Below are 57671 nucleotides of genomic sequence, written 5' to 3' on the forward strand. Positions count from 1 at the left end.
GGGGGGCCCCCCCCCCCCCCCCCCCCCCCCCCCCCCCCCCCAAACTCCAGACCAACTTACGGGAAGGAGGCTCACGGGAAGGGAGACGGGAGCTCACTCGGCGCGACGTCAGAACAGCCCGATCGCCTGCCCGTCGTCGTCGATGTCGATGCTCTCCGCCGCCGGGGAGGAGCCCAGACCGGGCATGGTCTGCATGGTGCCGCAGATCGGGTAGACGAATCCGGCCCCGGCGGAGAGCCGCACCTCCCGCACCGGCAGCCGCCAGCCGCTGGGCGCCCCCACCAGCTTCGGGTCCGAGGACAGCGACAGGTGGGTCTTGGCCACGCACACCGGCAGCCGCCCGTATCCGGCCTCGGTGTAGGCGGCGAGGTCCTTGGCGGCCGCCGGCGAGAGGTCCACGCCGTCGGCCCCGTAGACCTGCGTGGCGATGGTCTCGATCTTCTCCACCAGCGGCGCCTCGTCGGAGTACAGGAACCGGAACTCGCTCGGCTCCTCCGCAGCCTCGGCCACCGCATCGGCCAGGTCCGCGGCGCCGGCGCCGCCGTCGGCGAAATGCGTGGACACCGCACACCGCGCGCCCTCCTCGGCGGCCACCTGCGCGATGACCTCGTGCTCGCTGGGGAAGTCCGTGGGGAACGCGTTGACCGCCACCACGGGGGTCACCCCGTGGCGGCGGATGATCCGCAGCTGCGCCCGCAGATTCTCCGCGCCGGTGCGCACGTCCTCCGGGCTCTCCCGCAGCATCCCCTCGGGCAGCGGCCGCCCAGCCACCACCCGGTGCCTGCCGGAGTGCACCTTCAGTGCCCGCACGGTGGCCACGACGACGGCTGCGTCCGGCGCCAGTCCGGAGATCCGGCATTTGATGTTGAAGAACCGCTCCGCACCCATATCCGCGGCGAAGCCGGCCTCGGTGATCAGGTAGTCGGTGGCCCGGCCGCCGATCAGGTCCGCCACCACCGAGGAGTTGCCGGTGGCGATGTTGCCGAAGGGCCCACAGTGCACCAGGGCAGGCGTGTGCTCCACGGTCTGCAGCAGGTTGGGGCGGATGGCCTCCTTGAGCAGCACCGTCATGGCGCCGGCGGCTTTGATGTCCTCGGCGGTGACCGGCTCACCGTCACCGGTGGTGCCCACCACGATCCGTCCCAGCCGGGCCCGCAGGTCCTCCAGTGAGCGCGCCAGGGACAGAGTGGCCATCACCTCAGATGCCGCCGTGATGTCGAAGCCGGTCTGGCGGACCGGCCCGTTCGCCGTCGGCCCTCCCCCGGCGGGCCCCAGGCCGGAGACGATCTGCCGCAGGGAGCGATCGTTGACGTCCATGACCCGGCGCCAGGTGACCCGCTCCGGATGCAGCCCGGAGGGGCTGCCGCGGTGCAGGTGGTTGTCCACCATGGCGGCCAGCTGGTTGTGCGCCGCGGTGACCGCGTGGATGTCGCCGGTCAGGTGCAGGTTGAGCCGCTCCATGGGCACCACCTGGCTCCACCCGCCGCCGGTGCCGCCGCCTTTGATCCCCATGGTCGGTCCCAGGGAGGGCTGCCGGACGGCGACGGCGGCCCGTCGGCCCGTGCGCGCCATCCCCTGGCTGAGCCCCACCGCAGTGGTGGTCTTGCCCTCACCCAGCGGGGTCGGAGTGATCGCTGTGACCAGGATGTACTTGGCCTGCGGGCGGTCCGCGAGACGATCGATCGCGGCGAGGTCCACCTTCCCGACGCCCCGCCCGTAGGGCTCGATGAGGTCCTCGTCCAGGCCCAGCTCAGCGCCGATCTGATGGATGGGTCGCAGCTCGGTCCGCGAGGAGATCCCCAGGCTGTCCTGGGCGCTGAGCGGCACGGCCCCCTGACCGTTGCCACGAGCGCTGGCCTCCGTGCGGCCCTCGTCGGATCCGGTGTGACGGGTGGTGGTCATCCAGGTGTCCCTCCTTGAGGCGCGCTGGTCGGCGCCGACGTCGGTGCCCGGCCGGTGCGACCGGAATGGACGTGACGGGGTGGTCGGCTGAGACTACGACGCCGCGGTCCGCCGCGGCCAGACTCGCCGCCAGCGGGTTCAGTTCTCCGTGGCCGGATGCCCGTTGCCCGCGACGAACGCCTGCTTGGGCGTATCCTTGGTGGGATCCACGAACGGCTTGGGCACCACCACGGCGGGCACGATGCCGGCCGGAGTCTCGATGTCCAGCTCCGTGCCGATGTCGCTGAGCTCGGTCGGCACCATCGCGAAGCCGATGTTGCGCTCCAACCGGGGGGAGAAGCAGGCGGAGGTGACCTCGCCGACGCGTTCTCCTCCTCGCCAGACGGGGAAGGCCTCGATCATGGAGCCGTCGTTGAAGGTGCCCAGCGGTGCGCCGCCGATCTCCACCCCAGCCAGACGACGGCTGACACCCTGCTCCTTGATGCGGGTCAGGGCCGCCTTGCCGATGAAGTCGGCCTCCTGTTCGAGATCCACCATCCAGTCGTATCCCATGCCGACTTCGAAGGGGTTGGTGTCGAAGGTGATGTCGCAGCCGTGGGCGAGGATGCCGGCCTCGATGCGCCGCATATGGCACGGCCCGATGACGCGCATCCCGAACGGCTCGCCGGCCGCCCAGACGGTCTCCCAGAGCCTGACGCCGTCGCGGGAGGCGTTCTTGACGTAGATCTCGAAGCCCAGCTCCGCGGTGTACCCGGTGCGGGAGACGATGACCTCCATGCCGTCCAGCTCATACTCCTGGAGCCGGTAGTAGCCGATGTCGAAGACGCCGTCGCCGAAGATCGCGGCCATGACCTGCCCAGAGAGCGGGCCCTGGACCTGGACGGGGCCGACGTCGGCCTCTTCGACGGTGACGTCCAATCCGGAGTTGATGGCCAGCCCGCGGGCCCAGAGCAGGATGTCGCTGTCGGCCAGGGAGAGCCAGAAGTGGTTCTCTCCGAGGCGGAGCAGGACGGGGTCGTTGAGGATGCCGCCGTCCTCGCCGGTGATGAAGACGTACTTGCACTGTCCGACCTCACACTTGGTGAGGTCACGCGGGACGAGCATGTTGGTGAACTCGAAGGCGTCAGGTCCGGTGATCTCGATCTGCCGTTCCACGCCGACGTCCCACAGGGTCACCCCGTTGAGCAGCGCCCAGTACTCGGCGACCGGATCGCCGTAGTGCCGGGGGTGATACGTGTGGTTGTACACGCTGTACATCGCCACTCCATGCCGCCGCGACGCCCAGAAGAACGGTGATTTCCTCAGGCGCGGATACAGCAGGATCCGTGGGTCCGGGACGACGGCGCCGAGGCCGTCGTCGAGGGTCAGCGGGCCTTCATCGAGCGTCATGGGATCCTCCCCGGCTGCCACATCTTCGGGACACTTCCAGCATGACACTGTGTCGCGTACCACACAATAGGTTGCGCCCTGCGCGACGGTGACCCTTGCCCTGCGAGACCGACCGCGTCATGCTCGAAAGGGATGAGGCCTGCCATGAACGCCCGGACGAGTCCGGAGAACGCCACCGCCCCGACGCATCGCCCCCCGGGGGCACCGGTGAGGTCCGTGGACCGCGCCCTGACCGTGCTGAGCATCCTGGCCCGCGACGGCGAGGCCACCCTCAGCCAGATGGCCCGGGAACTGGGAGTGCACAAGTCCACCGTGGGTCGCCTGGCCGAGGTGCTGGTCCACCATGACCTGGTCGAGGCTCCCGACGGCGCCGGCGGGTACCGCCTGGGCGTGGGCTGCCTGCGGCTGGCCGGCGCCACGGCGGCGCGGCTGGACCTCTCCCTGGAGGCCCAGCCCGTGTGTGACGAGCTCTCCGCCCAGATCGGCGAGACCACCAACGTGGCCATCACCCGCGACGGCGTGGCCATCAACGTCTGCCAGGCCGAGGCTGACACCGCCGTCGCCATGCGCAACTGGATCGGCCAGCACACCGCCCTGCACGCCACCTCCAACGGGAAGGTGCTGCTGGCGCACCTCTCGGAGGAGGACCGCCACACGGTGTTCGACGCCGGCCTGGAGCCCTTCACCGCGCACACGCTCACCCGCCCCACCGAGCTGACGGAAGAGCTGCAGCGCATCCGCGGTCGCGGATGGGCCTACGCCGTGGAGGAGTACGAGGAGGGGCTCAACGCGGTGGCGGCCCCCGTCTTCGACCACAGCGGCGCCGTCGTCGCCGGGATCAGCGTGGCCGGCCCGTCCTACCGTCTGCCGCCGGACCGGCTCCCGGACGTCCGGGAGCCGGTGATCCAGGCCGCCGACACCCTGTCGAGGCGCCTGGGCCACGGCGGCCGTCGCTGACCGCCGGCGAAACGCCGGCTCCTCCCCGACCTGGCACCCGGCCTGTCAGCCCTTCAGCCCTTCAGCCCTTCAGCCCTTCAGCCGACGATGCTCCGGATCGAAGGGGGCCGCCCGCCCCACCGCCAGCACCTCGGCCTGCTGTCGCGTCCCCAGATACTCCACCAGCAGCTCCGTGCCGAGCACCGCGCGCTCGGGCGGCAGGTAGGCCAGCATCACGAATCGCCCCAGCGACGGCGCCGGGCCCGCGCTGGTGACATAGCTGCGCCGCCCGCGGCCGTCCACCAGGGGTGAGCCGTCGACGTCGAGCACCGGCTCATTGCCGGTGGGGAACCGCGGCTCCGCGGCCCCGACGCCGGTGAGCGCGAGGGTGCACAGCACGGCGGCGGGCTCCTGGGCGCGGGCCGCAAGGTAGGCACCCTTGCCGAGGAAGTCCGCCTCCTTGACCGTCGGCAGCGCGAGCCCGGCCTCCATCGGGTCCCACTCCGGGGTGAGCTCCGCGCCGAAGAGCCGATGCGCCTTCTCCAGCCGACCGGTGGTCCCATAGACCCCGCCCCCTGCGGCGATCAGCCCGTGTGGCCGCCCGGCCTCCCACAGGGCGTCCCACAGCGGCAGCCCGTGCTCGGTGGGCAGGTGGATCTCCCAGCCGAGGTCGCCCACATAGGAGATGCGCACCATCAGCGTCGGGATCCCGGCGAGCACCACCTCCCGTGCCGTGCCGAAGCGGAAGCCGTCAGCCGAAACGTCGTCGTCGGTCAGCGATGCGACGATGTCTCGGGCACGCGGCCCCCAGAGACCGATCGCGCAGGTCGCCGAGGTCAGGTCGTGGATCTCGACGTGCCCGGCGTCGAGCTCAGCGGCCAGATGACGGCGGAACCAGGCCAGGTCCCGGGCGCCGTCGGCGGCTCCGGTGATGACCCGGAAGTGCTGCTCCCCCAGCCGCACGATGGTCAGATCCGAGCGGAAGCCGCCGCGGACATCCAGCAGCGGGGTGTAGATGACCCGTCCCACGGGCCGGTCCGCATTCGCCACCGCCATCCGCTGCACCCCCTCCAGCGCCGCCTGGCCGGTGACGTCGAAGACGCTGAACGCGGTGAGGTCGAACATGGCTGCGTGCTGGCGCATCCTCAGATGCTCGGCCTCGATGATCGGTGACCACCAGCGGGCGTCCCATTCGTGGACCCGGTGGTCGATCCGGCGCGCATACTCCTCCACCAGAGGCGCGTTGGCCGCGTACCACTGCGGCCGCTCCCAGCCCGAAGCCTCGAAGAACTCCCCGCCCAGCGCCTGGGTGCGCGGATGGAACGGACTGGTGCGCATCGGGCGACTGCTGGCCCACTGCTCACGCGGATGCGCGATCCCGTACACCTTGGGGAAGCCCTCAGCCGCCCGGGCCCGCACGTGGCGCCGGGTGCGGGCATAGGGCGGGAAGCGGGTGACATCGGCCCCATGGACGTCCACCTCGGAGGCCCCGTCGGTCATCCACTCGGCCACCGCCCGCCCGACGCCGGGTCCTTCCTTGATCCACACCGCCGCCGCGGACCACAGGCCGCGGACCTCCGCGGTCTCGCCGAGCAGCGGCGCGCCATCCGGGGTGAGGGAGAGCAGCCCGTTGATCGCCTGGGTGACCTCCACGCCGTCGCGGCCCTGCTCCCCCAGCAGCTCCGGGTAGAGCTGCCGGGCATGGGCCAGCTGCGGGGCGAAGTCCTCTGCGGTGAAGGGCATCTGGGTGGGCGAGGCCTGCCCTGGGGCGCCGAAGGGCGGGATCTCGTCGGGCTCGTGGAGGATCGGCCGGTGCGCATAGGAGCCTACCTCCAGGTCCGGTCCGCGCTGTCGGGCGTACATGCGGGCGTCCATGTCCCGGACCAGCGGCAGGGAGATCCACTCCTCGGTGGCGGCCAGCTCCGGAATCGGCCCGAGGTCCATCATCTGGTGCACTCCGGCCACCAGCGGGATGCGGGCATCCGCCAGGGCGGCGATCCGGGGACTCCAGACCCCGCAGGCGACGACGACATGCTCCGCCTCCACCCGGCCGTGATCCGTGACCACCGCGCGGATGCGGCCCGGCATCCCGCCGTGCGGGCCGGCGTCGACCTCCAGCCCGGTCACCTCCGTGCGGTCGGCGACGGTCAGTGCCCCGCGCTCCTCGGCCCGGGCGCGCAGGAGCTCCGCGGCGCGGACGGCGTCGACGATGGCACCGGTGGGCGTGTGGAAGCCGGCCAGCAGCAGATCCTCGCGGATGTGGGGCATGAGCTCGCGGACGCGGGCGGGGCCGATGAGCTCGGCCTCCACGCCCCAGGCGGCCGCCGAGCTCATCCGGCGACGCAGCTCCTGCAGCCGCTCCGGAGTGCGGGCCACCTCGATCCCGCCGCGCTCGGTGAGCACGCCCAGTGCTCGGTACTGCCGCAGCGAGTCCAGGGTCAGCTCGGTGATCTCGCGCGAATGGTCCACGGGGAACACGAAGTTCGAGGCATGGTCGGTGGAGCCCCCGGGCTCCGGCAGAGGGCCCTTGTCCACCAGGAGGATGTCCCGCCAGCCGAGCTCGGCGAGATGTCGCACGATCGAGCTGCCGACGATGCCGGCCCCGATGACGACCACCTGTGCGCTGTCTGGAATGCTGACCATCGCTCTCACCACCATTGCCGGGCGATGTCTGTGCCCCGATGATAGTGCCGCGCTCCGGGGCCTGGCCATGGTGGATCGGGGCGGGGTTCGGGGCAGGGGTCGGGGTGGAGTGCGGGGCCCCGACCCGACGACGCTCATCGCCCACCCGAGCCGACTCCCGTCATACATGGCCCTCCTGCGGCGACGAGATTACGCTGAGCCAGGACGATGAGGGGCGGGGACGGCCACAGCCTCCCGCACGCCCGGAAGGAAGAGGACCTATGACTGCACCCGCCTCGGGCTGGTATCCGGACCCCGAACAGCAGGACCAGCTGCGCTACTGGGACGGCCAGCAGTGGACCCCGCACCGGACGCCGATGCCGCACCGCACGCCCCCGTCCGGGCACGCCCAGGCCGCGGGGTTAGGCCAGTCTCGCCAGCCCACCGGGTACGGGCAGACCGCCGGGTACGGTCAGGCCGCCGGGTACGGTCAGCCTGCCGTACCCGGCCAGCCCAGCGGATACAGCAGCCATTCCGGGTATGGCCAGCAGCCGGGCCACTCTCAACCTCCCGGCCACCCCGGACAGCCCCCGCATGACCAGCGTCCGCCCTGGGAGCAGCAGCCGGCGCAACGCTCCTCCGGCCGCGGCCTGATCATCGGGCTGGGGCTCGGCATCGGGCTGTTCCTGGTCCTCGTCGTCGTCCTCGTCGTGGTCATCGTCTCGCGCATCGGAGCCGACGAGGACACCACCACGACCACGGGGCCGGAGCGACCCCAGGAGAACCCCGAGACCCTCGCCGTCGACGACTCCGTCACGGTGCACGTCCCCGACGATGCCGAGACCCGCCTGCAGCTCAGCGTCGAAGAGGCCGGCCTCTACCACGTGGCCACGCAGAGCGAGCAGGGCACCGACCCGGTCCTCGCGCTGCAGGACGCCGACGGCACCGAGATCGCCTTCGCCGACGACGGCGGCACCGACTCCCCCAACGTCATGGACGGCGGATTCGAGACCGCCTTGGTCCCGGGCGAGTACGACGTGGTGGTCACCGAGTTCTCCGGCGACCCCGCTGAGGTGACAGTGACCACGGAACAGATCGCCGTCGCCGAGCAGCTCGAGGACGGGGAACACACCGTGGAGGCTGCCGCGGACGCCGCCTGGCTGGCGACCGTCGACGTCCCGGACGGAGCCCGCGTGGTGCTCGACGTCCGGGGCGACGACGGAGCAGACCTGGTCCTCGACGTCGTGCTCCCCGACGGCTCCGAGGAGCGCAACGACGACCGCAGCGTCAGAGATCCGGAGTCGGACAGCGTGCTGGACCCGTATCTGGAAATCGACGTCGACGAGGGCGGGGTCCTGACCATCATGGTCTCCGGCTACGGCTCCGGCGCCGCCTCCGGCACCATCAGCATCGAGGTCGAGGACTGAACGGTCGACGACTGAACGGTCCAGGATTCATCGGCCCTGCCGACCGGCCCCATCAGTCCCCGTGAGCAGACACACGGGAACCGGATCCGAGAACACAGTTGACCGCAGCGACTTCCAGGGGGACACTGGGAATGTGCCGGGCTGCAGGTAACCCCCGGGCTCCAACCTTTAGCCGCTTCGAGCGGCCACGCGCCGTGAGGCGTTCCCAGCCCGGCACCCCAAACCACATAGCGGACGGGCCCTCAGCAGGCACCGTCGTCAGCTCTGAACCCGCCCATGCCCTGACATGCGGCGGGTTCACCTGTCTGCAGAGCCCGCCGAGCCTCCCAGATCTGACCCATGACCCCGGATCCCGTCGCGGAGCCACCGGCACAATCGATTCATCTTCCCGCTATACACTCTCCACGGACATCGCTTCACCGGGAGACCAGATGAGGACCACGGCATGAACGCACGACGACAGCGCCACTCGCAGGCGGTGGAGCTGCTGACCGACATCGGCCGGGAGGTCCGGACCGGGGTCAACCTGCTGTCCCAGCTGCTGGGCATGCCCGCCGCCGACCGCCGACCGCTCCGCGAGGAGCTCATCGGCCTGGAGGGCACCGCCATGGACCTCCATTTCAACCTGATGACGCATATCCGCAGCGTCTTCCTCACCCCGCTCCCCCGGGAGGACATCTACGCCCTCTCCCAGCTGCTGAACCGCACCCTCGAACATGTGGTGGCCGCCGGAGATCTCATCATCGCCCGGGAGAACCTGGTGCTGCCGCGCCAGAGCTCGGACCAGCTGGAGACCATGGGCCGTCAGGTGGACCTCACGATCGACGCGCTGGCCCGGCTCGACGACTTCGACCACCTCGAGGAGTACTGGATCCAGATCCAGCGGCTCACCAAGCAGGCCAATCGCACCCACCGGGAGTGGCTGATCTCCTCCGACAGCGCCTTCCAGCCCAACATCGCACTGCAGCAGGCGCAGATCGCCAGCGCGATGCTGCAGGCGGTGGAGTCGCTGCGGATGGTCAGCACCACGGCGGGGTCGATCATCGTCCGGGAGTCCTGAGGCCCGCCACGTGGAGATCCTGCTGCTCGTCCTCATCGTCGTCGTCCTGCTGCCCAACCTTTTCGTCGCCGGCATGCACGACGTCGCCAACTCCATCGCCATCCCCACCCGCACCCGAGCGCTGACCCCGCGGATCGCGACCCGGCTGGCCGCCGGGGCCAACGCGTTGGGAGTGCTGATGACCATCCCGCTGGGAGTGCACCTGTTCTCCTGGTTCGACTTCCCGCGGATGGACCCGCAGATGGTCCTGGGCGTCCTGCTGACCTCACTGATCTCCCTGCTGGGATGGAACCTGTGGACCTACTTCCGGGGGGTGCCGACGTCGACGACCCACGCCCTGCTGGCCGCACTGATCGGCGGCGCCCTGGCCTCGATGATCCTCGACGGTACGGACTCCAGCGCGGTGCTCGGCCTCCCGTGGGCGGCCCCGCTGGCCACCCTGCTGCTCTCCCCGCTGGTCGCCTTCGGCCTGGCCTATCTCCTGGTGTTCCTGGCGGTGCGGGTCGCCCGCGGGGCGGACCCCGACGCCGTCAACGAGACCAGCCGGACCGTGCAGGCGGTGTGCGCCGGGCTCACCAGCCTGGGCACCGGCCTGCAGCAGGGACAGCGGTTCGCCTTCATCCTGCTGCTGGCCCTTCCGGCGGCGAACATCGACCACTCCGGCGCCTGGATCCCCGTCGCCTACGTCGTCTTCGCGCTGCTCATCGGGCTGGGCTGCCTGACCGGCGGGTGGCGCATCGGCCACATGCTGGGCCACCGACTGGTCACCATCGACCCGCTCCGCGGCATGGTCTCCACCACGACCACCTCGGCGCTGCTGTTCGTCGGCTCCATGGCGATGTCGCTGCCGCTGTCGACCTCCCTGACCGCGGCCTCCTCGGTGATCGGGGCCGGGTCCAACCAGCGGTTCGCCACCGTGAACTGGCCACAGGCGATCCGGCTCTTCGCCTACTGGGCGGTGACCCCTCTGGCGGTCGGTGCGGCCTCCGGGGTCCTGCTGCTGGCGCTCTCTCCGCTGCTGGAGTACTGACACCCGGCACGCCCTGCCCGTTGGCCCCGGAACGATTGTCGGAATACGCGCACTTAAGCGAGGTTTAGCGACAATCCCTCCGGGGGCAACCCCGGGCGGGGCCGCTCAGCCGAACCGGCCGGAGACGTAGTCCTCGGTGGACTTCTCCTTCGGGTTGTTGAAGATCGTGGAGGTGTCGTCATACTCGATGAGCTTCCCCGGCTTGCCGGTGCCCGCGATGTTGAAGAACGCCGTCCGTTCGGAGACCCGGGCCGCCTGCTGCATGTTGTGCGTGACGATGACGACCGTGTACTCCTCCTTCAGCTCGGCGATGAGGTCTTCCACCGCAAGCGTGGAGATCGGGTCCAACGCGGAGCACGGCTCGTCCATGAGGATCACATCCGGCTTCACCGCGATGGTCCGGGCGATGCACAGCCGCTGCTGCTGACCGCCCGAGAGTCCCGACCCGGGCTTGTCCAGGCGGTCCTTGACCTCGTTGAACAGGTTCGCCCCGCGCAGGGACCGCTCGACGACGTCGTCGGCCTCCGCGCGGGAGAGCCGCGTCCCGTTGAGCCGGTACCCGGCCAGCACGTTGTCCCGGATGCTCATGGTGGGGAATGGGTTGGGCCGCTGGAAGACCATGCCGACCATGGTCCGCACCGTCACCGGGTCCACCCCGGGGCCGTAGATGTCATCGCCGTCCAACAGCAGCTTCCCGGAGACGGTGGCCCCCGGCAGCACCTCATGCATGCGGTTCAGACTCCGCAGGAAGGTGGTCTTTCCGCAGCCGGACGGGCCGATGAACGCCGTCACCGACCGGGAGGCGATCTCGATGCTCACCCCCTCCACGGCGAGGAAGTCGCCGTAGTAGACGTTGAGGTCCTTCGCCTCGATGCTCTTGGACATGTCTCACTCTCTCACTGGATCGGCGCCGGGTGTTGCCCGGCAGGATGAGGGCCTGATCGGCGCTCCGGGCAGCCCCGCCCGGTCTGTCAGTGGCCCGTCTGTCAGCGCCCGGTCTGTCAGCGGCCCGTCTGCTTCGGCGCGAAGACCTTGGCCACCAGGCGGGCGATCAGGTTCAGCAGCATGACGATGATGATCAGCACCAGAGCCGCCGCCCAGGCCCGCTGATGCGACGGGTCCGAGAAGTTCGGGGAGGTCGGGTTCTGGAACTGACGATAGATGTACACCGGCAGTGCCGTCATCCATCCGGAGAACAGGTTCCAGTTCACGTTCACCACGAACCCGGCGGTCACCAGGATCGGAGCGGTCTCCCCGATCACCCGTGCGATCGCCAAGGTGACGCCCGAGGCGATGCCGGAGATCGCCGTCGGAATCACCACCTTCAGGATGGTGCGCCACTTGCGCACCCCCAGCGCATAGGAGGCCTCCCGCAGCTCGTTGGGCACCACCCGCAGCATCTCCTCCGTGGTGCGGACCACCACCGGGATCATCAGCACCGAGAGCGCGATGGCCGCAGTGATGCCCATGGTGGAGCGGATCCCGCCGAACGCCCCGGTGAGGGTGTTCACGGTGGAGAGGAACCACGCCATGGCGGCGCCGGCGAACAGACCGGCCACGATGGACGGAATGCCCGTCATCACGTCCACGAAGAAGGTGATCGCCCGCGCCAGGGGGCCGCCGCGCGAGTACTCCACCAGGTAGATGGAGGTCAGCAGGCCGATGGGCACCGAGATGACCGTCGCGGCGATGGTGATCAGCAGCGACCCGATGATCGCATGCCGGATCCCGCCCAGCACCGCGGCCCCCTGCTCCTGGGACGCCTGGTCGATGGTGCCGTCGATGCCTCGCATGTCCGAGGCGAAGAAGCCGGGCTCGATCAGCCCGGGAAGCCCCACGGAGACCACCGACCAGATCACCGAGACCAGCGGCAGCAGCGCCGTCAGGAACGCCAGATGCACCAGATTGGTCCAGAGCCCGTCGGTGGCCTTGCGCCTGCCCACCCGAAGACGGGTGACCACATAGCTGACGATCACATGCAGCACCGCGGTGAGCACCAGCCACAGCGGCACCGAGAAGCCCGGCAGGGCGCTCACGGCCGCGGCGACGACGGCGGATCCGGCCAGCACCGCGAGCCAGGTCCAGCGAGGAAGGGTGTTCCGGGTCAGTCGGCTGCGCCGTCCGGCGAGGTCCCCGGTGGACTGTCCCGGCGCGTCATCGGAGCGGGACCCGAGGGTCGGGGCACCCGGCGTCTGCACGGTGGCGGGTGTCGGGGCAGGTGTGGGGGCGGAGGCGTCGTCGTCGCGACGCTCCCTCTGCTGAACGGAGTTCGGGGTGTCGGCCATCAGTTGGCTCCTGAGAATTCCTTGTGGCGGCTGACGATCCACCGGGCGGTCATGTTGACGATCAGGGTGATGACGAACAGCACCAGTCCGATGGCGATCAGCTGGGCCTGCCGCTCGGAGCCCGGAGGCGCCTCCGGGAAGCCCAGGGCGATCTCCGCGGGGATGGTGCTGTTGCCCGCTGAGATCAGCGACGCCGAGAGCGGACCGGCCGAGAGCACCAGCGCCACCGCCATCGTCTCGCCGAGCGCCCGGCCGAGACCCAGCATGACGCCGGAGATGATGCCGGCCCGGGCGAAGGGGAACACCGACATGCGGATCATCTCCCACCGGGTGGCGCCCAGGGCGAGGGCGGCCTCCTCATGCAGCTTGGGAGTCTGCACGAAGATCTCCCGGGACACCGAGGTGATGATCGGCAGGACCATCACCCCCAGCACCACCCCGGCGGTGAAGATCGTGCGGCCGGTCTGCGAGGGCGCGTCCCCGAACAGCGGGATGAAGCCCAGGTGCTCGTGCAGCCAGCTGTAGGCGGGCACCAGGGCCGGCCCGAGGAAGCTCATCCCCCAGGCGCCGTAGACCACCGACGGGATCGCCGCCAGCAGGTCGATCACGTACCCGATGGGCTTGGACAGCCGCGGCGGCGCGAAATGCGAGATGTACAGCGCGACGCCGACCGCCACCGGGGTGGCCAGCACCAGCGCGATCGCCGAGGCCACCACCGTGCCGATCACCAGCGGGTAGGCGTACTCCACGAACGCCCCGACGACGAGGCCCTCCCCCTCTCGGTACACCGCGCCGGTGGAGTTGGCCGTCAGGAACAGGGCCACGAAGGCCAGCACCACCAGGATGGCGATGCCCGCCCCCAGCGCCAGGCCGGAGAACACCCGGTCACCGAACACTCCCCCGGAGTCAGAGGTGGTCAGCGAGTTGTGTCTGTTCTCCCGACCGGACGCGGCCGCCACGGCCGTCCCGGGGGTGGGTGACTCGTCCGAGCTGGTCACAGGATCTCCCATCAGAGCATCAGGGGTGTCGGTGGTGCGAGGGCGGCCTGGTGGCGCCGTCATCGTCGGCCGCGCAGGTCAACGGACGGACCCCGGAGGAGGACGCCGAGCGGCGCCCGCCACCGGGGTCCCGGATCAGCGGCGAGTCACTCGGCCACGCTGATCTGGTCGAGGGCCTCGAGCGCCTGGTCACGCAGCTCATCGGACATCGGGGCGTTGCCCGCGGCCGACTCGGCGGTGGACTGGCCGTCTTCGGAGACCACGTACTCGCCGAACGCCTTCACCAGGTCCACGGTCTCCTGCTCCGGATATTCGTTGCAGAAGATGTTGTAGGCCACCAGGACGATCGGGTACGCGCCGGACTCCTCGGTGTCACGGTCCAGCTCGACAGCCATGTTGTTCGGCGCCTGGTCCTCCACCGGGGTGGAGGAGGCGACCGCCTGCGAGGCGGCCTCCGGGGAGTGCTCCACGTACTCGTCGCCCACCTGGACGGCCACCGAGTCCAGGCCGCCGATCTGCGAGGCGTCCGCGTAGGTGATGGCGCCGTCGGTGCTGGTGGTCAGATCCACCACGCCGGAGGTCTGCTGGGCCGACTCCGAGGAGACCTCCGAGGGCCAGGTGCCGTCGGCCTCCCACTCCCAGACGTCGGGGGCCGCGGCCTCCAGGTACTCGGTGAAGTTCTCGGTGGTGCCGGAGTCGTCCGCGCGGTGCACCACGGTGATCGGCGTGTCCGGGAGGTCCAGGTCCGGGTTGTGCTCGGCGATCGCCTCATCGTCCCAGGAGGTGATGTCCCCGGTGAAGATCCGCGCCAGGGTGTCGGCATCCAGGTTCAGCGTGCCGTCGATGCCCTCGACGTTGTACGCCGCGGCGATCGGCGAGATGTAGGAGGGGATGTGGAACGCGCCGTCGGGTCCGCAGACCTCCTGGGACTGCTCCCACTCGCCGTCGTCCATCGCCGCATCGGAGCCGGCGAAGTCATACTCCCCGCCGAGGAAGCCCTCCCGGCCGGAGCCGGAGCCCACCGAGGCGTAGTTGACCTGCGCCTCGGGCGCCACGGAGGTGAAGCCGTTGGTCCAGGCGGTCATGGCCGCCTCCTGGGCCGAGGAGCCGCCGCCGGAGAGCGTGCCCTGGACCTCCGAGGTCTCTCCGCCGTTCTCGCCGTCGCCGCCGTTGGCGTTCTCGCCACCGGGGTTGTTCGCCTCGCCGCAGGCGACCAGCGCCAGTGACGCCACGGACAGGATGGCCGCCGCGCGACCGTAACGATGAAGCTTCACGTCGTCCTCTCTCAGGTGTTGACTGCCAGGCGGAGCCGATCGGCTCCTGCTCGGTGTCCCCGCGCAGATGCGGGACCGGCATGATGCCAGGGGTGGCAGGGTGCCGCGGGTCCGGGCACAGTCATGCCGCGGACCGAGAGCCACAGTAGGCACGTCAGGTGACGGCACGGCCGGAAGGACGTGACGAGAGCCCGCGCATCCGGTGAACGCTGGGTGAACCACGGCACAGTCTGGGACCCCGAAGCCGGTCGTAGACTGGGGCGATGACCTCCACCGCGCCGGCCGGTCCCCAGGATCCGGCCCACGACACCTTCAGCATCCGGCCCGCCCGCACTCCCGACGTGCAGCGGATCGTGGACCTCTCGCAGCCGCTGGTGGAGCGACGCGTGCTGGTGCCCAAGGAGAAGGTCGCCTACTTCGAGTCCCTGCAGGAGTTCCAGATCGCCGAGTCCGACGCCGGCGAGCTCATCGGCTTCGGCGCCCTCCACGTGATGTGGGAGGACCTCGCCGAGGTCCGCACCCTGGCCACCCACGACTCCTGGCGCGGCCACGGCGTCGGCTCCGCCCTGCTGCGCCGACTGGTCCAGCAGGCGCGCGAGATCGGCGTCAGCAGGGTGTTCTGCCTGACCTTCGAGGTGGACTTCTTCACCCGACACGGCTTCACGGTCATGGAGCAGCAGGACGCCGTGCCGCCCGAGGTCTACTCGGAGCTGCTGCGTTCCCACGACGAAGGTGTGGCCGAGTTCCTGGACCTGGCACGGGTGAAGCCCAACACGCTCGGCAACACCCGGATGATCCTGCACCTCTGAGCCGACGACGCGCTGCGCTGGTGGGCGGGTGGGCAGGCGTGCAGGCAGGCGGGCCTCCCGCTCAGCGCGGCGGCCGGGGGCCCTCCTCCGGGGCGTCGGAGCCGTCCGGGGCGGCACCGTCGTCGTCCTCCTCGAACGGCTCGTGCTGCCAGGGGTCCTGCGGCTGGGGCTTCCGTTCCGCCCGCTCCGCGCGGCGTTCGGCCTTCACGATCCGGATCCGCCCGGTGAGCGTATCGCGGCGGCCCAGCGCCGGCAGGTGCTCTTCGGCCTCCTCGTGGGTCAGCCCTGCGGCCTCCATCACGTCCACGATCAGGGTGCGCAGCATCAGCACCACCGACTCCCCCTCCAGGGTGTCGATCTCCAGCCGGGTCGGGTGCAGACGCGTGGCCACCGCCGCCAACCCGTGCTGGGCTGCCTCCATGCGTTCCGCCGAGGCCGGCCCCGGCTCGGACACCGCCCGGGCGAGCATGTGGACGGCGTCGGCGAGCTCGTCCAGCAGCGCGGACAGACTGGTGGTGGCCTCATCGTTGAGGGAGGCGTTGTCCACCATGGACACCGCCCGCCGGGTGATGACCCGCATGGACCGCACCGCCAGGTCCATCTTCTCGGTCAGCCGCCCCATCCTGCGCACGTAGTGCCGGTGGCGCCGATACGCCGGTGAGTAGCGGGTCAGCTCCTGGGCGGAGGACACGGCGGCCTCGGCGTCGTCGATCCGCGACTGGATGCCCCGGCAGCGGATCAGCGCATGCCAGGCCTCCCGCGACTCCGAGGTGCGGATGGCCCGCGCGGTCTCCCGCAGCGCCAGCACCAGATCGTCCACCACGGCGCGCAGCTCGCGGATCGGCTCCCGCCGGGGATCCTTGGGCGTCAGCAGGGCGATCAGCATCGCCACCGTGCCGCCCAGCACCGCGTCCGCACTCCGGGAGAACGGTCCCAGCAGGCCGCTCTCCGGGGCCGGGATCAGCACCACCAGCAGCGCCTGCAGACCCATCTGCATGGCCAGCAGCGACGAGTTGTCCAGCAGGCGGGCCAGCATCACCGAGATGAACAGCACGAACGAGGCCGTCACCAGTCCGGCGCCGAAGATGTGCAGCACCATGTCCCCGATGAAGATGCCCAGCGTGCAGCCGGCGGCCACCTCCACCACTTTGCGCAGCCGCGGCTCCTTGGTGAACCCGAGGGCGATCATGGCCGCGACCGCGGCGAACAGCGGGCCGTCGTGACCCAGCAGCGTCTCCGCCAGCGCAAAGGAGCCGACGCCGGCGATCGTCATCTGCAGCGCCGGGATCACCGAGCGGCCGGCACGGATCCCGCCGGAGCGGGCGCGGGCCACCACGAACCGGCGGATCCCGCCGACGAGCTGCCGCAGGTGCGCGACCATCCCCGACCGGCCGGTGCCGGCGGGGTCCGGGACGTCCGCAGCTGTGCTCACCCTTCGAGTCTATGCTCTCCCGAGCCTGTGATCAGGGGGCATGTGGCCGAGGCCATGTGGCGCTCATCCGGCGTTGAGGCCCGCGATGAGCACCAGCACGCTGAACGCCAGGAAGGGCAGGAACAGCAGCACGTGCAGGAACATATGACCCTTCATCACCGCGATGAACTCGCGCAGGAACGCGCTGGGCACGTAGTAGCGGGCCGTCTTCGCGCCGGTGACCTCCGCGCGCATGCCCGCCTTCCGAGACAGCAGCGCCGCCCGCAGCACGTGGTAGTTGTTGGTGACCGCCAGCAGCGGACCGGAGCGACCGGCGTCGTCCTGGATCTGCTGGGAGAACCGCAGGTTCTGTGCGGTGTTCACCGCCCGGTTCTCCGGGATCACATCCTCTGCCGCCGCGCCCTGGCCCAGCAGATACTCGGCCATGGCCTCGCCCTCGGGGCGGGACTCGTCCGGCCCCTGCCCGCCGGAGGGGATGAGCAGCGGCTTCTGCTCGGACTGCCGGTAGATCTCCAGGGCACGGTCCAGGCGCGCCTTCAGCAGCGGCGGCACCCCACCGTAGATGAGCCGCGACCCCAGCACCACGACGGCGGCCGGGTGCTCCTGGTGCGTCATCCGCCCGTAGGCCGCCGCGTAGCTCAGGAAGATCACGAAGGCGGCGCCCGCGTAGCCGGTGGCCAGGAACAGCAAGACTGCCAACGTGATCAGGTACGGGTCCCCGGTGACGACGAGGACGACGGCGATCACCGGCAGTGCTGGGATGGCCAGCCCCGCCAGCAGGGAGAGCATGTTCCCCAGCCGGCGGCCCTCACGGCGCAGCATGGTGACCCCGTTGGCGATGAGGAAGCCGCTGAGCACCAGCACGCTGGCCGGCAACAGCAGCACGATCAGCAGGGTGACGAACCCGAAGCCGGGGACCACCTGGGTGAGGATCTCCACCACGCCGAGCAGGGCGCAGCCGACCGCGGCCACGAGCGCAACACCGTTGCGGAGCATGCGCCGGTCCCTCCGGCGGAAGTGCAGGTACACAGCTCCGAAGAGTGCGGCGAGGATCAGCATGAACACGGGGCCAGCCTAGCGGGGCGGGCGGGGGTGGTGAGGCGGGCCGCCGTCGTCGCACCGTCCGTTCTGCACCACAGAATCACGTCTGCACAGCCAGATCTGGCGGGGCAGACGTGATATCGGGGTGCAGAACGCGCCAATCACCGATCACCGGGCGCGAGGCACTCCAGCCTGCAGCAGCTTCCGACGGAGTCGCTCGGGCCGCAGAATGTCCTCCCAGATGATCCTGGCGACGCCGAGGCCCAGCGCCCGGAGGCCGTCCTCGCGGTGCTTCTCCGCCTCGAGGGCCTCCATCGGGCTCACCCCACTGAGCTCCTGGGACCTCCAGTACTTGACCATCCCGTCAAACTCGGCGACGACGCCTTCCCAGGCGAAGTCCACACGCACGCGCCGCCCGTCGGGCAGAACGACCTCACGCTGCAGCTCCGGGGCGTGGAAGCCCAGTTCCCGGATCAGGGCTCGTACCGCGGACTCCCCCGGGGACTCGGCGGCCGGGTCGGCGAACTCCACGGCCCGAGCCCACCGTGCCCGTCGGCGGTGCGTGCGCAGATACGGCTCCCACTCGACGAAGTCGTCCAGCGCGAGGGTCCGCTCGGAGGTGATCCGACCCGCCAGCACGGCGTCCAGAATCACCGCCGCCTCGGCCAGCGAGGACTCCGCCACGGTGTCCAGAACAGCGAAGGCAAGCGGTTCGACGTCGGCACTTTCCGGGCCGCCCTGCAGCCACGGATGCACACCCAGTCCCAGGGGCTCGCGCGGCACCGCGTGCTCCCCGCGCCGGACTCTGACCTGCAGATCCTCACGACCGACACCTTCGGGCAAGGCGGCCCCGAGGCGCCGGAGGGGGATCGGCTGCAGGTCACGGCCACTGAGCGGTCTGCCCCGCGCGCCGGCCAGCTCCTGGTGATCCGCCAGCAGGCGAGCGACGACGGCGGCATCGGCCGTCCCGGTGAGCGGGCCAGCCCGCCTCCGCCCCACGCGTCCACGCCGGGTCTCCCGGACAGTGATCTCTCCCGGAGTGCGCAGCAGAGGGACACCCCAGAGGGCGAGCGCCGAGCCGCGACAGAAGAGTGGCGAGGCTGCCGCCGCCATGGCGCCGAGAGCCATGAGATGTCGGTCCCACGACGGGGCGCTGAGCCAGTGCCCGGGCTCGATGTAGACGCCATGGGCCAGGCGCAGCATCTCGCCACGACGCACCGCCGACGACCATCTGTTGCTCCGATGGGCCCGGTCCTCACGGGGCACATCTGCGACGCAGAGCAGGCGCACAGGATCGCGTGACGCGGACGTGACAGTGTGCGTGAACATGCCTTCCACTGTGGCCGAATCTGAGAGTCGATGGGGCCGTGTGGGTGCGCCCTGTGGAGAACGCCGTTCTGCACACCGACATCATGTCTGCACAGCGAGATCTCGTGGGGCAGACGTGATACCGGGGTGCAGAACCGACGGGGCAGAACGGGTCCACCGCGTCGCCCTCACTTCAGCGTGAACCGGTGCGGCTCCGAGGTGATCCCGCCCAGGCTCACCGTCAGCTCGTAGGCCCCGGGCTCGAGCTCCACGGGCTCGGTGCAGCTCGCGGACGAATCCGAACGGGGCCAGCTCAGCTGCGCCCGTTCCTGCTGGCCCGGTTCCATCGTGAGCTCATAGGAGTCCGCCTCGCCGCCGCACTCCGTGGTGGTGAAGACTTCGCGTCCGGCATGGGAGACCGTGAACTCCTGCTCGGCGGTGCCGACGTCGAGGGTGCAGTCCTCGTCCCCGACGTTCTGCACGGTGAGGATCAGCAGCGGCGCCACGGCGGCCGAGTACTCGGCGTCGTCAGTGTCGGCGGTCACCCGAATGTCGCCCGGAGCGCAGTGGCCCTCCGGGACGTCGTCGGTGTCCGCGTCGGACCCTGCGTCTGAGTCCTCCTCCGAGTCCGCATCTGAGTCCTCCTCGGAGGCGGCACCCTCATCAGAACCCTCGTCCGAGTCCGACTCCGAGCCGGATCCGCCCTCAGTGTCGTCCTCCTGCTGCGCCGTGGGGTCGTGCGGGTCCTCATCCACCAGCAGCGCGAAGATCGCCGAGCCCGCCCACCACAGGCCCACCAGGACCACCAGGAGCAGCGCCCCGACCACGAGCCGGCGTCGCCGATACACCGCGGCGGACTGGCGCCTGGGCATGCGGCGCGGACCTGGGGAAGCCATGCGCACCAGGGTATCTCCGCGTCCTGGACGCATCCCGCCCACGCCACTCGGAGACGGGTGTGATGTTCACCGGCCGCCCCGTCGCGCGGCTGTCAGGCCGTCAGCCGTCCGACGAGCTCCTGCACACGGCGGCGGATGTCGTCGCGGACCAGCTCCATGCGTTCGCGGCCCTCGATGCCGCGCAGGCTGGGCTCGTCGGTCTCCCACCGCTCCACCAGCACGCCGTCGGGCTGCGGCACCTGAGCCTCTGCGCCGAGGACCACCACATGCCCGGCACGGCGCATCATGTCCTCGGTGAGCAGGGTAGGAGTCTCGCCGGTGATGTCCACGCCGAGATCCTGCAGGACCTCGGCCGAGAGGGCGTTGACCGCCGCCCCCGGTGCGGTGCCGGCGGAGGCCACGCTCACCGACGACGGCGCCCCGGCCGCTTCCAGTTCGCGGCGCATCAGTCCGGCGGCCATCTGAGACTTGCCGCCGTTCTTCACGCAGACGAACAGCACGCCGTCGGAGGGCCGGTCGGCACGCTGGACGGCGGGGTCGGGTGTGGTGCTCATGCGGGCTCCAGGGGAGAGTTCGGGTGCGGTGGGACGATCCCATGGCCGACAGCGTGGGCGATGCTCTCCAGCGCCCCGTCGACGACGGCGTAGTAGGACCAGACGCCGCGCTTCTCCCGCGTGAGGAGGCCGGCGTCGACCAGGATCTTCAGGTGGTGTGAGACCGTGGGCTGCCCCAGGTCCAGCGGGCCGGTGAGGTCGCAGACGCAGGCTTCTCCGCGGGCGTCGGCGGCGACGAGCGCGAGCAAGGTCAGGCGGTTGGGGTCGGCGAGGGCCTTGAGCCGGGCGGCGAGCTCGACGGCCGCCTCGGCGTCGAGTGCGGGCGTGCCAGGCTGGGGAGTGCAGCAGCTCGAGGTCTCGCCGTCGGCCTGGTCCGACGTGAGGGAGAGAGTCATGGGTCCTCCGGGTGATGGGGGCATCGGGCGGCGCGTCCGTGATGCCTGGTGGCGTCGACATCCGGCGACGGCGACATTGACATTCTTCGATGCCCCTGACGATACTCGGACCATCGATGGTTGTCGATGCCGTCGTCTCACCCTCTGCGGCGCCCCTCCACGGAAGCGCCGCAGACCCTGAATCCGTCCTCCACCCAGACCTCAGGAGCACCGTGTCGCAGAGCACCACCTCGGCCACCGCCTCATCAGCCCCGCCGGACGCCTCCGGCGTCGTCGCGAAGCTGTCACTGCTGGACCGATTCCTGCCGGTGTGGATCATCGCCGCCATGGCGGTCGGTCTCGGCCTGGGCGCCGCAGCACCAGGCTTCGGTGAGGCGCTGGAATCGTTCAAGATCGCCGGGGTGTCCCTGCCCATCGCCCTGGGACTGCTGATCATGATGTACCCGGTGCTCGCGAAGGTCCGCTACGACGAGACCGCCACCGTGATCGGCGACCGGAAGCTGATCATCACCTCGCTGCTGATCAACTGGCTGCTCGCTCCGGCGTTCATGTTCGCCCTCGCCTGGCTCTTCCTGCCGGACCTGCCGGAGTACCGGACCGGGCTGATCATCGTGGGGCTGGCCCGCTGCATCGCCATGGTGCTGATCTGGAACGACCTCGCCTGCGGGGACCGTGAGGCCGCCGCCGTGCTGGTCGCCATCAACTCGGTGTTCCAGGTGATCATGTTCGGAGTGCTCGGCTGGTTCTATCTGCAGCTGCTGCCCAGCTGGCTGGGACTGCCCACCACCAGCGCCGAGTTCTCGGTGGTGGCGATCACCGTCTCCGTGCTGGTGTTCCTGGGGATCCCTCTGGTGGCCGGATTCCTGACCCGCACCCTCGGCGAGCGCGCCCGCGGACGCGACTGGTACGAGGAGACGGTCCTGCCGCGCATCGGCCCCTGGGCCCTGTACGGTCTGCTGTTCACCATCGTGGTGCTCTTCGCCCTGCAGGGCGACCAGGTGCTGAGCAGCCCGCTGGACGTCGCCCGGATCGCGCTGCCACTGACCATCTACTTCCTGGTGACCTTCGGCGCCTCCATGCTGATCGGCTGGCTCCTGCGCCTGGGCTACGAGCGCTCCACCACGCTGTCCTTCACCGCGGCAGGGAACAACTTCGAACTGGCCATCGCGGTGTCCATCGCCACCTTCGGTGCCACCAGTGGTCAGGCGCTGGCCGGGATCGTCGGCCCGCTCATCGAGGTGCCCATCCTCGTGGCGCTGGTCTATGTGGCCCTGTGGGCGCGCCGCTGGTTCGCGACGTCGACGCCGGCCGCCGTCGGGGCCTCACCTGAGACGCCGCGCCCCTCCCCTGCTGACACCCCTGCTGACACCCCTGCTGAGACTCCTGAGAGGACCCGCTGATGACCCGCGAGAACCACAAGCCCACCGTCCTGTTCGTCTGCGTGCACAACGCCGGCCGCTCCCAGATGGCCGCGGGTTTCCTGCGGGAGATCGCCGGCGACGACGTCGTCGTGCACTCCGGCGGCACCCAGCCGGCCAACCAGGTGAACCCGGTGGCCGTGGAGGCGATGGCCGAGGTCGGCATCGACATCTCCACCCGCGTGCCCGACCAGCTCTCCCCGTACACCGTCCAGGAGTCGGACGTGGTGGTCACCATGGGCTGCGGGGACGACTGCCCGTTCTACCCGGGCAAGCGCTACGAGGACTGGCAGCTGGACGACCCGGCCGGCCAGGGCATCGAGGCCGTGCGGCTGATCCGCGATGACATCCGGGCCCGCGTGGAGGAGCTGGTGGCCTCGCTGCGCACCCCGGACTGAGGCCGCGTCGCCCCGCGTCGCCCCCGTCGATCGTCCGTAGAATCGCAGGGATGCCTGAGACCACTCTGCCTGATGATGCGGCCCTCGCCGAGGCCCCAATCCCGCCGGCGCCGGAGGACGTGCACACCCGGGTGATCGACTGGTTCGCCGAGGCCGCCCGGGACCTGCCGTGGCGCCGCCCGGAGTGCACCCCGTGGGGTGTGCTGGTCAGCGAGATCATGCTGCAGCAGACCCCCGTGATCCGGGTGCTGCCACGCTGGGAGGAATGGCTGCACCGCTGGCCCACGCCCGCCGCCTGCGCGGCCGCGCCGAGCGCCGAGATCCTCACGGTCTGGGACCGGCTGGGGTATCCCCGGCGGGCGCTGCGCCTGCAGGCCGCGGCGGAGGCGATCGTGGAACGGCACGGCGGCGAGGTCCCGGCGGACCCGGAGGCGCTGCGCGCCCTGCCGGGGATCGGCGAGTACACGGCCGCCGCGGTGTCCTGCTTCGCCTTCGGGATCCCGGAAGTCGTGGTGGACACCAACATCCGTCGGGCGCATGCCCGCATCTTCACCGGCGTCGCCCTGCCCGGACAGACCTACACGGCTGCCCAGCGGCGGCTCGCCCGTGACCTGATGCCGGACACCGATGACGACGGCGGGCGCCGCGCCTGCGCCTGGAACGCCGCCACCATGGAACTGGGGGCACTGATCTGCACCGCCCGTTCCCCGCAGTGCGCGATCTGCCCGGTGGCCGACCTGTGCGCGTGGCGGACGGCTGGTTCCCCGCCTCCGACCGAGGAGCAGAAGACCCGCGGCCAAGCCTGGGCGGGCACAGACCGGCAGGTGCGCGGGGCGATCATGGCGGTGCTGCGCCGCGGTGAGCCGGTGCAGGCTGAAACCCTGTTGGCCGGACTGCCGCTTCCGGAGGCCGAGGACGACCAGCGCCGCCGCTGCCTGGACTCCCTGGTGCGGGACGGCCTGGCGGAGCGGCGCGGCGACATCGTGGCGCTGCCGGGAGTGCTGGGCGGCTGAGTGTCGCCGCGGCGCCGTCGGCTGCAGGACCTCCAGCCTGCCCGACCGCTCCGGCCTCCGTTGTGACCCTCCGGCGTGCCGGGTAGGCTGGCCGTTCAGCTCGTCGAGGGAGGGGCGAGCCGTGGCGCCTTCGGCTCCGCGCATCGCACTCGACCTGAGGATGGGGACCTGAATGAGGCACGACCGTGGCTGGCAACGTCGGGGACCGGTGGCCGGATTCGGGATCGCCACCGTACTTGCCCTCAGTGGCTGTGGCATCTTCGCTCCGGAGGACACGGTCGACGAACAGGACTTCGAGGATTCCGTCAGCACGGCGGAGGACGGTTCGATCGTCCTCGAGTCGGACATCCTCTTCAGCGCCAACAGCTGGGAGCTGCCGCGGGGTGCTGACGTGCTGATCGCGGAGCTGGCGGAGGCAGTCCCGGACGACGCCGAGGTGCATATCGTCGGCCACACGGATTCCCGGCCGATTCGCCAGAGCGATGAAGACCTCACCAATGAGGAGCTCTCCGAGAGGCGCGCGCAGTCGGTGGCCGACGCCCTGAGTGCGGAACGTGATGATCTCGTGTTGACGATCGAGGGACGGGCCGACACGGATCCGGCGGTGGAAGAGGACCCCACCGAACCGAGCACGTACGCCGAGAATCGTCGCGTGGAGATCCAGTTCGAGGACTGATCCGTGTCGGCTGTCGGGCATGACGCGCGTCGCTCCCGCCAGCTCAGGCACTACGCGACAGGACCTCAGTTCTGCGAGGCCTGCGCGGCGCCGGCGTCGAACAGCAGCGCCATCGCCTCCGGCAGGGAGCCGATCTCCTTCACCGTCATCCCCTCGGGGATATCGCTCGTCGAAGCCCCGCGGGGCACGATCGCGTGGGTGAACCCGAGCCGCTGGGCCTCCTGCAGACGGCGCTGCAGGCCGGGCACCTGACGCACCTCGCCGGCCAGCCCGACCTCCCCGAAGGCGAGGAACCGGTTGGGCAGCGGCTTCTCCAGGGCGGCGGAGGCCACGGCGAGCGCGATGGAGAGGTCCGCCGCCGGCTCGGTGATCTTCACCCCGCCGACAGTGGCCACATAGGTCTCCGACTTGAACAGGGTGGCCAGCCGGGCGCGCCGCTGCAGCACCGCCAGCAGCATGGACACTCGGGGTGAGTCCAGCCCGGAGACGGCGCGTCGCGGCTGCGAAGCGGGGGACTCGGCCACCAGGGCCTGCACCTCGGCGGTCAGCGGGCGCCGACCCTCCAAGGTGATGGTGATGCAGGTGCCGGGGACCCGGTCGGTCATCGCCGAGACGAACAGTCCGGACGGGTCGGCCAGGGAGGTCAGCCCGCCCTCGGAGAGGTCGAAGCAGCCGACGTCGTCGGTGGGGCCGTAACGGTTCTTCACCGCGCGCAGCAGGCGCAGCCGCGAATGGCGGTCGCCCTCGAATTGGCAGACCACGTCCACCAGGTGCTCGAGCATCCGGGGTCCGGCGATGGCGCCGTCCTTGGTCACGTGGCCGACCAGGATGGTGGTCATGTTCCGGCGCTTGGCGGCCTCGATCATCGAGGCGGTGACCTCACGGATCTGGGTGACGCCCCCGGCGGCGCCCTCCACCTCTGCCGACGACAGGGTCTGCACCGAGTCCATGATGGTCAGCTGCGGGGAGCTCTGGTCGATCTGCCCCAGCGCCTGCCCCAGGTCCGACTCCGCAGCCAGATACAGCCCGTCCGACATGGCGTCGATGCGTTCGGCCCGCTTCTTCACCTGCGCGGCGGACTCCTCGCCGGTCAGGTACAGCACCGGCTGGTCCGGGTGGGCCTGTGCGACGGCGGAGGCCACCTGCAGCAGCAGCGTGGACTTCCCGACGCCGGGCTCCCCGGCCATCAGGATCACCGCCCCGGGCACCAGCCCGCCGCCGAGCACGCGGTCCAGTTCACCGATGCCGGAGGCGCGGAACTCGGCCACCGAGGCGTCGACGTCGCCGATGGCCTTGGCCGGGGCGGCCAGATTCGAGGCGGCGGTGGTCCGCGCGGTGACCTGCCCCTTCTCCTCCACCGTGCCCCAGGACTGGCATTCCGGGCAGCGTCCGACCCATTTGACCGTCTGCCATCCGCATTCGGAGCACTCGAAGGTGGGGGCATTCTTCCCCTTGCTGCGACTGGTGGTGCGGGTGGCCATGGGGACAACCGTACCGCGGGCCGCTGACACACCGGGGGCGGCGTCGTCAGCGGCGAGGAACCGGACCCGTCTGGCTGCGCCGCACACGCCTGCCGCAGCTGCTCAGCGCACCAGGTGCGCCCCGTAGGCCGGGTCGGTGCGCATCTGCTCCAGCGTGCCCGCCAGCTTCCGCACGTCACGCTCCTGAAGCGTCTCCTCGCGGCCGATGAACACCCACAGGGTCAGACCCGCGACGGCGGCCCCGCCCAGGCAGACGCCCGCGAGCAGCCAGTCCTCCCGCTCGCCGGCCCAGAAGAGCCCCAGCACTCCCACGATCACGGCCACGCCGCTGAGGCACTTCCTCAGCAGACGTGGCCCCGTCCTCCAGGCGCTCACCAGAGAGGGAGACGTGGCCGGGCTGTCCCGCACGACATCCACCGGACGCAGCATCGGGTCATAGGCGGCCGCCCGATCCTCCCGCTCCTGCCGAGCATCAGGCTTCTGCGGATCTCCGGGTGCGGCGACCACCCGCTGCCACCAGTTCGTATGGAGCACCGCCGTCGCATGCCCTCCCGGGGTGTCCGCGGCGAGCTCCCGGATGGAGACCGCGCGCATCGCGCGGATCCTCCGGTCGTGGACCGCACCGAGCACCGGCAGGGCGACGCACAGGACCAGCAGCATCGCCAGGAACACCACCAGCAGCGGCTGCAGGAGCTGCTCCGCCTGGAGATACGCAGCCAGATAGGCGACGCCCAGCGCAGCTGCGGCCAGCACACCGCTGATCACCGCGGCGCCCCGGACCCTGCGCTCGAGTCGGCGCATCGGCTGGGCGGCGTCGTCGATCTGCTCCCCGATCCGACGCACCTCGGCCCCGTGCTGCGCCCCGATGCGGTGCTGTGCCCCACTGTCCTCCGCCTCGGATGTCTGATCGGCTGAGTCCAGGAGCCGGACGTGCTCGATATAGGCCTCGGCGGCCTCTGGGGACATCATCGGAGAGAGGCTCACCGACCCGCGGCGCCACTGGCGGTCTAGCGGACCGCCGGTGGAACCACGCCGGAGCAGCGTGTGGACGTCCCGGCGCAGCTGAGCCAGACGCCACTCCTCCTGTCGCGGGTGAGTCAGGTCCGCGGCCGTGCCGTAGTCCTCCGGGTCCTCGTCCTGGTGCGCGACGACGGCAGGGTTGTCTCGGCTGACATCGGCCTGCGCCAGGATGTCCGCATAGGCCCGCAGCTGGTGGGCCTCCATGCCGCCCGGCCCGGGCCCTGCGAGGTCCAGATCCACCGGCCCCATGGTGGTGATGAGCGTGTGGCGCAGCGTCACATCGGCCGTCCGCCTCACATCGGCCGTCCGTTCCGCGGCGGGATCGTCGCCATCCGGCCGCTGCTCGAAGACGCCGAGGAGCCCGGCGGGGTCGTCGTGCATGGTCAGCGGGGACTCGTGAGAGTCTCCCCCGATGATCTGGTCGACCGGAATCTCGCGACCCTCCACCAGGAGAGCTCCCCCGCCCGGGGCGACGGCGACCGACCTCTTCATCTCGCCGAGCAGCAGTCGGGCGCCGATACGCACGGCGAGCCCCAGGAGGAGGGCGGCCAGCGGTGCGAGCAGCCAGAACCAGCCGAGGAGGAGCACGACGCCGGCGGCGGCCACCGCGACCGTCCAGCCGAGGACACGGGGCAGGTGCCGGACCATCGGGCCGGACCCACGGACAAGTTCGACGGCGGCTGAGCCGCCGAGCTGCGACGGATGCTGAGGAGTGTGCTGAGTCATGACCAGGACACTGTACCGGCGACCCCTGACGCTTCACCCCGCCTGCCGCCGGGGTCGTCCGAGCCCAGAGCCGCCCCGGGCGAGGCACACGCTAGCATCGGTGACCGTGACAGATGCCTCGCCGACCGGCGCCCGAGCCCGAGCCCGGCAACCGCACCGACCCATGAGTCTCGCCGCACGGCTCATGCCGCTGGTGATGCGCGCCCGGCGGGCCAACCGGCACTACCGCACCCGCGAGCATGTGCTCCGGCACCTGGAGGACCTGACCCAGCACCCCCAGCCTGTGGACCCGCCCCGCCGCCGGTGGAAGGACATCAGGATCTCCGCGTGGAAGGACAAGGGCTGGCTGATCCACAGGATCACTCCGGAAGCCTCACCTCCTCGCGGCACCGTGCTGTACCTGCACGGCGGCGGCTGGGTCCATGAGGCGGCGCGGGCCCATTGGCGGTGGATTCAGCGTCTGGCCGCAGAGGCCCAGGTGCAGGTGCTCATGCCTGCCTACCCGTTGGTGCAGGCAGGCGGCACGGCGGCCACGGTCGTGCCGCGGGTCGCGGAGCTCGCCGCAGAAGCGGAACGGCCTCTGGTGCTCATGGGCGACTCTGCGGGAGGATCCATCGCCCTGTCCGCCGCGCTGATGCTGGCGCAGCAGGAGCAGCCGGCGGCGCTGACCGCGCTGATCTCCCCGGCCCTGGACCTGCGGTTCAGCAACCCGGAGATCGACGCCCGCCAACCGGAGGACCCGTGGCTGGTCAAGAAGGGTCAGCTCGAACTCTCGGAGCGGTGGATCGCCGAGCACGGGGAGGACCCCCTCCTCAACCCCTTCCTCGGTGACCTGACAGGCATCGGTCCGCTGCTGGTCTTCAGCGGCACCCGAGACATCCTCCACCCTGACACCCGGTTGTTCATGCAACGCGCCACAGACGACGGCGCCGACGTCGAGTACCACGAGGAGCCCGGCCACCTGCACGTCTACCCGCTGCTGCCGACCCCGGAGGGGAGGCGGGCACGGCGCAGGATGGTCGACGCCGTGCGGCAGGCGACGTCGAGCACCGCCCCGACACTCTGAGCGCCGCTCCCAGCCGGACCCCGTACCATACGGTCGGGCGATCGCGGCCCGGCACCGGGGCCGCCGTCGTCGTCATGACCCGTTCAACCCAGACCCTCAGGAGAGGCGTGTTCCGCTCCCCCAAGATCTTCTTCCGCGTCCTGGCGATCGCCGAGGCGATCTCCTGGACCCTGCTCATCGGCGGCATGATCCTGCGCGCCACCCATGGCCTCGACGTCGCCGTGACCATCGGCGGCGGCATCCACGGCTTCGTGTTCCTCGCCTATGCCGCCACCGCGGTGATCGTGGCGAAGAACCAGCGCTGGAGCGCCGGCCCGGCCGCCACCGCCATCATCAGCGCGATCATCCCCTACGCCACCGTCCCGGTGGACATCTGGCTCAAGCGCAGCGGCCGACTGGACGGACCGTGGCGCCTCCACGCCGGCGAGGACCCGCGCGACCACAGCTGGCATGACCGGCTGCTGCGGGTGCTGCTGAACCGGCCGGCGCTGGTCGGCGGAGCGCTGGCGGTCGGCGTCGTCGTCGTGTTCGTCGGACTGCTGGTGGCGGGGCCGCCCGTGCCGAAGGGCTGAGGCCCGGCCGCGAGCGGCCCGCTCACAGCTGAGGTCTGCACCGTCCACGCACGACAGCGGGGGCCGAGTTCCTGGGATGGAACTCGGCCCCCGCTGTCGTTCACCGGGAGTCCCGGCCGCGTCAGCTCAGCTCTCGATCGCGGCGGGTTCCTCGGTGCCTTCGATCTGCGGCGCCGGGGTCGTCCAGTCGAAGGTGAGCTCGCGGTCGTCGCCCTCACCCTTGAGCCCGATGGTGATCTCCGCGCCGTGCGGGATCTCGCCGTAGAGGATCTGCTCGGAGAGCTGGTCCTCGATCATGGACTGGATGGTCCGGCGCAGCGGGCGGGCACCCATGGACGGGTCGTAGCCCTTCTCCGCGAGGAACTCGCGGGCCGGCTGGGTGACCTGCAAGGTCATGGACTGCTCGGCCAGGCGCTCCCGCAGGCGGTTGACGAACAGGTCCACGATCTTGACGATCTCGGCCCGATCCAGCTGCGGGAACACGATGGTGTCGTCCACACGGTTCAGGAACTCGGGACGGAAGTGCTGGCGCAGCTCCTCGTTGACCTTGCCCTTCATCCGCTCATAGTTCGTGGCGGTGTCCGTCGAGGACTGGAACCCGGTCATCACACCCTTGGAGATGTCCTTGGTCCCCAGGTTGGTGGTCATGATGATGACCGTGTTCTTGAAGTCCACCATGCGGCCCTGCGAGTCGGTCAGGCGACCGTCCTCCAGGATCTGCAGCAACGAGTTGAAAAGGTCCGCGTGGGCCTTCTCCACCTCGTCGAACAGCACCACGGAGAACGGACGACGCCGGACCTTCTCGGTCAGCTGGCCGCCCTCCTCGTAGCCCACATAGCCGGGAGGGGCACCGAAGAGCCGGGAGACCGTGTGCTTCTCCGAGAACTCCGACATGTCCAGAGTGATGAGCGCGTCCTCGTCGCCGAAGAGGAACTCGGCCAGCGTCTTTGCCAGCTCCGTCTTGCCGACGCCGGTGGGGCCGGCGAAGATGAACGAGCCGGACGGCCGGTTCGGGTCCTTCAGCCCGGCGCGGGTGCGGCGGATCGCCCGGGACAGCGACCTGACCGCCTCGTCCTGACCGATGACCCGCTTGTGGAGCTCCTCCTCCATCCGCTTGAGGCGGTCGGACTCCTGCTCGGTGAGCTTGAACACCGGGATGCCGGTGGAGAAGGCCAGGACCTCGGCGATCAGATCGGCGTCGACCTCGGCGATCTCATCCATGGAGCCGGACTTCCAGGCGTCCTCCTTCTGCTGGCGCTCGTCGACGAGCTTCTGCTCCTTGTCACGCAGCGCAGCGGCGCCCTCGAAGTCCTGGGCGTCGATGGCGGCTTCCTTCTCCCGCCGGACGTCCTCGATCTTCGCGTCGTACTCCTTCAGCTCCGGCGGCGCGGTCATCTTCTGGATGCGCAGCCGGGCGCCGGCCTCGTCGATCAGGTCGATCGCCTTGTCCGGGAGGAAGCGGTCGTTGATGTACCGGTGGCCCAGGGACGCGGCGGCCTCCAGGGCCTCCTCGGTGATGGACACCTTGTGGTGGGCCTCGTAGCGGTCGCGCAGCCCGCGCAGGATCTGCACGGTGACCTCCACCGAGGGCTCCTCTACCTGGATGGGCTGGAAGCGGCGCTCCAGGGCGGCGTCCTTCTCGATGTGCTTGCGGTACTCGTCCAGCGTGGTGGCACCGATGGTCTGAAGCTCACCGCGGGCCAGCATCGGCTTGAGGATGTTGGCGGCATCGATGGCGCCCTCGGCGGCTCCGGCCCCGACGAGGGTGTGGATCTCGTCGATGAACAGGATGATGTCGCCGCGGGTGCGGATCTCCTTGAGGACCTTCTTCAGGCGCTCCTCGAAGTCACCGCGGTACCGGGAGCCGGCCACCAGCGAGCCGAGGTCCAGCGTGTAGAGCTGCTTGTCACGCAGGATCTCCGGGACGTCGTTGTTCACGATCGCCTGGGCGAGACCCTCGACGACGGCGGTCTTGCCGACGCCGGGCTCACCGATGAGGACCGGGTTGTTCTTGGTGCGACGGGAGAGCACCTGCATCACGCGCTGCCGCTCGTAGTCACGGCCGACCACCGGGTCCAGGGCGGCCTCCCGCGCGGCGGCGGTGAGATTGCGGCCGAACTGGTCCAGCACCACGGAGCCGGAGGGCTGCCCTTCGGTGGCCCCCTGCCCGACGCCGGCGCCGGCCTTCTCCTGGCCGCCGCCCTGGTAGCCGGACAGCAGCTGGATGACCTGCTGGCGCACCTTGTTCAGGTCGGCGTTGAGCTCCACGAGCACCTGGGCGGCGACGCCCTCGCCCTCGCGGATCAGGCCGAGCAGGATGTGCTCGGTGCCGATGTAGTTGTGGCCCAGCTGCAGGGCTTCGCGCAGCGAGAGCTCCAGGACCTTCTTGGCGCGCGGAGTGAAGGGGATGTGGCCGCTGGGCGCGTTCTGCCCGGGGCCGATCTTCTCCTGGACCTTCTCGCGGACCCCGCCCAGCGAGATGTCCAGAGACTCCAGGGCCTTGGCGGCGACGCCCTCACCCTCGTGGATGAGTCCGAGCAGGATGTGCTCGGTGCCGATGTAGTTGTGGTTGAGCATGCGGGCCTCTTCTTGGGCCAGCACAACCACTCGCCGTGCGCGGTCTGTGAATCTCTCGAACATGGCCAATGACACTCCTCGCGTTGATGCTCACTCTCGATGCTACGGGGGTGTGACCGCTTTGGGGCGCCTGTTCGCCACCGGGGAAAGTTCGGTCCGGGTCGGGCCCTTCCCGCGCGGATCGTCTCTCTGTGAGAGATCGTCCCTAAATCAGGGGACGATCTCTCACAGAGAGACGATCCCTGCACCGATCCGCCGCCTCACACCCTCGCCGGCGGTGCCAGCGCCTCGCGCGCCGAGGGCCAGGCGGCCAGTCGTGCCCGGACATCGCCACGGGATTCGATGGCGAGCGCCTGCCGCCAGGCGTTGTCGAGCACCTCGTCGACCCGCACGCGCCCGCCGCGGGAGGCCGATTCGACGGCGGCCTCCACCATCGCCAGGCTCATGATGTTCTGGTGGACCTCGCCCATCGGCGCTGTGCCGCCCGGGCCGGCCTCCAGGGCGTCCAGGAACTCCACCAGCGCCCCGGCGATGCCCTCCCCCGGCGCGACGGCGCCATCGTCGGCGTCGGCGTCGGCGTCACCGAACCTGCCGCTGACTGCCTCCGGCGCGCGATCTGGGGCGTCCGCCACCGGCGCCTCCTCGCCGTCCCAGACGGCCGTGCCGTGTTCGGCCGAGAGCCGCCACGACCCGTTCCAGGAGGTCTCCTGCCCCGGGCTGCACCAGCTGCCGGTGTAGACGAACCGGGAGCCGCCCTCCATCTCGAAGATCGCGCTGGCCGCGGCGTCGCCGTCGTACCAGGACCACGGCGGGTTGAACTCCTCGCAGTACACGGACACCGGTTCGGCGTCGAGCAGGAACCGGGCGGCGTCGAAGGGGTGGATGGCCATGTCCACCAGCAGCGGGTGGACCATCCGCTCCCGGAAGCCCCCGAAGCGGGGAGCTTTGAAGAACTCGGTCACCAACGCGCCCGGCGCACCCAGGCCGCGCGCCTGCGCACGGAGGGTGAACAGCTGCTGGTTGTACCGGCGCGACTGGCTCACCATGAACAGCTGTCCGGTGACCTCCGAGGCGGCGGCCAGGGACAGGGCGCGGGGCAGCGTGTCGGCCACGGGCTTCTCCCCCAGCACCGGCAGCCCGGCCGTCAGCGCCGCCGTGGTGACCGGGTGGTGGGCGCGCGGGATCGTCACGTTCACCACCGCCTGGGCGCCGGTCCGCTCGGCGAGCGCGACGGCGTCGGCCCCCACGGGCACGTCCGGACGGCCCGCCTCGGCCAGGGCGGCGCGGGCGGCCTCCATGTCGAGGTCCACGACGCCGGCGAGCTCGGCCCGAGGCTCGTCCAGGATGGTCTGCAGCCAGGCCCGGCCCATTCCGCCGGCGCCGACGAGGATCAGCGGGGTGCTCATGCGCGCACCTCCTCAGCATCAGAGTCCATCGGACCCGCGTAGCCGTGCCCCGTGTAGAAGTCCTCGGTCTCATAACGCAGCAGAGTCGGGGTGGTCCGCTCCGGCCGGTGGGTGACCGCCCACTGCACGGCGTTGGAGATCACCCGGCGCACGCCCTCATGGAAGTACGTGGGAAAGTCCTGGTCGCCCGGCCGGAAGTAGAAGATCCTCCCGTAGCCGCGGCGGTAGGTCATCCCGGAGCGGAACACCTCCCCGCCGGAGAACGTGGAGAGGAAGATCAGCTCGTCGGGGGCAGGAACGTCGAAGTGCTCCCCGTACATCTCGTCCTCGTCGATGATCATCGGATGCGGGATGCCCTGGGCGATCGGGTGGGTGGGGTCCACCGTCCAGATCAGCTCCCGGTCATGCTCGGTGCGCCAGCGCAGCGTGCAGGTGGTGCCCATGAGCTTCATGAAGATCTTCGACCAGTGCCCGGAGTGCAGCACGATCAGCCCCATGCCGTCCAGCACGTGCCGGTGGACGCGCTCGACGACGTCGTCGGCCACCTCTCCGTGGGCGGCGTGACCCCACCAGATCAGCACGTCGGTGGCGGCGAGAGCCTCCTCGGTGAGGCCGTGCTCGGGGTCGTCGAGCGTGACCGTGCGGACCTCGGCGGTGTCACCGAGGTTGTGGCGGACGCCGTCGGCGATCGCCCCGTGCATCCCGTCCGGGTAGCGCGCGGCGACCTCGGGTTCGACCTGTTCGTGGCGGTTCTCGCCCCAGACGGTCACCCGGATCGGGCGGGCGAAGGCCAGAGAGGGGGCGGGCTGGTCAGCAGATGTCATCGGTCCATCCTTGTCGATTGTCAGGGTCAGGTACGGCAGGTCGGGTGGCGGCGACGCTCATTTGACGGCTCCACCAGTGGCCCCGGCGGCGACGTACTTCTGCGCCACAGCCAGCAGCACCACTGCCGGCAACGACGCGAGCACCGCCGTCGCCATCACGGAGCTCCAGTCGTTCACATAGGCGCCCAGGTAGTTGTAGATGCCGAGGGTGACGGGCCGGACCTCCTCGGTGGTGGTGAGGGTCAGCGCGAAGAGGAAGTCGCCCCAGGTGAACAGGAAGGTGAACAGTCCGGCGGTGATGATGGCGTTGCGACTCACCGGCACCACGACGGACAGGAACGCGCGCACCGGCCCGGCGCCGTCCACGTGGGCGGCCTCCACCAGTGCCGGCGGCAACGAGCCCATCAGAGCCCGGCAGATGAGGATCGCGAACGGGATCCCCGCCGTGGAGTCGGCCAGGATCAGCCCTGGGATCGAGTTGAGCAGGCCGATCTCCGCGTACACGTTGTACAGGGCGTTGGCAATCACGATGCCCGGGATCATCTGACTGATCAGCACCGCGAAGAGCAGGTAGTCCGCCCAGCGGATGCGGAACTGGACCAGCGCGTAGGCCGCCGGGACCGCGACCACCAGGGACAGCACCACGCTGCCGACGGCCACGATCAGACTTGTCATCAGGTTCCCGCCCTGCTCCTCCACCGCCGTCCGGTAGCCGGCGAGGTCCGGGTTCAGCGGCAGCCAGGCGGTGTCCACCGTGGCGCCGCCGGGCTGCAGGGAGGCATTGACCATCCAGTAGATCGGGAACAGCAGGACGGCGATGATCACCAGTCCCAGGGCGGTGTTGAGCCTGGGGTGTCGGACCGTGTTCATGGGCACCTCACTCGTCGATGGGGCGCCGGTTCAGGCGCAGGTAGACGGCGGCGAACAGCAGGGAGATCAGGATCAGGATGTTGCTGACCGCCGCACCCCGGCCGAAGTCGAACGTGGCGAAGGACAGCTGATAGGCCTGGGTGGCCAGCGTCTGCGTGGCATGGGCCGGACCGCCTTCGGTGAGCCCCAGGATGATGTCCAGGACCTTCAGCGTGTAGACGACGCCGAGCACCAGCACCACGGAGACCACGGGCCGCAGCATCGGCCAGGTGATGTGCCGGAACGCCTGCCAGCGGCTGGTGCCGTCGATGGACCCGGCCTCGTAGAGCTCCTGCGGGATGGTCTGCAGACCGCCGTGCAGGATCACGGCGTTGAACGGGATGCCGATCCAGATGTTCACCATGATCACGGTGAACAGGGCCAGGCCGGTGGAGGACAGCCAGGGGATCCCGGACTCCACCAGCCCGGACCCGATGAGCACCCGGTTCAACGCACCGGCGTCGGTGTCGAGCAGCCATTTCCACACCGCGCTGGCCACGATGAGGGGGATCAGCCAGGGCAGCAGGATCAGGGAGCGCAGCGCCCCGGAGAGCGGGAACCGCCGACGGAAGAACAGTGCAAGCCCGAGGCCGCACAGGAACTGGCCCAGGATCGAGCCGACCGTGAAGATCACGGTGTTGGCCGCCGCGGTCCGGAACAGCGGGCTGGTCAGGACCTCGGTGTAGTTGGACCATCCGGCCCAGGGCGCCTCCCCGGTGAAGAAGGTGGTGATCGTGTAGTGCTGGAACCCCATGATGACGTTCTGGACCATCGGGTAGCCGAAGAACAGGAGCATGTAGAGCACGGCCGGACCGATGAACAGGGCCGTCACCAGCCGGTGGCGCCACGCACTGGCCCGGGCAGAGACCCTCGGCGCGGCATGGCCTTCCCCGCGCTGACCGGGCGCGGTAGGTGCCGTCGTCGCCTCGTGGACGCTGGTGATGCTCATACGTACTCCTCCGCTCGGTGAAGTGCCTCGGCGGGGGTGGCCTGCCCGGAGACCGCCAGCTGCACGGCGGTGTAGAGCGCCGAGGCCGTGGTGGGCCAGTCCTCGCCCAGCTGGGCCGTGCGCGCCCGGGCGTCCGGAATGAGGTCGGTGAACGTGTCCATCTCCGGGCGCCGCCGGAGGAACTCTGCGGTCAGCCCCGGCCGGCCGGGGACGGTGAACCGCTGCTCGGCCATGGACAGCACGCTGGAGTCGGAGAGGAACTCGGTGAGCACCGCCGCGGCCAGCTCCTCCTTGTCACGATCGCCGGTGGCGGGGACCGTCCAAGCCTCACCCCCCAGCGGGGCGACGGAGCGCTGGGCCGAGTCCCGCACCGGAAGCTCGACGATCTCGTAGTCCAGGTCCTCGAGGCCGGAGAGCTCCGGGAGCTGCCACGGCCCGTTGATCATCATCGCCGCGCGCCCGGCCACGAACTGATCCTTCACATCAGCCTGACCCCAGTTCAGCACCGACGACGACGCCGAACCCTCCTGGACGAGGTCGGACAGCAGACCGAGGGCCTCCGCCGCCTCCGGGGTGCCGATATGCCGCTCGTCCCCGCCGTTGGACCAGAAGAACGGCAGGAACTGCCAGGTGCCCTCGTAGGTGGCATTGCCGCAGAAGGCGATCCCATAGCGGGTCCCCTGGGTCAGGTCTGTCGCACAGCGGCGCAGCTCCTCCCAGGTGCGCGGATAGTCGAGCCCTGCATCCTCGAACATGGCAGTGCGGCAGAACAGGGCGATCGTGTTGACCGTCGGCACCACACCGTAGACCTGCCCGTCATAAGTGCCGGCGTCCAGCACGCCGTCGTGGTATCCCGCGGTGGGGATTCCGAGCTCGTCGAAGGAGCGCAGCGCCGTGGTGGCGGCGATCTGCTGCAGGTCCGGGTTGTCCAGCATGAGGATGTCCGGCAACGTGCCCGAGGATCCTTGCTGCAGCACGCGCTGAATGAGGGACTGGCCGGAGACCGCCACACGCTGGAGCTTCACCCCGACCGTGTCCGCGGCCTGCTGGAGCGCCTCGCCGATGATCCCGTAGTCCGGATCATTGGAGTACGAGTCCATCACCCGCAGGGTATCCGCCGGGGTGCGCCCGGTGTCTCCGCAGGAGCTCAGCAGCGCCGCGGCCGGAGCGAAGATCCCGGCGGAGAGCAGGCTGCGCCGGGTGAGTCCCGACGACGCCGGGCGGGACGGCGTCAGGCCGGGTGACCGAAGCCCGAGCGCCTTCAGGCCGGCGCGCGGGCCACCGTGATGGCGGCTGGACCCGGCGCGGCCCTGCTGGGCGTGGTGGTGTGTTCGTCTGCTCATCGCGCATCACCTATCGATACGTATCGACAGTGAGTGCAGAACTGCTGGGTGCAGAACCATGGACTCTCCTTCAGATCACGGAACTCTGGACTGTCGGGGGGCCTGCACTGCAGCACAGACCCCCTAACTGGGTCAGGCCCTCCCGGTGGATGCCCGGCGGACCAGCGTGGCGGGCACGATGTCGACGCCCTCCTGGGCCGGACGGCCTGCATCGATCAGCGCGAACAGCCGTTCGGCCACCATCCGGGACACGTCTCGGGGCTGGGTGGAGACTGCGGTCAGCGGAACCACCTGCTCCTCGGCCTCTGCCTCGGTGCACAGAGCGACGACGTCGGCGTCCCTCCCGGGGACCAGTCCGCGCAGGGCGAGCGCGCGCATCCCGCCGGAGAGACCGGCCGTCATGATGATCCCCGTCCGGCCACCGTCGGGATGCAGACCCGCGTCGAGGACTGCGGCGAAGCCGTCGGCCGCCGGCGCCAGGTGCCAGTCGACAGGAAGCCTATGGGCCTCCGCCGCCCCCGTGACCCCTCGTGCGAAGCGACCGATGTAGTTGTAGTCCCGGTCGACCGAGTCGGCTCCCCAACCCAGGACGCTGAGGCGAGTGTTCCCCAGATCGGCGAGCTCCTCGACGAGGAGCCTCCCGGCGGCCTCGAAGTCGAAGTCCACGCAGGCCAGGCCGGTGGTGTCCTCCGGCACTCCGATGAAGATCACCGGGAAGTCGAGGGTGCGAGCCAGATCGGCACGCTGGTCCTGCGCAGTGACCTGCATGACCACCGCAGCATCGCATTGGCGCCCTCCGGTGATCCGACGCAGGCCTTCGATCCCCTCCTCCGCCGTGACGAGCAGCACGTCATAGTCGTGGACCCGGGCGGCCAGGACGAACTCTTCGACGAAGGCCATCAGCTGACCGGCGTCGTAGGCCGAGGCGAACGGCATGACGATCGCGATGGTGTTCGTCCGGCTGCCCGCCAGAGCGCGGGCTCCGGCGTGCGGCTGATAGTTCAGCGCCGCCATCGCCTCCTCCACACGCCGCAGCGTCTCAGCAGAGATGGACCGCTTCCCGGACATCACATAGGAGACCGTGCTCTGCGAGACGCCGGCCAGCCGTGCGACATCCTTGCTGGTCGGACCACGACCCACAGAACCACCTCCTTCTGCCGAGATTCTCCCGTCACGAGAAGTCGATGCGTATCGACTCTTGGGTTACAGCCGTGACTCTAGTCACATCGAGGGCAGAGATGCAACCCCCGCCCTCGATACTCCCTTGCCCCTTCGGCCACCCTCCACGGTCCGTCCCCGAGTTGTTCGTCCCCGTGCTGTTCGTCCGTCCAGCCGTTATCAGTCGGGGAAAGACGAAGGGGAGGGGGACAGACCGGCACGGCCGACCTCATCCCCACCCGCGCCACCCCTACGCCCGGCTCAGTCGCGCCCACAGGTCCGCGTCGAAGGCCTCGGGAGCCAGTGCCGACATGTGGCGCACCGCGTTGTCCAGCTTCGCCCGCCAGGTGCGCACCGCCTCCTCCGCGCGGCCGGCGATCAGCTCCGCCATCAGCCGGCGATCATCGTGGACGATCCTCTCCACCGCCGGCGTGTAGTCCAGCTGCAGCACGGAGATGAACATCCGCACCCGCAGGGTCAGCGCATGGAAGCTGCGGGCGGACTGATCCAGCCCCGCCGCATCGGCCAGCTCCTGCTGGAACTGCAGGTCAGCCTGGTCGACGTCGGCGCCGCCTCCCTCCCTGGCCGCGGCCTCCACCGCCCCCAGCGCCAGGCGCGCCGGCAGCAGCCGATGCCGCGGCTGCACCGCACAGCCGCGCAGCAGCACCATCCCCACGTGGAGTCGGGCCGCATAGAGGTCGATGACGTCGGCACCCGTCACCTGCGGCACGCTGAACCCACCGGCGCCCGAAGCCAGCAGGCCGTCGTCCGCCAGCCGCCGCATCGCCGTGCGCACGGTGCCGGCCCCCAGTCCCAGCCGAGAGGCCAGCGGCGCAGCACTCAGCCGGTCCCCCGGACGGTACCCGGCATTCATGATCTCCTTGCGCAGCGCGATCGCGATCTGCTCGGTCACCGAAAGCTGCGCATGCGGCAGCCACCGACTCGCCCGCCCCGGGGCCGGATACTCGGGCACTGCCAACGATTCTGAGTCAGAAAACTGACGAGTTTCCACCGGCTCGCCCCTCCGCCAGTCCACCCCATGCAGCCCGCGCCCCGCCCGGGCGGCCAGCTGCTGCAGCAGATCCCCCGGCACGGCGTCGTCCACCGGCAGGCAACGGTCCAGCAGCCCCGCCACTGACCTCGCGAACTCCTCCCAGCCGGTGGCTCCTGGCCGCCACACCACCCGCAGCCCCCGGGCCGACTCTCCGCTGGCCGGCACAGCCTCCCCCTGCTCCGGCCAGCCACGGGCGCCCGAGACCTCCAGAGCCGCCATCACCGCGGCGGCGCGTCGGCCGAACGCGGTCGGCCGCGGCGACACCGTGCGCTCCTCGGCCGGCGCAACCTCCCGGAACTCCACCAGAATCTCCGGGAAGCTCACCCGGACGCGCCCCAGCCGCAACGCACGCCCCGACGTCTCAACCGCCCGGATCGTCTCGACCGCCTCGATCGCCTCATCCTCGCCGCCACGCTCGCCACCGCGCCGTCCGGCGTGTTCCCCCGCGCGACGGATCCGTCGGAAGGCCCGGGAGACCACCGACTGGCTCAACCCCGTCAGCTCGGCCACCCGTCGGGTGGAGAACTCGGCGGTGCTGACCCTCGGACCCGCCGTCGCGAGCACGCTGGCCACGATCTCATCGGCGGTCTCCTGGATGCGGGGCCGCCCCCGGGACGCAGTCATGACCCTATTCTGACTCATCTTCGCCACCGTGGGGTCGATCACCCTTCCCCCGTCCGAATGCCACAGCGCACACTGGCAGAAAGCATCGACGCGCACCCGCCGGAAGGCCCGCGCCTCGGCCGCACGCCCGTCCGGTCACCCCGAGCGGGCACGTCCCGGCCCGCGGGCCGCCCACGGACCACCGCTGCTCCTCCCGGCACCGGTGCCGCCCCCGCACAGCTCACCCCAGACCCCAGCGAGGCATCATGACGGCAGATCTCCAGCACACCCCCGCCCCGTCCGCCGACGGATTCGAGCCCCTCCCCGAGGCCCAGGCCGAGCTGACGGCCCTGGCCGACGCCGCCGTCGGGAAGGTCACCCAGTGGCTCGAGGCCACTCAGCGCGCCGGGACGAAGCCCCACGCCTCCGCCGAGCGGCTCTCCGCCGTGCTCTCCCACCCGCGCGGGCTCGACTTCACGGTCGGATTCGTGGACCGCGTGATCCGCACCGAGGACACCAAGGCCGCCGCCCAGGCGCTGTCCGAGCTGGGCGGCATCGCCCCGGACACCCTCAACGCTCTAGACCGGGCCCAGATCACCGCCGGCTCTGCGCTGGGCCGGATGCTGCCGAACGTCGTCGTCCCCGCCGCCCGGGCCCGCATGCGCTCCATGGTGGGCCACATGGTGGTGGACGCCCGGGACAAGCAGTTCGGCAAGGCCGTGCACACCCTCACCAAGGACGGCCACCGGCTCAACATCAACCTCCTGGGCGAGGCCGTGCTCGGCGAGGCCGAGGCGGACAAGCACCTGGAGGACACGTTGCGGCTGCTGCGCCGCGACGACGTCGACTACGTCTCCATCAAGGTCTCCTCCATCGCCTCCCAGCTGTCCATGTGGGGCTTCGAGGAGACGGTGGACTACGTGGTCGAGCGCCTGGTGCCGATGTACCAGGAGGCCGCCAAGGCACCGGCCGGCACCAAGTTCATCAACCTGGACATGGAGGAGTACCGCGATCTGCACCTGACCATCGCGGTGTTCAAACGCCTGCTGTCCCTGCCGGAGGTCACGGACCTCGAGGCTGGCATCGTGCTGCAGGCCTACCTGCCTGACGCCCTGGCCGCCATGCAGGACCTCGCCGGCTTCGCCGCCCAGCGGGTCGCCGACGGCGGCGCCGGGATCAAGGTGCGTCTGGTCAAGGGCGCCAACCTGGCCCTGGAGACGGTCCACGCGGAGATCGCCGGCTGGCCCCGCGTGGTCTGCGAGTCCAAAGAGGCCTCCGACGCCAACTACAAGCTCGTGCTGCACTGGCTGCTCACCCAGGAGAACATGGCGGGCGTGCGCCTGGGCGTGGCCGGGCACAACCTGTTCGACATCGCGTTCGCCCACCTGCTCGGCGTGCAGCGCGGCGTCAGCGACCGGCTCGAGTTCGAGATGCTGCAGGGCATGGCCACCGAACAGGCCGAGGCCGTCAGCTCCGACGTCGGCCAGCTGCTGCTCTACGTGCCGGCGGTGCGCCCCGCCGAGTTCGACGTGGCGATCTCCTATCTGGTGCGCCGGCTGGAGGAGAACGCCTCCAGCGAGAACTTCATGTCCGGGATCTTCGACCTGCAGCCCGGCAGCCACGTCTTCCGCCGGGAGGAGGACCGCTTCCGCGCCTCGGTGGACACTCTGGCGGAGATCCTGCGCAGCCACGGCCATCTGCCGCCGTCGCCGCAGCACACCCAGGACCGCCGTGAGGAGGGGCACAGTCTGGCCGAAGCCGCCCTGGCCTCCCCGGACTACGCCACCGGCGTCCCGGACTTCGTCAACGAGCCGGACACCGACCCCTCCCTTCCGGCCAACCAGGAATGGGCGCGTGAGGCGCTGGAGCGCGCCGCTCAGCCCGGCTGGCTGGAGGCCCAGCCCGTGCCGGAGCAGATCAGCATCGACGACGTCGACGCGCTGACCTCCGGCGCCCGAGCCGCCGCCGTCGAGTGGGCCGCCCGCCCGGCGGCCGAGCGCGCCGCCGTCCTGTACCGCACCGCCGACATCCTCACGGCCCGGCGGGGCCACCTGGTCTCCATCGCCGCCGCCGAGGTCGGCAAGTCGGTGGCCCAGTCCGACCCCGAGGTCTCGGAGGCCATCGACTTCGCCCGCTACTACGCCCACCGGGCCCTGGAGCTGGAACAGGTGGAGCATGCCGAGTTCACCCCGGACCGGCTGGTGCTGGTGACCCCTCCGTGGAACTTCCCCCTGGCGATCCCCGCCGGCTCCACCTTCGCCGCGCTGGCCGCCGGCGCTGCGGTGATCCACAAGCCCTCGAAGCCCACCCCGCACTGCTCGATGGCGATCTTGGAGGCCCTCTGGGAGGCCGGTGTGCCGCGCGAGGTGCTCCACGGCGTCTACCCGGATGAGCGGGAGGCCGGCCAGAAGCTGGTCAGCCACCCGGACGTGGACCGGGTGATCCTCACCGGTGCCTCCGAGACTGCCGCCATGTTCCGCTCGTGGAAGCCTGACCTGCAGATCAATGCCGAGACCTCCGGGAAGAACGCCCTGGTGATCACCCCGTCCGCGGACCGCGACCTCGCTGTCCAGGACCTGGTGAACTCCGCCTTCGGCCACGCCGGGCAGAAGTGCTCGGCCGCCTCCCTGGGCATCCTGGTGGGCAGCGTGTACGGCTCCGAGCGGTTCCGCCGCCAGCTGGTGGACGCCGCCTCCTCGATGGTGGTGGACTGGCCCACCAACCTCTCCGCCACGGTGGGTCCGCTGACCGAGCTTCCCAGCGAGAAGCTCCACCGGGCGCTGACCACCCTGGAGGAGGGTGAGCGCTGGCTGCTGGAGCCGAAGCAGCTCGACGAGACCGGCAAGCTGTGGTCCCCGGGCATCAAGGAGGGCGTGAAGCCGGGCTCCTTCTTCCACAGGACCGAGGTCTTCGGCCCGGTGCTGGGCCTGATGCGGGCCAAGGATCTGGATGAGGCCATCGAGCTGCAGAACGCCGTGGACTTCGGGCTGACCGGCGGCATCCACTCTCTGGAGCCGCGGGAGGTCCGCACCTGGCTGGAGCGGGTGGAGGCCGGCAACGCCTACGTCAATCGCGGCATCACCGGCGCGATCGTGCAGCGCCAGTCCTTCGGCGGCTGGAAGCAGTCCTCGGTGGGTCTGGGCTCCAAGGCCGGCGGCCCCAACTACGTCATGCTGTTCGGCCGGTGGGCCGACGCCGCGTCCACCCCCACAGCGGGCGCCGCCGTCGAGACCCCGCGGGCCGTCAACGGTGCGGCGGCCGCCGTGCTGGGCGCCGTGGAGGACAAGGGACTGCTCGACGACGCCGACCTGGCCTGGCTGCGCACCGCGATCGACGACGACGCCGTCTGGTGGGATCGCGAGTTCGGTGTGGGCGTCGACAGGACCGGCCTGCAGGCCGAAGCCAACGTGTTCCGCTACCTTCCGGAGGCCGTGCTGCTGCGGGTGGGCGACGACGCCGAGGCTCGTGAGGCGGCGCGTACCCTGGCCGCCGCCGCGGCCGCCGGCTCAGACGTCTCCGTGTCCTACGACCCGAAGGTCGACAAGGCGGTGAAGAAGACCGTGAAGTCCCTCGCCGACGAGCTCGGGCTCGCACTGCACAAGGAGACCGTGGACGCCTTCACCTCCGCACTGGCGGACGGATCCCATGACACCGGCGTCGGCGTGCGGGTGCGCGTGCTCGGGGCCCTCCAGGACTCCGTGCGACAGGCCCTGGCTCCGCGGCCGGAGGTGGCGCTGCTGGACGACGCCGTCACCGCCTCCGGGCGGGTGGAGCTGCGCCACTGGGTCAAGGAGCAGGCGGTCTCCATGACCCTGCACCGCTTCGGCAACCCCAGCCCGGCCTTCCATGAGCTGGCCGACGAGCTGAAGGGCTGACGCTCCGCAGGTTCAGGGGCTGACGCCCCGCAGACTCACCGCACGACGACGGCGGCCCGTCTCCCGGTCCCGGTGATCCCGGGTGGGAGACGGGCCGCCGTCGTGCTGCGCAGGGGTGGGCCGGAACTCGGCTCAGCGCTTCTTCGCGTTGCGGTAGGCCTCGACGATGTCGCGGTGCAGTCGCCCACGACTGGAGACCTGATACCCGTTCTTGATCGCCCACTCACGGATCTTGCGCGCCTCGTTCTGCGGCGACGGCGGCGCGACCGCGCGCCCCTTGCGGATGTACTTCTTCAGCAGCTCACGCAGTTCCTTGGCGTGCTCTTCACTCAAGTCGATCTCATAGAAGCGAGAATCGAGACCGAATGTCACGGTCTCTTTCGCCTCGCTGCCATCAAGGTCATCGACCAGGACGACTTCAACTTTCTGGGCCATAAGCACCTCACTGCTCGACGGGGAGCGGAACGCGAGATCTCACTGCGAGTCCTCGCGGATCGGCTCCTGGGTTTCTCGGCGGCCTCCTGCATTCACATCCCCTCCAGAGTGGAGAAGTGTGATGATCCCAGAGACACCTCGAAGGACGAGAAGCACTCATCTCTGAATCTCCCGCCAGACGTGCGCCGTTGTCTCTTCCAATCTTTCAACAAAAGACAATTATCGTCAACTGAGGTTCATTCAGGTAATTCCCAGGAAAGTGGTCAAAAGAATGCATCGTCTGGTCAGCGCTGCCGGCATGACAGGATCCGGCCGCCCACCGGGCCGCCGGATCCTGTCCAGAAGGGTCTCAGGCGCGCGAGGCGTCCGCAGAACCCGGAGACGGCGCCGACGGCGCCTGAGCCGCGTCAGGGCGGGGATCAGGCCGCTCCGCGGCGAGCTCCCGGCGCACCTCGGCCTCCATGGCGCGCTCCTTCCGGTCGGCTCGGAAGATCGCACGAATGGCCAGCCAGAAGACCAGGCCGACACCTACCGAAGGCGCCAGCACCTGGAAATAGGTCCAGAAAGTCTCCATGTCATTCCCTGCCTGTCATCAGGTTCACGCGTCGGATGTGACGAAACACGTCGCCAGAGGATTCATCGCTGGGCGGTCGCGGGCTCGGCCGTCGGCTTCTCCACGGTGTTCTCAGTACCGGCGTCGGCCGCCTCGGGCTTCAGCAGCGGGAACAGGATCGTCTCGCGGATCCCCGCACCGGTGAACAGCATCACCAGGCGGTCGATGCCCAGACCGATGCCGCCCATGGGCGGTGCGCCGTACTCCAGCGCGCGCAGGAAGTCCTCGTCGAACTGCATGGCTTCGTCGTCCCCGCCGGCGGCCTTGCGGGACTGCTCCACCAGACGCTCCCGCTGGACGACCGGGTCGATCAGCTCGGAGAAGGCCGTGCCGCGCTCCATGCCGCCGATGATCAGGTCCCAGGCCTCGATGACGCCAGGCTTCTCGCGGTGCTCCCGAGCCAGCGGCTGGGCGGCCGGCGGATAGTCGCAGACGAACGTCGGCTGGATCAGCGTCGGCTCGACGATCTCGCCGAACAGCTCGATCACCAGCTTCTGAGCATCCCAGGCCGGATTCACCGCCACCTCGTGGCGGTCCGCAATCGCCCGCAGTGTCTCCACATCGGTCTCCGGGGTGACCTCCTGGCCGACAGCCTCCGACAGGCCCGGGTACACGCTGATCCACGCCCATTCGCCGTCGAGGTCCACCACGCCGTGCTCGGTCTCGATCTGCCGGCCCGCACCGACGGCGTCGGCGGCGTTGAGGATCATCTCCTTCATCCGGTCGGCCATGATGTACATGTCCGCCCAGGCCTCATAGGACTCCAGGGTCGTGAACTCGGGAGAGTGCGTGGAGTCCACGCCCTCGTTGCGGAAGACCCGGCCGATCTCGAAGATCCGGTCGATCCCGCCCACCACCGCACGCTTCAGGTACAGCTCGGTGGCGATGCGAAGCGTCATGTCCTGGTCGAAGGCGTTCAGGTGCGTCTCGAACGGCCGGGCCTGGGCGCCGCCGTGGATCAGGTTCAGCATCGGAGTCTCGACCTCGACGTAGCCGCGCCCGTGGAGGGTGTCACGGATGGAGCGCGTGATCGCGGCACGCCGGTAGACCATCTCGCGGGCCTCATCACGGACGATCAGGTCCGCATAGCGCTGCCGCACCCGCGTCTCCTCGTTGAGCTCCGCGTGCAGCACCGGCAACGGACGGATCGCCTTGGACGCGACCTCGAAGGAGCTGGCCATCACGGACAGCTCACCGCGCCGGGAGGCGATGACCTCACCGGTCACCCGCACGTGGTCGCCCAGGTCCACCAGGGACTTCCACTGCGCCAGGGCCTCCTCGCCAACCTCGGCCAGGGAGAGCATCGCCTGCAGCCGGGCGCCATGGCCGTCCGGCCCGCCCTCCTGCAGGGTGGCGAAGCACAGCTTGCCGGTGTTGCGGATGAACATGACCCGGCCGGTGACCGAGACGGTCTCCCCGGTGGAGGCGCCAGGCTCCAGGTCCGGGAAGCGCTCACGCACCTCGGCCAGGGAGGACGTGCGTTCCACCGTCACTGGGTAGGGCTGGACGCCCTCGGCGAGCAGCCGGGCACGCTTGTCCATGCGCACGGCGCGCTGGTCGTTGGTGTCGAGGTCACGGGCGGCGGGATTCTGAGCACTCACGGTGCCCCATTCTACGCGTCGCCGCACCGGCCCATCACCACACCCCGTGACACCAGAGCACCCCCGAGCTCGGCCGACGGCGACGCCGCGAGGGCCGCCGTCGACCGGTGGAGCACAGGGCCGCCGTCGTCGGCCTGCCGGTGTTCACCTCACCAGATGGTCACGCGCTGCTCGGGCGCCAGGTACATGCCGTCGCCCTCGGCGGTGCCGAAGGCCTCGTGGAAGGCGTCCAGGTTCTTCACCACCTGGTTGGCCCGGATCTCCGCCGGGGAGTGCGGGTCGATGCTGATCAGCGTGATGGCCCGCTCGCGACGCACGATCTGCCGCCAGGCCTGGGCCCAGGAGAAGAAGTACCGCTGGTCGCCGGAGAGGCCCTCGACGACGTCGTCCGCCTCCGTGAGGCCCTGTTGGTCCAGCCAGATCCGGTATGCCTGGTGGGCGATCCCCAGGCCGCCGAGGTCCCCGATGTTCTCCCCCAGGGTGAGCTCCCCGTTGACATGGTGCTCCGGCGCCACCGACGGCGCCAGGGCGGAGTACTGCTCCACCAGCGCGGACGTACGCTCCTCGAAGGCGGTCCGGTCGGCGTCGGACCACCAGTTGGTCAGCGAACCGTCGGCCCCATAGCGGGAGCCCTGGTCGTCGAAGCCGTGACCGATCTCATGCCCGATGACCGCACCGATCGCCCCGAAGTTGGTGGCCATGTCCCGCTCGGCGGAGAAGAACGGGCGCTGCAGGATGGCCGCCGGGAAGCAGATCACGTTCTCCAGCGGGTGGTAGTAGGCGTTGACCGTCTGCGGGGTCATGTGCCACTTCTCAGGGTCCGGGCCCTCGTCGATCTCCTTCACGTCCCGGTTCCACTCGGCGACGGCGGCGCTGATCACGTTGCCGACGGCGTCGCCGCGGTCCACCGCGACGTCGCCGTAGTCGATCCAGCGCGCGGGGTACCCGACCATCGGCCGGAACGCCTCGAGCTTCTCCAGGGCCTTGGCCCGGGTCTCCTCCCCCATCCATTCCAGGGTGGAGATGGAGCGACGGTAGGCCTCGACCAGCGCGTCGATGAGCTCGTCCATCCTGGCCTTGGCCTGCGGCGGGTAGTGGCGCTGCACGTAGATCCGGGCCACGTCCTCCCCCAGGCAGGAGTTGGTCAGCGCGACCCCGCGCTTCCACCGCTCCTTGAGCTCCTGGGCGCCGCCGAGCACCTGGGAGTAGAAGGAGAAGTGCTCCTGGACGAGCGCACTGTGCAGCAGCGGGGCGGCCCAGCGCAGCAGCTGGGCGCGCAGCCAGTGCTTCCAGTGCTCGAGCGGCTGTTCGGTGAGCGCAGTCTGCATGGCGGGCAGCACGTCCGGCTGGGCCAGGACGATCTCCGCCGACTGGGAGTCGGTGAGCCGCCAGCCGGCCAGCGCCTCGGTGATCAGCGGCATCTCGGCGATGACCTGTTCGCGGGTGCGCAGGTTGTAGCGCTTCTGCGCGTCACGGGTGGCCACCCGGTCCCAGTGGTGGGAGGCGATCACGGTCTCCAGGGCGACGACGTCGGCGGCGGCCTGCTCGGCGTCGGCCACTCCGCCCAGCGCCAGGAAGCGGCTGAGGTGCTCGCGGTAGGAGGACAGCGTGTCGGCGAGCTGCTCTTCGCGGTAGTAGGACTCATCGGGCAGCCCGAGCCCGTCCTGGATGATGTGCCACAGGACCCGCTCGGGGTCACCGGCGTCGCGGCTGGCCCCGGCGGCGAGCAGCCCGTCCACGCCGTACCGCTGCCAGGAGGCGGACAGGCGGAGCAACTCGGCAGGAGAGGAGACGGCGTCGAGGGCGTCGAGCATGGGCTGGATGGGGGCGAGCTTCAGCTCCTCGGCGCGCTCGGCGTCCATGAAGGCGGCGTAGAAGTCACCGATGCGGGCGGCGACGGCGTCGTCCCCCAGGTCCGTGGAGCCGGCGGCGGCGTCTTCGAGGATGGCGCGCACGTCAGCCTCGGACTTGTCGCGCAGCTCGATGAAGGAGCCGTAGGCGTCGAGGTCCGCGGGGATCTCGGCGGTCTTGAGCCATTCGCCGTTGACGTGGCGCTGCAGGTCGTCCTGGGGGCGGGTGGCCGGGTCCAGGTAGGGGAAGGTCGGGGTCGCCGTGGTGGTGGGGGTGTCGGTCACGTCTGCCGGCTCCTTCGTCTCGGGTGGGGTCGGATCGGAGGCGATCCGGAGATCCGTGGGATCTTTTCTTGAAGCAACTGTTTCACATGTCGTGCGGCCTGTGTCACATCTCCCGGTTCGCGGGGCGCAGAATCGTGGGGCGCAGCATCATGTTGTCGATGAGCCGCACGGGACCGACCCGGGCGGCGACCAGCGCGAGGGCCTCCCGCTCCAGGACTCCGTCGGCGGGCAGCGCGGCGGGACGCAGGGTCTGGGGGTCCGCCACCACCAGGTAGTCCAGCTCCACCCCCTCGGCGGCACGCAGCGCCGAGACGACGCCGTCGACGTCGAGCCTCTGGCCCGCCTCAGCACGCCGAGCCAGCGTGGACAGCGCCTCCACCAGCCGCAGGGCATGCTGACGCTCCTGCGCACTGAGGCGCTGGTTGCGGCTGGACAGCGCCAGGCCGTCGGCGTCGCGGACGATCGGCAGCGACCGGATGGTGACCTCAAGGTCCAGGTCGGCGACCATGCGGCGGATGATCGCCAGCTGCTCGGCGTCCTTCTCCCCGAACCAGGACTCGAAGCGCGCTCCGACGTCGGCCGTGACCGGCGGAGACATGATGCTGAACAGCTTGGCGACCACGGTGACCACCCCGTCGAAGTGCCCCGGACGAGAGGCCCCTTCCCACCGGCGGCCGAGCTCCCCCGCGCTGACCCGCACCAAGGGTCCGTCCGGGTAGCCCGGGTACATCTCCTCCACCTCCGGGGCGAAGACCAGGTCCACGCCGTGGGCGGTGAGGAGCTCGACGTCGGAGTCGAGGCTGCGCGGATAGTGACGGAAGTCCTCGGGATCGTCGAACTGCAGCGGGTTCACGAAGATCGAGGCCACCACGATGTCCGCCTCGGCGCGGGCGGCATCGGCGAGCGCGGCGTGCCCGGAGTGCAGAGCTCCCATGGTGGGCACCAGACTCACCGTGGGGCGGGCGACGCCGGCGGCCCGCCGGGCGCTGAGCAGCTCGGCCAGGGCGGCGCGGTAGGCGGAGACGGTGGTGAGGACCTGCGGTGCTGTCACCGGTCCATCGTAGTCCGGCCGCGACGAGTGCCCGCAGACGTCTCGGGACTGTGTGACGGTGATCGAGGCGTCAGTTTCCCGTGCATCTCCGCCTCCTGACGCGCGTCACCCGGGGGATGATGCGCGGGGAAGTGACTCCTCGATGTGTGGGGCGGGCGCCGACGCGGTAGGGCTGGCGCCGGCGCGGTGCGGCGGGTGACCGCCCGCCGCTGCTCAGTCGGTGAGCACGTCGAGGATCGCGGCCGCCTGGGTGGAGCTGATGAGCCCGCGGTCCAGGGCCCGCTGCGCGGTGGCCCGGGCCATCTGCACATAGGCGGTGCGGATGTCGGCCGACAGCTCGGACTCACTGAGCAGCTGGACGTGCCGCGCCACGGTGCCCACGTCGCCGCGCGCGATGGGGCCGGTCAGCGCGCCCTCCCCGGAGGCGAGCGCATTGTCCAGGCTCGCCTGCATCAGGGGGCCGAGCACGCGGTCCGGGGCCTCCACCCCGATGCCGCGCAGCATCTCGGACGCCTGCCCGGTGATGGTGTTCAGGTGGTTCGAAGCATGGGCGAGGGCCGCGTGATAGATGCCTCGGTCGGACTCGGAGACGGTGACGGGCTCTCCGCCCATCTCCACCACCAGGGCCTGGGCGATGGGCAGCACGGGCGCCGGGGCCGTCACTGCGAACGCGCAGGCGTTGAGCCGCTGCAGGTCCATGGTGAGCCCTGTGAAGGTCATCGCCGGGTGGACGGCCAGGGTGATCGCGCCGGCCTGCTGAGCCGGGGCGAGCACATCGGTGCCATAGCGACCCGAGGTGTGGATGACCAGCTGGCCGGCCTGGAAATGTCCGGCCTCGGCGGCGCCGGAGACGACGTCGGCGAGCGCGTCGTCCGGCACGGCCAGCAGCACCAGCTCGGAGCGGCGCAGGATCTCCGGGATCTCCAGGATCGGGACCCCGTCCAGCAGAGACTCCGCACGGCTGCGGGAGGCCTCCGAGACGGCGTGCACCCCCACCACCTGGTGGCCCGCGCCGCGCAGCGCGGCACCCAGCACCGCCCCCACCTTGCCCGCCGAGATGATTCCGACGCCGAGACGGCCGTCCCGCTGCGAGGGCTCCTTCTCGCTCGGATACGGATCAGCGACGACGTTCATCGGGCTCCTCGTCGGGACGGGGCTCGGGGTATGGGCGCGGATGCGGCGGCTGACCGGGCTGCGGCCCGGGCGGCGGTGCAGCAGGCGGGGCGGCAGGCGGGGCGGGGCTGCGCGGAGGCTCGCCCGGCTGACCCGGCTGCTGCGGCTGGTACGGCTGGTACGGCTGCTGCGGCTGGTACGGCTGCTGCGGCTGGTGAGCACCGGGCTGCCACGGGCCAGGGTTCCCCGGGGCGGGGGTCCTCGGAGGCTGCGCGGACGGCCCGGGAGGCTGCGGCGGCAGCGCGGAGTATGACTGGCCTGAGTACGGCTGACCTGGGTGCTGCTGTCCTGAGTACGGCGGGCCAGCGACGGGACCCTCGGGCTCCGAGGCGGCGGCCACAGAGCCGTCCGCGGACTGGGAGCGGGTCTGGCTGACCATACGCTCGAACTCGTGGAGCTCTTCGGGGAGCATCCACTGGTTCCGGTCGCTCATGCGTCGGGCGACGGCGGCTCGACGCGCCTCGTTCTCGAACAGCCAGTGGGCGGCGTCGAGGTCCTGATTGGCCAGCTGCACCTGGAACGGGCCAGCCGGCGTGTGCAGATGGACGTCCGCCAGGCGCTTGGCTCGCTGCCACGGCCCCTGCAGCAGGGCCAGCGACTGGATCCGCTCATGCGAGATCAGGGTGAGCCGGCGGGACAGGCGCCCGTCACGGAACATCACCGCCGCAGGCGTGGTGCAGAACCCTCGCCGACGCCGCACGAACGGGTCGAAGATCCGTGCGCGCCGCGGCACCTCGGTGAAGCCTCCTGCCGTGCCGGAGCCGGTGAGGCCCTCACTGACCAGCTGCTCCGGATACGGCACCTGCAGATCGGGGAACATCTCCGCGGTGACTGCCATGACGTCTTCGCGGCGTCCCACCGGCAGCAGCACCGAACGGCTCTCTCCTGATCCGTAGCCGGCGACGACCACGAGCACCCGGAACCAGCCGCAGGACCGCCACAGCAGCGGCTGGTGGATCTGCAGCGCCTGCACCCGTCCCGGCGGGACGGTCTGGGTGGTGGTCTCCAGCAGGCCGTAGCGCATCCGCAGCCCGGCACCGGTCATGGTGGCGGTGAACCGGAATCCGCCGCTGAACTGCTGGTAGTAGACCGCCACCACGGCAATCCCCACCGGGATGAGGCCGGGAAGGACCGCCACACCGACGGTGCCGATCACGGCCCCCGCCTGCCCCAAGGGGTCCTCAACGCCCATCGAGAGGGACACGATGCCGCCGACCACCGCGGCGATGAGACCCGCCCCGGCGATGATCAGCAGGAACACCGTCCCCCAGCCCATGAGGACGGAGCCGATCAGGCGCCCGGTGGGCACCCGGGTGATCTCCCGGTCGGGCACGTCCTGGAACAGCGGCGCCGGCTCGGCAGGCGGCATGACCTGCCCCGGAGGGAGAGACGCCGACGGGCCCTGAGGAGGCCGGTCACCGGGGGGACCTGGCGGCACGGCCCCAAACCCGTCAGTCTGAGCGGCGCCCGGGGAGGCCGCCGCCTCGGCCTGCTGGCGGCGCCACTGGGCACGCCCGGAGGCACGGTCCATGATGTCGGCCCGCAGCTGCTCGGCCTGGCCCTTCTTCAGGAAGGCCAGCGTCGCGGCGGTGCCGTCTCCTTCAGCCACCTCGAACTTCAGCTCCGCCAGACCGGTGATCCGGGCCAGCAGCGGCTGGCGCAGGTCCACGGCCTGCACCCGGTCGATGCGGGCCTGCCGGTGCTGACGCACGAAGATCCCGGACTTCACCATCACGTGCTCGTCGGTGATCTTGTACCGGGTGAACCACCAGGAGAGCATGAACCCGCCGAAGACCACCACCACCAGGAGGACGAGCCCTCCGCCGCCGGCCAGGAACGCCACCGGGTTGCGGTCCACCTGGTCCCACAGCTCACCGGATCGCCACAGGTTCCACAGATCCGCCCAGATCTCCCAGTTGTAGCCGAAGACGATACCGGGCACGGCGATCACCGTCAGCCAGCCGCGCACGAAGGGACTCAGCGGGTGGACCTTCGTCCAGGTCTCGTCGAACCACTTCTCGTCAGGCTGGGCCTCTGTCATCTCTCGCCCCCTCACAGGCCGGCCAGGCGGGCCTGGCCGCGGGCCGGCAGCTCTTCGCGCAGCCGGGCCCCCTCGTCCCGGTGGGCTCCGGGGATGACGGCGTCGGTCCCGGCGGAGGCGGTCTTCAGCTGCACGGTGCACACGTGGAAGTGGCGCATCAGCGGCCCGGCCTCGATGTCCACATACTGCAGGCGGCCGTACGGGACGGCCACCACCTTCTGGAACAGCAGACCGCGGCGGATGAGCAGGTCATCGGCGCGCTCGTGGTACCCGATGGCGCGGATGCGGCGCGGGATGAGGATCAGATCGGCGGCTGCCCAGAGGACCGCACCGATGACGACCACCAGCACCAGCCACAGGGGCAGGCTGATCACGTCTGCCAGGTCGAGCACGACAGGCACGGCGATGATCAGCAGCGTCACCGCCCATCCGATCACCGCGGAGATCATGCGCACCGTGATGTACCGCTCGTCGACCCGGGTCCAGGTCACTCCCGCCGGGTCAATGGGTTCCGCCGGCATGTCCCTCCTCAGTTCGTGCGTGGGCGCGGCGCGGGCCGCGCAGCGCGTGTCCATAGGTCGATCCGACATCAGGAGCGGCTTCGCGTGCCGCCCCGCCTGCAGTCCCGGGCTCCTGACCGAAGTCACGGCGGGGCCGCCGGACGGGCCCTCCGCCGTCGTCGCCGCGATTCGGCGGGAGGCGGCAGAGCTGCTCCACCACGAACCCGATGATCACCCACACCAGGCCGCCGATGATCATCAGCAGCGCCGCGTGGGCGTTCGGCGCGGCGAGGCCCGCCGTGGGACCCAGGTCGATCAGCACGCCGGCGTGCCAGCCGGCGATCACCGCACCCGCATATCCGCAGGCCTGCGCGGCGACCACCACGCGGGCGGCCTCCAGCGGGTGCAGACGTCGCCCGCGCCGCGGTCCCCGTCTCCCGGAGCGCCGGTCCGCGTCCTGTCGCTCACCGTCGCGTCGCGCCTGGTCAGCGTCCTTCTCCAGGCCGCGCTGGTCCCACCACACCACCATACCCAGGCCCAGGACCACCAGCCCGATGCCGCCCAGGGTGATCAGCGAGACCGGGGCCAGCACGGGAGAGCCGAAACCTCGGGTCACCATGAGCACGGTGGCCACGAGTCCGACCAGCGCCGAAGCGCCGGCGATGATCATCAGCCACATGGGCTGCAGCCTGGTCATGGCGCCACCTCCCGGCGCACGCCCTCGGCGTCGGCGGCCTCGGCGGCGAGCTGCCGCACCGGGACGCCGTCGAGCAGCGCGATGGGGTCCATCCAGGACCACGGCAGCAGCACGAAGGCGCGCTCGGCGGCCCGCGGATGGGGCACGGTCAGCCGGGGTGAGTCCACATGCGCCCCGGCGTAGGTGATGATGTCGACATCGAGGGTGCGCGGGCCCCAGCGGACCTCGCGGGTGCGGTGGTGCTCCGCCTCGATCCGCTGGGCGACGTCGAGCAGGGCGTGGGGCGACAGGGAGGTCTCCACCTCCACCACCTGGTTGAGGAAGTCGGGCTGCCCGACGGGCCCGCCCACTGGGGCGGTGAGCGCGCGAGGAGAGGTGTTCAGGACGTCCACCTGATCGGACCCGTCCAGGGCGGCGACGGCGTCGTCGAGGATCTGCGCCGAGTCGCCCAGGTTGGAGCCCAGCGCGAGCACGGCGCGCACCGGGAAGCTCGCGGGCAGGTCCGGGTCGCGGAGGGCAGACCCACGACCCACGCCATGGGACCCGGCGCCGCGCCGCGCCGAGGGAGAGGCGTGCTGGTCGCCGGCCTCGGCCGCGTCGGCCTGGTCGGCGAGGGAGACGGTGTCATAGCCGCCGACGGCCGCGGTGCGGGTGAGGATCCGTCCGCCCTGCAGCTCAGCACGGGTCCGGTGGACCGTGACCGCGACGTCGGCGAAGCTCTGCTCCAGAGGCGCCTCCGGCTTGTGGACGGTGATGCTCGCCGCCTCGATGCGATGATCGGCGGAGAGGACGTCGGCAGCGATCTTCTGGGCCAGCGCCTCGATGAGGTCATAGGGTTCCCCGGTGATGGCCGCTTCGATGCGCTCCGCGATGTCCACGTAGGAGACCGTGTCCTGCAGGGCGTCCGAACGGCCGGCCGCCCTCAGGTCCACCGCGAGCTCGGCGTCCACGCGGAAGGGCTGGCCCTGCCGCCTCTCGAACTCGAAGACCCCGTGATGGCCGACGGCGGTGACGCCGGTCAGGCGGATCATGTCGCTGCGCATGCCTCTACCTTCTCCCATTCCGGGCCGATCCTGAACCCGCGCCGCATCATCGACCCCGACGAGCATAGGACTGGCGCCGACGAGCACAGAACCGACGAGCACAGAACAAGGGGGTGGAACTCCGGGATTCCCCCGGGGTTCCACCCCCTGTGCACTGGTCAGGTCACGTCACCGGACCTGAGGGCTCAGTGAGTCAGCCGCACTGCGAGACGTTGCCGCTGAGCTCACCGCCGGCAGAACCGGTGGTGGTGATGGTGACGGTTGCGTCACCGGCCTGCAGCGCGGCGACCTGCTCGTCGGTCAGTTCGAAGCTGCCGCCGGCTGCGCCGCTGGTGCCGCCGGTGGCCGTCAGCTCGAGGTCGCTGCCGCCGGTGTGCAGGGTCACGCCGGTGACGTCCGAGGTGGTGCCGGCGTAGAGGCAGTTGACCGTCAGCGAATTGCCGGTCAGGGTGCCGTCGCACTGGCCCAGCCCGGAGGACTCGGTGCCGCCCAGCAGCACGGTGTACTCGGTGGTGACGGAGGCATCGCCGTCGGTGTCGCCGGAGTCGCCTCCGCCGCCCAGCAGGCCGCCGAGGCCGCCGCTGCCGAGGAGACCGTCGTCGCCGCCGAGGAGACCGTCGAGCAGGCCGTCCAGACCGAGTCCGCCCAGCAGGCCTTCCACGCCGCCCTCGTCGAGCAGGCCCTCGAGCTCCAGCAGGCCGTCCAGTCCGTCCTGGCTCAGCAGGTCCTCCAGTCCGCCGTCACCGACGAGGCCGTCAAGACCGCCCTCATCCAGGACTCCGTCCAGACCACCCTCGTCGAGCAGGCCCTCGAGCTCCAGCAGGCCGTCCAGCTCACCGGCGTCGAGGAGACCGCCGAGGCCGCTCTCGTCCAGGAGCCCGTCCAGCTCCAGGATGCTCTCCAGGTCACCGGCGTCGAGGAGCTCGCCGAGGTCGCCCTCCCCGAGGAGGTCACCCAGGGCGTCGTCGCCGACGACGTCGGAGAGCGACTGCAGGGTGTTGATGTTCTCGGTGATCTGCAGCAGCTCCAGGGTCCCAGTGGGGTTGCCGCTGGTCACATCGTCCAGCGCGGTCTCCCACAGGAGCCGCCAGGTGTCGAAGTGGTCCCCGGCGAACCCGACGTACTCCTCCAGGTTGAGCAGCGTCTCCGGAGTGACCCGGTCCAGGATGGCGGAGGCGTCAGTGGTCTCCCACAGGTAGTCCGAGGTCAGCATCTCCGGGGTGGGCAGTCCCGGGATGATCAGGTCCGACAGGTCCGCCAGCTCGTCCGCCGAGGGCACGTCCAACGCAGTCAGATCATTGCTGTCCAGCGGGATGCCGATGCCGCCGCAAGAGGTCAGCAGCGTGACGTAGTCGGTGTTGTGGCCCTTGACGTGCGAGGGGTTGAAGACGGGAATCCAGCCCAGGGGCCCGCCGTAGATGTCGATGATCGGCATCTCGGAGTTCCCGATGGCGCCGCTCGCTAGCGAGAGGACCAGGTTCTCGTAGGCGGGATCGGTGTGGTACTCGTTCACGTGGGCGAAGCTTCCGAGCAGCGGAATGCCGTCCTCGTTGGCCCACATGTGCTCCAGGAAGAACTCGCAGGCGTCACCGCCCTCGTGCCCATCGTGTCCATCGTGCCCGTCATGGTCATTGGCGGCGTGTCCGGCGGCCGCCGTGGCGATGCCGCCGCCGATGACGAGCGCGGAGGTGGCCGCCGTCGTCGCTGCGGTCTTCAGCCATCTCCGGCTGACGTCCGCGAACCTGCTAGTCATTGTGATGCCCTTTCTTTCGCATTCCGAAGGGCTCATCAAGCAGTCTTGACATGCCATCAATGCCATACAGGTGCTGGAATCAAGCCCTCCGGGGAGGATTCCCCTCCGAAGGTGACACTATGCAACCATCGTCAGGTCAGTCAAGAGGCTTGGAGATGCCGATGCAGTCTGCACCACGCCCGTTCACGACAGCCATCCGGGCC

General features: G+C 70.3%; 46 protein-coding genes. 12 read left to right on the top strand and 34 right to left on the bottom strand.

Annotation, left to right across the window (positions count from 1 at the left end):
* Positions 1–108 precede the first annotated feature (108 nt).
* Positions 109–1902: a formate--tetrahydrofolate ligase gene (locus Q7C18_RS11020; protein WP_311025441.1), complete on the bottom strand. Its 1794-nt coding sequence runs from the start codon at positions 1900–1902 to the stop codon at positions 109–111.
* Between the two features lie 138 nt (positions 1903–2040).
* Entirely contained in the window at positions 2041–3291 is a 1251-nt protein-coding gene (locus Q7C18_RS11025) for a glycine cleavage T C-terminal barrel domain-containing protein (RefSeq protein WP_311025442.1), read from the bottom strand.
* Between the two features lie 144 nt (positions 3292–3435).
* Between Q7C18_RS11025 and Q7C18_RS11030 the strand changes: the two genes are divergently transcribed.
* Positions 3436–4248, top strand: coding sequence for an IclR family transcriptional regulator (locus Q7C18_RS11030; RefSeq protein WP_311025443.1), 813 nt, complete (start codon positions 3436–3438; stop codon positions 4246–4248).
* A 69-nt stretch (positions 4249–4317) separates the two neighbouring features.
* On the opposite strand, the gene Q7C18_RS11035 is transcribed toward Q7C18_RS11030, so the two are convergent.
* Entirely contained in the window at positions 4318–6870 is a 2553-nt protein-coding gene (locus Q7C18_RS11035) for an FAD-dependent oxidoreductase (RefSeq protein WP_311025444.1), read from the bottom strand.
* 260 nt (positions 6871–7130) lie between these two features.
* Between Q7C18_RS11035 and Q7C18_RS11040 the strand changes: the two genes are divergently transcribed.
* From Q7C18_RS11040 to Q7C18_RS11050, 3 genes are all read left to right on the top strand, one after another.
* Positions 7131–8276: a DVUA0089 family protein gene (locus tag Q7C18_RS11040; protein WP_311025445.1), complete on the top strand. Its 1146-nt coding sequence runs from the start codon at positions 7131–7133 to the stop codon at positions 8274–8276.
* A gap of 445 nt (positions 8277–8721) precedes the next feature.
* Entirely contained in the window at positions 8722–9336 is a 615-nt protein-coding gene (locus Q7C18_RS11045) for a DUF47 domain-containing protein (RefSeq protein ID WP_083277818.1), read from the top strand.
* A 10-nt stretch (positions 9337–9346) separates the two neighbouring features.
* A complete protein-coding gene (locus tag Q7C18_RS11050) occupies positions 9347–10366 on the top strand; it encodes an inorganic phosphate transporter (protein WP_070162695.1) in 1020 nt (339 codons plus the stop codon).
* A 105-nt stretch (positions 10367–10471) separates the two neighbouring features.
* On the opposite strand, the gene pstB is transcribed toward Q7C18_RS11050, so the two are convergent.
* The 4 genes from pstB to pstS form a co-directional block, all read right to left on the bottom strand.
* Positions 10472–11251 carry a phosphate ABC transporter ATP-binding protein PstB gene (pstB, locus tag Q7C18_RS11055; RefSeq protein WP_070162697.1) on the bottom strand — a complete coding sequence of 260 codons (780 nt, stop codon included), beginning with the start codon at positions 11249–11251 and terminating at the stop codon, positions 10472–10474.
* Between the two features lie 116 nt (positions 11252–11367).
* Positions 11368–12651 (bottom strand): phosphate ABC transporter permease PstA, encoded by a 1284-nt coding sequence (pstA, locus tag Q7C18_RS11060; protein ID WP_311025446.1) that lies wholly within the window; start codon positions 12649–12651, stop codon positions 11368–11370.
* The gene (gene pstC / locus Q7C18_RS11065; protein WP_396954363.1) at positions 12651–13649 is read right to left on the bottom strand and encodes a phosphate ABC transporter permease subunit PstC; all 999 of its coding nucleotides are present in this window, start codon (positions 13647–13649) and stop codon (positions 12651–12653) included. Before pstC ends, pstA begins: the two co-directional genes overlap by 1 nt.
* Before the next feature lie 146 nt (positions 13650–13795).
* Complete coding sequence (gene pstS / locus Q7C18_RS11070; RefSeq protein ID WP_311025447.1) at positions 13796–14923, bottom strand: phosphate ABC transporter substrate-binding protein PstS; 1128 nt, start codon at positions 14921–14923, stop codon at positions 13796–13798.
* Between the two features lie 263 nt (positions 14924–15186).
* Here pstS and Q7C18_RS11075 point away from each other — a divergent pair, with 263 nt between their 5' ends.
* Complete coding sequence (locus Q7C18_RS11075) at positions 15187–15732, top strand: amino-acid N-acetyltransferase (RefSeq protein WP_311025448.1); 546 nt, start codon at positions 15187–15189, stop codon at positions 15730–15732.
* A 61-nt stretch (positions 15733–15793) separates the two neighbouring features.
* On the opposite strand, the gene Q7C18_RS11080 is transcribed toward Q7C18_RS11075, so the two are convergent.
* The 6 genes from Q7C18_RS11080 to Q7C18_RS11105 form a co-directional block, all read right to left on the bottom strand.
* The gene (locus tag Q7C18_RS11080) at positions 15794–17164 is read right to left on the bottom strand and encodes an FUSC family protein (RefSeq protein WP_311025449.1); all 1371 of its coding nucleotides are present in this window, start codon (positions 17162–17164) and stop codon (positions 15794–15796) included.
* Positions 17165–17227: 63 nt separating this feature from the next.
* Positions 17228–18223 carry a YdcF family protein gene (locus Q7C18_RS11085; RefSeq protein WP_311025562.1) on the bottom strand — a complete coding sequence of 332 codons (996 nt, stop codon included), beginning with the start codon at positions 18221–18223 and terminating at the stop codon, positions 17228–17230.
* Between the two features lie 150 nt (positions 18224–18373).
* Positions 18374–19534, bottom strand: a complete 1161-nt coding sequence (locus tag Q7C18_RS11090) for a hypothetical protein (RefSeq protein ID WP_311025450.1) — start codon at positions 19532–19534, stop codon at positions 18374–18376.
* 167 nt (positions 19535–19701) lie between these two features.
* On the bottom strand, positions 19702–20409 hold the full coding sequence (locus Q7C18_RS11095) for a DUF4232 domain-containing protein (protein ID WP_311025451.1): 708 nt from the start codon (positions 20407–20409) through the stop codon (positions 19702–19704).
* Between the two features lie 92 nt (positions 20410–20501).
* Entirely contained in the window at positions 20502–20963 is a 462-nt protein-coding gene (locus tag Q7C18_RS11100; RefSeq protein ID WP_311025452.1) for a low molecular weight phosphatase family protein, read from the bottom strand.
* The gene (locus Q7C18_RS11105; RefSeq protein ID WP_070162708.1) at positions 20960–21358 is read right to left on the bottom strand and encodes a metalloregulator ArsR/SmtB family transcription factor; all 399 of its coding nucleotides are present in this window, start codon (positions 21356–21358) and stop codon (positions 20960–20962) included. Before Q7C18_RS11105 ends, Q7C18_RS11100 begins: the two co-directional genes overlap by 4 nt.
* Positions 21359–21570: 212 nt before the next feature.
* Between Q7C18_RS11105 and arsB the strand changes: the two genes are divergently transcribed.
* The 4 genes from arsB to Q7C18_RS11125 all read left to right on the top strand — a co-directional run bounded on the left by arsB (position 21571) and on the right by Q7C18_RS11125 (position 24863).
* A complete protein-coding gene (gene arsB, locus Q7C18_RS11110) occupies positions 21571–22758 on the top strand; it encodes an ACR3 family arsenite efflux transporter (RefSeq protein ID WP_311025453.1) in 1188 nt (395 codons plus the stop codon).
* Positions 22758–23174, top strand: coding sequence for an arsenate reductase ArsC (locus Q7C18_RS11115; RefSeq protein WP_311025454.1), 417 nt, complete (start codon positions 22758–22760; stop codon positions 23172–23174). Before arsB ends, Q7C18_RS11115 begins: the two co-directional genes overlap by 1 nt.
* A gap of 50 nt (positions 23175–23224) precedes the next feature.
* On the top strand, positions 23225–24187 hold the full coding sequence (locus Q7C18_RS11120) for an A/G-specific adenine glycosylase (protein ID WP_311025455.1): 963 nt from the start codon (positions 23225–23227) through the stop codon (positions 24185–24187).
* A gap of 172 nt (positions 24188–24359) precedes the next feature.
* Positions 24360–24863: an OmpA family protein gene (locus tag Q7C18_RS11125; protein WP_311025456.1), complete on the top strand. Its 504-nt coding sequence runs from the start codon at positions 24360–24362 to the stop codon at positions 24861–24863.
* Positions 24864–24928: 65 nt separating this feature from the next.
* Here Q7C18_RS11125 and radA read toward each other — a convergent pair whose 3' ends face one another.
* Both radA and Q7C18_RS11135 read right to left on the bottom strand, forming a co-directional pair.
* Positions 24929–26344: a DNA repair protein RadA gene (gene radA, locus Q7C18_RS11130; protein WP_311025457.1), complete on the bottom strand. Its 1416-nt coding sequence runs from the start codon at positions 26342–26344 to the stop codon at positions 24929–24931.
* A 102-nt stretch (positions 26345–26446) separates the two neighbouring features.
* Positions 26447–28090, bottom strand: coding sequence for a hypothetical protein (locus Q7C18_RS11135; protein WP_311025458.1), 1644 nt, complete (start codon positions 28088–28090; stop codon positions 26447–26449).
* Positions 28091–28253: 163 nt separating this feature from the next.
* Between Q7C18_RS11135 and Q7C18_RS11140 the strand changes: the two genes are divergently transcribed.
* Together Q7C18_RS11140 and Q7C18_RS11145 are read left to right on the top strand one after the other, a co-directional pair.
* A complete protein-coding gene (locus tag Q7C18_RS11140; RefSeq protein WP_311025459.1) occupies positions 28254–29156 on the top strand; it encodes an alpha/beta hydrolase fold domain-containing protein in 903 nt (300 codons plus the stop codon).
* A 107-nt stretch (positions 29157–29263) separates the two neighbouring features.
* Positions 29264–29728: a DUF3817 domain-containing protein gene (locus tag Q7C18_RS11145; protein WP_070162726.1), complete on the top strand. Its 465-nt coding sequence runs from the start codon at positions 29264–29266 to the stop codon at positions 29726–29728.
* 126 nt (positions 29729–29854) lie between these two features.
* Here the strand turns inward: Q7C18_RS11145 and Q7C18_RS11150 are convergent, their stop codons facing one another.
* The 8 genes from Q7C18_RS11150 to Q7C18_RS11185 all read right to left on the bottom strand — a co-directional run bounded on the left by Q7C18_RS11150 (position 29855) and on the right by Q7C18_RS11185 (position 40572).
* Positions 29855–32368, bottom strand: a complete 2514-nt coding sequence (locus tag Q7C18_RS11150; RefSeq protein WP_311025460.1) for an ATP-dependent Clp protease ATP-binding subunit — start codon at positions 32366–32368, stop codon at positions 29855–29857.
* A 197-nt stretch (positions 32369–32565) separates the two neighbouring features.
* Positions 32566–33711 (bottom strand): Gfo/Idh/MocA family oxidoreductase, encoded by a 1146-nt coding sequence (locus Q7C18_RS11155; protein ID WP_311025461.1) that lies wholly within the window; start codon positions 33709–33711, stop codon positions 32566–32568.
* Positions 33708–34535 carry a ThuA domain-containing protein gene (locus Q7C18_RS11160; protein ID WP_311025462.1) on the bottom strand — a complete coding sequence of 276 codons (828 nt, stop codon included), beginning with the start codon at positions 34533–34535 and terminating at the stop codon, positions 33708–33710. Before Q7C18_RS11160 ends, Q7C18_RS11155 begins: the two co-directional genes overlap by 4 nt.
* 57 nt (positions 34536–34592) lie before the next feature.
* Positions 34593–35405, bottom strand: coding sequence for a carbohydrate ABC transporter permease (locus Q7C18_RS11165; protein WP_311025463.1), 813 nt, complete (start codon positions 35403–35405; stop codon positions 34593–34595).
* 7 nt (positions 35406–35412) lie between these two features.
* Positions 35413–36393 (bottom strand): sugar ABC transporter permease, encoded by a 981-nt coding sequence (locus tag Q7C18_RS11170; RefSeq protein WP_311025464.1) that lies wholly within the window; start codon positions 36391–36393, stop codon positions 35413–35415.
* Positions 36390–37736: a sugar ABC transporter substrate-binding protein gene (locus Q7C18_RS11175; RefSeq protein ID WP_311025465.1), complete on the bottom strand. Its 1347-nt coding sequence runs from the start codon at positions 37734–37736 to the stop codon at positions 36390–36392. Before Q7C18_RS11175 ends, Q7C18_RS11170 begins: the two co-directional genes overlap by 4 nt.
* Before the next feature lie 132 nt (positions 37737–37868).
* The gene (locus Q7C18_RS11180) at positions 37869–38876 is read right to left on the bottom strand and encodes a LacI family DNA-binding transcriptional regulator (RefSeq protein WP_311025466.1); all 1008 of its coding nucleotides are present in this window, start codon (positions 38874–38876) and stop codon (positions 37869–37871) included.
* Between the two features lie 268 nt (positions 38877–39144).
* Positions 39145–40572, bottom strand: a complete 1428-nt coding sequence (locus Q7C18_RS11185; protein WP_311025467.1) for a GntR family transcriptional regulator — start codon at positions 40570–40572, stop codon at positions 39145–39147.
* 245 nt (positions 40573–40817) lie between these two features.
* On the opposite strand from Q7C18_RS11185, the gene Q7C18_RS11190 reads away from it, so the two are divergent.
* Positions 40818–44426 (top strand): bifunctional proline dehydrogenase/L-glutamate gamma-semialdehyde dehydrogenase, encoded by a 3609-nt coding sequence (locus tag Q7C18_RS11190; RefSeq protein WP_311025468.1) that lies wholly within the window; start codon positions 40818–40820, stop codon positions 44424–44426.
* A 132-nt stretch (positions 44427–44558) separates the two neighbouring features.
* Here the strand turns inward: Q7C18_RS11190 and Q7C18_RS11195 are convergent, their stop codons facing one another.
* The 11 genes from Q7C18_RS11195 to Q7C18_RS11245 form a co-directional block, all read right to left on the bottom strand.
* Positions 44559–44861: an Lsr2 family protein gene (locus tag Q7C18_RS11195; protein ID WP_311025469.1), complete on the bottom strand. Its 303-nt coding sequence runs from the start codon at positions 44859–44861 to the stop codon at positions 44559–44561.
* Between the two features lie 349 nt (positions 44862–45210).
* The gene (locus Q7C18_RS11200) at positions 45211–45435 is read right to left on the bottom strand and encodes a hypothetical protein (RefSeq protein ID WP_070158659.1); all 225 of its coding nucleotides are present in this window, start codon (positions 45433–45435) and stop codon (positions 45211–45213) included.
* A gap of 62 nt (positions 45436–45497) precedes the next feature.
* Positions 45498–47075 (bottom strand): lysine--tRNA ligase, encoded by a 1578-nt coding sequence (gene lysS, locus Q7C18_RS11205; RefSeq protein WP_311025470.1) that lies wholly within the window; start codon positions 47073–47075, stop codon positions 45498–45500.
* 149 nt (positions 47076–47224) lie between these two features.
* Positions 47225–49210, bottom strand: coding sequence for a M13-type metalloendopeptidase (locus Q7C18_RS11210; RefSeq protein WP_311025471.1), 1986 nt, complete (start codon positions 49208–49210; stop codon positions 47225–47227).
* 103 nt (positions 49211–49313) lie between these two features.
* Entirely contained in the window at positions 49314–50261 is a 948-nt protein-coding gene (panC, locus tag Q7C18_RS11215) for a pantoate--beta-alanine ligase (RefSeq protein ID WP_083277248.1), read from the bottom strand.
* 213 nt (positions 50262–50474) lie between these two features.
* The gene (locus tag Q7C18_RS11220) at positions 50475–51395 is read right to left on the bottom strand and encodes a DUF2520 domain-containing protein (RefSeq protein WP_311025472.1); all 921 of its coding nucleotides are present in this window, start codon (positions 51393–51395) and stop codon (positions 50475–50477) included.
* The gene (locus Q7C18_RS11225; RefSeq protein ID WP_311025473.1) at positions 51379–53475 is read right to left on the bottom strand and encodes a PH domain-containing protein; all 2097 of its coding nucleotides are present in this window, start codon (positions 53473–53475) and stop codon (positions 51379–51381) included. The genes Q7C18_RS11220 and Q7C18_RS11225 overlap by 17 nt, the downstream gene beginning before the upstream one ends.
* Positions 53476–53486: 11 nt before the next feature.
* Positions 53487–53996 carry a PH domain-containing protein gene (locus Q7C18_RS11230; RefSeq protein ID WP_311025474.1) on the bottom strand — a complete coding sequence of 170 codons (510 nt, stop codon included), beginning with the start codon at positions 53994–53996 and terminating at the stop codon, positions 53487–53489.
* Entirely contained in the window at positions 53977–54672 is a 696-nt protein-coding gene (locus tag Q7C18_RS11235) for a DUF3180 domain-containing protein (RefSeq protein WP_311025475.1), read from the bottom strand. The genes Q7C18_RS11230 and Q7C18_RS11235 overlap by 20 nt, the downstream gene beginning before the upstream one ends.
* The gene (gene folK / locus Q7C18_RS11240; protein WP_311025476.1) at positions 54669–55715 is read right to left on the bottom strand and encodes a 2-amino-4-hydroxy-6-hydroxymethyldihydropteridine diphosphokinase; all 1047 of its coding nucleotides are present in this window, start codon (positions 55713–55715) and stop codon (positions 54669–54671) included. Before folK ends, Q7C18_RS11235 begins: the two co-directional genes overlap by 4 nt.
* Positions 55716–55908: 193 nt before the next feature.
* Entirely contained in the window at positions 55909–57468 is a 1560-nt protein-coding gene (locus Q7C18_RS11245; protein ID WP_311025477.1) for a CHRD domain-containing protein, read from the bottom strand.
* Between the last annotated feature and the right edge of the window lie 203 nt (positions 57469–57671).

It is taken from the genome of Nesterenkonia sp. CL21 (genome assembly GCF_031705515.1).
Taxonomy (GTDB): domain Bacteria; phylum Actinomycetota; class Actinomycetes; order Actinomycetales; family Micrococcaceae; genus Nesterenkonia; species Nesterenkonia aethiopica.

Coding starts and splice junctions, on each gene's coding strand:
- Q7C18_RS11160 (WP_311025462.1), bottom strand. CDS start 34,535: ATGACATCTGCTGACCAGCCCGCCCCCTCTCTGGCCTTCGCCCGCCCG.
- Q7C18_RS11045 (WP_083277818.1), top strand. CDS start 8,722: ATGAACGCACGACGACAGCGCCACTCGCAGGCGGTGGAGCTGCTGACC.
- Q7C18_RS11195 (WP_311025469.1), bottom strand. CDS start 44,861: ATGGCCCAGAAAGTTGAAGTCGTCCTGGTCGATGACCTTGATGGCAGC.
- Q7C18_RS11165 (WP_311025463.1), bottom strand. CDS start 35,405: ATGAACACGGTCCGACACCCCAGGCTCAACACCGCCCTGGGACTGGTG.
- Q7C18_RS11100 (WP_311025452.1), bottom strand. CDS start 20,963: ATGAGCACCACACCCGACCCCGCCGTCCAGCGTGCCGACCGGCCCTCC.
- Q7C18_RS11075 (WP_311025448.1), top strand. CDS start 15,187: ATGACCTCCACCGCGCCGGCCGGTCCCCAGGATCCGGCCCACGACACC.
- Q7C18_RS11125 (WP_311025456.1), top strand. CDS start 24,360: ATGAGGCACGACCGTGGCTGGCAACGTCGGGGACCGGTGGCCGGATTC.
- folK (WP_311025476.1), bottom strand. CDS start 55,715: ATGCGCAGCGACATGATCCGCCTGACCGGCGTCACCGCCGTCGGCCAT.
- Q7C18_RS11235 (WP_311025475.1), bottom strand. CDS start 54,672: ATGACCAGGCTGCAGCCCATGTGGCTGATGATCATCGCCGGCGCTTCG.
- Q7C18_RS11090 (WP_311025450.1), bottom strand. CDS start 19,534: ATGTTCACGCACACTGTCACGTCCGCGTCACGCGATCCTGTGCGCCTG.
- Q7C18_RS11085 (WP_311025562.1), bottom strand. CDS start 18,223: ATGCTGATCCTCGCCGCACTCTTCGGAGCTGTGTACCTGCACTTCCGC.
- radA (WP_311025457.1), bottom strand. CDS start 26,344: ATGGCCACCCGCACCACCAGTCGCAGCAAGGGGAAGAATGCCCCCACC.
- Q7C18_RS11200 (WP_070158659.1), bottom strand. CDS start 45,435: ATGGAGACTTTCTGGACCTATTTCCAGGTGCTGGCGCCTTCGGTAGGT.
- Q7C18_RS11245 (WP_311025477.1), bottom strand. CDS start 57,468: ATGACTAGCAGGTTCGCGGACGTCAGCCGGAGATGGCTGAAGACCGCA.
- Q7C18_RS11170 (WP_311025464.1), bottom strand. CDS start 36,393: ATGAGCATCACCAGCGTCCACGAGGCGACGACGGCACCTACCGCGCCC.
- Q7C18_RS11020 (WP_311025441.1), bottom strand. CDS start 1,902: ATGACCACCACCCGTCACACCGGATCCGACGAGGGCCGCACGGAGGCC.
- Q7C18_RS11035 (WP_311025444.1), bottom strand. CDS start 6,870: ATGGTCAGCATTCCAGACAGCGCACAGGTGGTCGTCATCGGGGCCGGC.
- Q7C18_RS11025 (WP_311025442.1), bottom strand. CDS start 3,291: ATGACGCTCGATGAAGGCCCGCTGACCCTCGACGACGGCCTCGGCGCC.
- Q7C18_RS11150 (WP_311025460.1), bottom strand. CDS start 32,368: ATGTTCGAGAGATTCACAGACCGCGCACGGCGAGTGGTTGTGCTGGCC.
- Q7C18_RS11135 (WP_311025458.1), bottom strand. CDS start 28,090: ATGACTCAGCACACTCCTCAGCATCCGTCGCAGCTCGGCGGCTCAGCC.
- Q7C18_RS11140 (WP_311025459.1), top strand. CDS start 28,254: ATGAGTCTCGCCGCACGGCTCATGCCGCTGGTGATGCGCGCCCGGCGG.
- Q7C18_RS11105 (WP_070162708.1), bottom strand. CDS start 21,358: ATGACTCTCTCCCTCACGTCGGACCAGGCCGACGGCGAGACCTCGAGC.
- Q7C18_RS11040 (WP_311025445.1), top strand. CDS start 7,131: ATGACTGCACCCGCCTCGGGCTGGTATCCGGACCCCGAACAGCAGGAC.
- Q7C18_RS11030 (WP_311025443.1), top strand. CDS start 3,436: ATGAACGCCCGGACGAGTCCGGAGAACGCCACCGCCCCGACGCATCGC.
- pstB (WP_070162697.1), bottom strand. CDS start 11,251: ATGTCCAAGAGCATCGAGGCGAAGGACCTCAACGTCTACTACGGCGAC.
- Q7C18_RS11120 (WP_311025455.1), top strand. CDS start 23,225: ATGCCTGAGACCACTCTGCCTGATGATGCGGCCCTCGCCGAGGCCCCA.
- Q7C18_RS11220 (WP_311025472.1), bottom strand. CDS start 51,395: ATGAACGTCGTCGCTGATCCGTATCCGAGCGAGAAGGAGCCCTCGCAG.
- Q7C18_RS11230 (WP_311025474.1), bottom strand. CDS start 53,996: ATGCCGGCGGAACCCATTGACCCGGCGGGAGTGACCTGGACCCGGGTC.
- Q7C18_RS11190 (WP_311025468.1), top strand. CDS start 40,818: ATGACGGCAGATCTCCAGCACACCCCCGCCCCGTCCGCCGACGGATTC.
- pstA (WP_311025446.1), bottom strand. CDS start 12,651: ATGGCCGACACCCCGAACTCCGTTCAGCAGAGGGAGCGTCGCGACGAC.
- Q7C18_RS11095 (WP_311025451.1), bottom strand. CDS start 20,409: ATGGCTTCCCCAGGTCCGCGCCGCATGCCCAGGCGCCAGTCCGCCGCG.
- Q7C18_RS11185 (WP_311025467.1), bottom strand. CDS start 40,572: ATGACTGCGTCCCGGGGGCGGCCCCGCATCCAGGAGACCGCCGATGAG.
- Q7C18_RS11115 (WP_311025454.1), top strand. CDS start 22,758: ATGACCCGCGAGAACCACAAGCCCACCGTCCTGTTCGTCTGCGTGCAC.
- Q7C18_RS11175 (WP_311025465.1), bottom strand. CDS start 37,736: ATGAGCAGACGAACACACCACCACGCCCAGCAGGGCCGCGCCGGGTCC.
- Q7C18_RS11225 (WP_311025473.1), bottom strand. CDS start 53,475: ATGACAGAGGCCCAGCCTGACGAGAAGTGGTTCGACGAGACCTGGACG.
- Q7C18_RS11155 (WP_311025461.1), bottom strand. CDS start 33,711: ATGAGCACCCCGCTGATCCTCGTCGGCGCCGGCGGAATGGGCCGGGCC.